Raw genomic sequence first — 55,773 nt, 5'->3', positions numbered from 1 at the left:
CGATGTCCAGCACGCTCATGGCCGGGTTCAGGCCCAGCGGCTTCACGATGGTCGGGATGAATTCGTCACCGCCGGGGGAGGAGAAGCCGGGTCCCCAGATTTTCTCCACCACCTCGATGCGGGTGGCCGTCCAGAGCGGCTTGCCCCGCCGGTTCATGTGCCGGCCGCCGGCCTGTCCGGCGCCAGCGCTGCCGGCCGGCCCGTCGCGACCGCTGCCCGCCGCGGCATCGTTTCCCGCTTCGCGCCGGGGCACGTCGATACCTTCCCACCACGCCAGGAATTGTTCCTTCAGCGTCGGGACGGGGGCGGTCATCTCATCGGTGCTGCGGCTGCCGGCCATGCGATTCGATCGGGCGCGTACCTGGATTGCGACAAGCTGTAGATTACCGTTTCCTCGTTTCGCGGGAAACAGTCTTTGCCCGCCATGCATGCCCAAGGGTTCATGCCGGGTCACAAGTCCCTAATAGCTGTTTTAGTGAAGACCGACCACCAATTATGGTATTTTACGACGGAAGTATGGAAAAAGAACCGTGTTCAGGGGTGGCGAATACCCCTTTTGGCCATGCGGTCCTTGCGTAGGTACGGCCTCAGCCCTGCTATCAATCGGTAACATTCCTCGGCTTTGATAGTGCATCCGGGCGATATCCGGTGTAGGGTCAAGTTGGGATGGCTGCTTGACCGGCTCCTCGCGGACATGCTTTCCGCGCGGCGCGGAACAGGGTACTGTCCTTGCAGCCGGTCCGCCGGTGAAGTTCCCTACACTATGACAGTCGAGTTCGAGACCACATGTACGAGCGCCGTTCTCCGCAGAGCCCGCAGATCACCCGCCGGAGCGTCACCGCCACGGTCAAATGGTACAACCCCACGAAGGGCTTCGGCTTCGTGACCCTTTCCGACGGGTCGCCCGATGCCTTCCTGCATGCCTCGGTCGTCCAGTCCGTCGGGCATGACGCGCTGGCCGATGGCACGACCATCGTCTGCGATCTGTCGCAGGGTCAGAAGGGGCCGCAGGTCGCCTCCATCCACAGCGTCGACACCTCGACCGCCCAGCCGGCGCGTCGTGCCGGTGGTGGTGACCGCTTTGGTGGTGGGGATCGCTTCGGCGGCGGCGACCGCTTTGGCGGTGGCGACCGTTATGGCGAGGCCCCGCGTCCGCGCGTGGCCCGCAATTTCGACACCGGCCCGACGGAGACGATCGAAGGCGTGGTGAAGTTCTTCAGCGCCGACAAGGGCTTCGGCTTTGTCACCCCCGATGGCGGTGGCAAGGACGTGTTCGTCCACATCACGGCGCTGGAACGTTCCGGCGTGCGCTCGCTGACCCCGGAACAGCGCGTGCGTCTGCACACCAGCATGGGCCAGAAGGGTCCGCAGGCCAACCGCGTCGAGATCCTATGATCTCGACCGCGATGGCCTGACGCTCTCGCGTCACGTGGTTGAAGGGATTTGGCAGCGCTGTCCGCAAGGACGGCGTTGCCAGCCCGTTTTTGCGTATTGTAAATCTTTGCGTTCCTTTCGGTCTCCACGCTCGAAATTCTCTGCGCTTTTTTGCGCCTGAAGCCTCCTTTGTCCGGGCGCCTTGTTGCCCGACACCTTGATGAATGCTCCGCGATGAGGGGCTTCCGCGGACCGGCCCCCTCATGGCGCCCCTTGCGCCAGCCTTGTGGGTGTCACTCCCGTATGGCCTGAGGGGCCTGGATGACGTGAAGCGGATTGAAGAAGCGGATTGAAGGGCGGGCCCATCGTGGCCCGCTTTTTGTTTTCCCGATTCGCGGCGGTTTCCCGATAGCAGGCATCACCAACGCATGATCCGGTCGGCCGGACCGGCTGGATGCGGAACGAACCAGCCCTTCCGCGGCCGCCGCCGGCCATTGCCGGAAGATGATGCCGCGGGTGTGGCCCCCGTGCCACCGGTCCGGCGGACGAGGCACCGGGTGGTGCGATGCTGCCGCCCTGCGGCTTGCATGCGGCTTTCCGCCGGGTAACCATGGGCAACTGGCCCCGCAAGCCCGGAAAGCGCATGCCCTTCCTTCCCCGTCCCGTTCTGCGTCGCCGCACTCTGTCGGGTGTATTCGCCCTTTTCCTGGCCGTGCCAGCCGCCTGGAGCCAGCCGGCGCCCGAACCGGCTTCAGCGGCCCGCACACGTGAACTGGTGACGGCCAGCCGGCACATGGTGGTGGCGGCCAACCCCCTGGCAGCGCAGGCGGGGCTGGACATGCTGCGCCGTGGCGGCAGCGCCGTCGACGCGGCCATCGCCACGCAACTGGTGCTGGGCCTGGTGGAACCGCAATCGTCGGGCCTGGGCGGCGGGGCTTTCATGCTGCTGGCCGAACCGGGCGGGCGGCTGACCACCTATGACGGGCGGGAGGTTGCGGGCAGTGCTGTGACGCCGGACCTGTTCCTGCGGCCCGATGGACAGCCCATGCCGTTTCTGGAAACCCTGCCACAGGGCCGTGCCGTCGGCGTGCCGGGCGTGGTGGCCATGATGGCCCGTGCGCACGCCGCCCATGGCAAGCTGCCCTGGGCGACCCTGTTCGGGCCGGCCATCGCGCTGGCCGATGAGGGCGTGCCGGTCTGGCCGCGCATGGTCGGGGTATTGACCGACTGGGAACGGATGCTGGGGCGTTCGCCCGACCTGCGGCGCGTCTATTACCGGGACGGGGCCGGCCCGCCAGCCCTGTGGGAACGGCTGTCCATGCCGGAACAGGCGCAAAGCCTGCGTTTGCTGGCGGTGGCCGGGCCGGATGCCTTCTATCGTGGCCCGATCGCGCGTGCCATCGTGCAGCGCGTGGCCGATGCGGCCGGCGACAGCGGCGCGCCCGTGCTGACGCTGGCGGACATGGCCGGTTACCGCTCGGTGGAACGCGAGGGTGTCTGCGCACCCTATCGTACCTGGAAGGTTTGCGGCATGGGGCCGCCATCGGCGGGCGGCGTGGCCGTGCTGCAGATCCTGGGCATGCTGTCCGGTCATGACCTGAAGGCAATGGGCAAGGACAGCCCGCAGGCCTGGCACCTGCTGCTGGAAGCCAGCCGCCGGGCCCATGCCGACCGCGAAAGCTTCATCGCCGATCCCGACCATGTACCGGTGCCGACGCGGGGCCTGCTGGATGCCGGCTATCTGGCGGACCGGGCGGCGGGGATCGATCCGGCGCGCGCCGCGGCGGGCAAGGTGGCGCCGGGCGACCCGCCCTTCCGGACGGGCGCCCGCTTTGCCCCGGCCGACGGGCCGGACATCCCCTCCACGACGCATTTCTCCATCGTCGATAATGCCGGGATGGTCGTCTCCATGACCAGTTCGGTGGAATTCGCTTTTGGTTCCGGTCTGCTGGCCGGCGGGTTCGTGCTGAACAACCAGTTGACGGACTTCACCTTCGTGCCGACGCAGGATGGACGACCCGTCGCCAACGCCCCGGCGGCGGGCAAGCGGCCCCGCTCCTCCATGGCGCCGATGATTGTCTTCGATGCGGGGGGGCGGCCTGTCCTGGCCGTCGGGTCCCCCGGCGGCACGGCCATCATCGGCTATGTCGTTCAGGCGCTGGTGGCCATGCTGGACTGGGACATGGACCCGCAGGCCGCCATCAACCTGCCGATCCTGTTGAACCGCAACGGCCCCACCCTGGTGGAAAGCACGCCCGCCGCCGACGCGCTGGCTGCCGCCCTGACTGAACGTGGTCATGCCGTGAAGCGGGAAGCCATCAATAGCGGTCTGCACGCCCTGCGCCTGACCCCCACGACCATCCAGGCCGGTGCCGACCCCCGCCGCGATGGCCAGGCGATGGGCGACTGACCGGCCGGATGCCCTGCCGGTCAGTGACGGAAGTGGCGCATGCCCGTGAAGACCATGGCCAGGCCGCGTTCGTCGGCCGCGGCGATAACCTCTGCATCGCGCATGGAGCCGCCGGGCTGGATCACGGCGGTCACCCCCGCATCGGCGGCGGCCAGCAGGCCGTCGGCAAACGGGAAGAAGGCATCGGACGCCACGACGGAGCCCTTCGTGCCCGCCTCTTCCAGGCCGGCGGCCTTGGCGGCGTCGGCCGATTTCCAGGCGGCGATGCGGCTGCTGTCCACCCGGCTCATCTGCCCGGCGCCGATGCCCACCGTGGCCCCGCCCTTGGCATAGACGATGGCGTTTGATTTCACATGCTTGCCCACGCGGAAGGCGAACAGCAGGTCGGCCAGCTCCGCGTCGGTGGGCGCGCGCCGGGTGACCACCTTCAGGTCGGCCTGTGCGATGCGGCCATTGTCACGGGTCTGGACCAGATAGCCGCCGGACACCGACTTCACGAACAGGCCCGCCTCTGCCGGGTTCGGCATGGAACCGGTCAGCAGCACGCGCAGGTTCTTCTTGGTGGCCAGAAAGGCCTTGGCCGCGTCATCCGCGTCGGGCGCGATCACCACTTCGGCGAACAGCTTGGCGATTTGTTCCGCCGTGGCGGCGTCCAGCGTCCGGTTCATGGCGATGATGCCGCCGAAGGCCGACACGGGGTCACAGGCCAGCGCGCGGGTATAGGCATCCAGCAGGTTGTCACCCTCGGCCACGCCGCAGGGGTTGGCATGCTTGATGATGGCGATGGCCGGGCGGTCGAATTCCGACACCAGCTCGAACGCCGCATCCGTGTCGTTCAGGTTGTTGTAGGACAGTTCCTTGCCCTGGAGCTGGGTCGCCGTGGCGATGCCGGGGCGCTGGTCGCCGGTCGTATAGAAGGCGGCCGTCTGGTGCGGGTTCTCACCATAGCGCAGCGTCTGGCGCAGCTCCCCGCCAAAGGTCAGGCGCTGGGGATATTCCTGGCCCAACTGGCCCGCGAACCAGCGGGAAATGGCGGCGTCATAGGCGCCCGTCCGGGCATAGGCCTTGGCGGCCAGCCGCCGGCGGAAGGACAGGTCGGTCTGCCCGTCATGGGTGGCCAGCTGGGCCGTCAGTTCGGCATAGTCGGCGGGGTCGGTGATGACGGCCACGAAATCATGGTTCTTGGCCGCACCCCGGATCAGCGACGGGCCGCCGATATCGATGTTCTCGATGCAGGTCTCGAAATCCGCACCCTTGGCCACCGTCGCCTCGAACGGATACAGGTTCACCACGACAAGGTCGATGCCGGGAATATCGTGGGCGTCCATGGCACCGGTATGGGTGGGATAGTCGCGGCGGGCCAGGATACCGCCATGGATCTTCGGGTGCAGCGTCTTGACCCGGCCATCCATCATCTCCGGAAAGCCGGTATGGTCCGACACTTCCGTCACGTCGATGCCGGCATCGGCAATGGCCTTGGCCGACCCGCCGGTGGACAGGATATGGACCCCGCGCGCGGCCAAGGCCTGCGCAAGGTCGATCAGGCCCGTCTTGTCGGAAACGGAGATGATGGCGCGGCGGATGGGGACGAGATCGATGCTCATGTCTTTGGTGTCCAGGTGGCAAGTAAAAGAACCGGGCCGGTCCATATGAACCGGCCCGGCGGTGGGGAAGACAGTCCGGTTCCTAACTGTCGATATCGCTGCCTTCGCGGCGGAAACCCCATTTTACCGGGGTTTCGCCCAGTTGCGTGATGCCGCGCAGCACGATCTGGACGGTCGGCCGCGGTTCGGCGCCCTGTCCCAGATAGATGCTGTCGGCGGTCTCGATGCCGGCCCCGCCGGCCCGGAACTTCCACAAGGCGCCGGACGGCAGGCGCAGCAGCAGGGCCGCCTCATCCTCCAGCGTTGCCACGCGCACACCGGGGTGCAGGTGGAAGCGCACGGCGAATTTATGCCCGGCCGCACCGGTCAGCGTGTCCTGCCCCCGCAGATCTTCCCCGCTTTCGGCCAGGAACAGGCGGCGATGATGGGTGAAGCCGCCGCGGATCTGGTAGCCGTCATGGTGGGCCTCCACCAGCGTGCCTTCCTCCGCATCCTGGCGCAGCGACCGCACGCGGGACGGGCGGCGCGTCAGGCCACCTTCGTCGTTCACGGCGCTGGAATTGGTATCGTCGATCGTGACGGTGGAATGGGCGGCCGTGGCGGCCAGGGCGGCCCGCCAGGGCCCCTGGTCGCCGGGATGGGCGCCGCAATTCACGATCAGCCGTTCCCGCCCGATGCTCATCTCGAACGACAGGGTGCCGGCATGGGCATGTTCGTCCAGGCCCGGGGCCGGTGGCACGCCCGTGTCCATCAGGATGCAGGTGCGGCCCGCCGTGATGCGCTCGAACCCGATATGGGGTGTTGATTTCAGGGGGCGGCCGCGGGCATCCGCCTGACCCAGCACGGTGTCGATCAGCACCGCTTCCCCCTCCTGGGCCCCGTTGAACAGGGCAAGGCCGCCATCGCCATGGCGGAAGAAGCGCAAGGTGGGGGTCATGCGGTCGATGGCGTGCTGCAACGCCTCCGGCACGTCGGCCCGCCCGGCGCGGTAACAGCCGCGCATGTCGATCAGGTGGCGCAGCGCCAGCAACTGGCTGGCCGGCGAATGTTCGACATGGCCGCCATCGGGCAGCACCTGGCGCGGTAACTCGCGGGCCAGCAGGCTGCCGGCGCGTTCCGCCACGCGCGACAGGCCGGAAAGGCACAGGCCGCCATAGACCATGCCCTTCACCGCGGTCAGCAGCGGCCCGCCCTTCAGCCGGCCGGGCACCGCATGGTCCAGAAAGCGCACCTGGCGGGCCAGACTGTCGAAGACACGGGCCCGCAACTGATCGTCGGCGCTGGCCAGGAAGAAATCATGCTGGCCGATCCAGGCGGTGACGCGCGTGGCCAGCACGTCGGGCGCCCAGGCCACGGGGTCCCATTTGCGCCCGAACAGGTCCAGCCAGTGGCTGACCAGCACACGGGCCTGCCGGCGGGCGGCATCGCCCCCCGTGGCGCGCAGATGGCGCAGCCAGTCGAACCCGTGCATCTCCGCCAGCCAGGGGGCGGAAGCCCCCGGCTCCAGCCAGGGCGGCAACTCGCCGCTGAAACTTTGTCCGGTGAAGCGGAAGCGGTTGTTCAGCAGTTCCTGCCCATGCTGGGCATCGCCCGGCCAGGGGTCGGGTGGCACGAAGGAAAGGCCGGCGGGGACAGGTCCCGACAGGGCCGTCATCTGATAAAGCGCGGTGCCGCGATACCAGGCCCCCGAACCGGGCTTGAACCGCTTATGCGCCACGCCAGCGGTCATGATGGATCAACCGTTTCCGCCGCGCAGGGCGCGAATATTGTCGGCATAGGCCGCCGGCCCGCCCAAGAAGGTGGCCGTACCGGCCACCAGCACGTCGGCACCGGCCGCGATGCATTGCCGGGCCGTCTCCACATTCACGCCGCCATCGACCTCCAGGTCGATAGGGCGGCCGCCCTGGGCTTCCGACACGGCATTGATGCGCCGCCGCAGCTCGGTGATCTTGTCAAGCTGAGAGGCGATGAAGCTCTGCCCGCCGAAGCCGGGATTGACCGACATGACCAGGACCAGATCCAGATCCGCCAGCAGATAGTCGATCATCGACAGGGGCGTGTGCGGGTTCAGCACGATGCCCGGCTTCTTGCCCAGCGAGCGGATGAGTTGCACGGTACGGTGCGGATGGGCACCGGCCTCGGGATGGAAGCTGATGATGTCGGCACCGGCATCGGCGAAGCCCTGGATGAAGGGGTCGACCGGCGCGATCATCAGATGCACGTCGAAGACCTTCTTCGTGTGCGGGCGCAGCGCCTTGACCACGCCGGGACCGATGGTGATGTTGGGCACGAAATGCCCGTCCATCACATCGATATGGATGTAATCCGCCCCGGCCGCGTCGATGGCGCGAACCTCCTCGCCCAGGCGGGCGAAATCGGCGGACAGGATGCTGGGGGCGATCTTGGCGGGCTGCGTAGTCATGGCGGGGTAGGTAGCAACAACAAGGCGTCCCGACAAGCCGGGTTCAGCGCATGAATGGCCGGTTCCGGGCACATGGCGACCCTTGTCACGCTGCCGGACACAGCCATTGCGGCGTGCGGATCAGCCTGCTTCAGATCAGCGCCTTTCCGTCGGCTGGAAAATCGCACCGGTGGCAGTTGCCGCCGCACGGCCCCTGCCGTGAGCAGCGGCGCCGGCTCCGCCCGGAATCCTCCTGGTCAAGCGTCCAGGGCGTGGTTGACGGGGGAGGGTACCACCCCCCACTCTGATCCCGTAGCAACCCATCCGGCAAGGTCGGCCATGGACAGGAAGGACCTTGCCGTCGCAATAACGGCCCGTTCGGTCCCGCATGTTGATCACGCAGGCCAGGATGGAGGCTTTGCTGCTGGTGACGGCGGATGGGATGATCCCAACCTGATGACGTGAAAACCCTGCCGGTACAGGCATTGAGAAAGGGGCGGTCCGATGGTCGAGGTGCATGTCGTTCCGGCATTGACCGACAATTACATCCACATCATCCATGATGCGGAACATGGACTGACCACAGTGGTCGATCCCGGAGAGGCGGCACCCGTTCGCGCGTTCCTGGCCGAGCGGGGCTGGCGCCTGACCCATATCCTGGCCACCCATCATCATGGTGACCATATTGGCGGCATTCCGGACCTGCGCGCCGGCAGTCATGCCACGCTGATCGGCCCCCGGGCGGAAATCGACCGCATCGCGGAGATGGATGCCGTCTATGGCGACGGCGACAGCTTCGCGCTGGGCGGGCAGACCGTACATGTGTTCGATACGCCCGGCCACACACGCGGCCATTGCGCTTTCTATTTCGAGCAGGCGCGCCTGCTGTTCAGCGGGGACACGCTGTTCTCGCTGGGCTGTGGGCGGCTTTTCGAAGGCACGCCGGAACAGATGTGGGACAGCCTGGGCAAGCTGCGCGCCCTGCCTGGGGACACGCGCATCCATTGCGGCCATGAATATACCGCCGGCAATGTCCGCTTCGCCCTGTCCATCGATCCCGACAATATCGCCCTGAAGGCCAGGGGGGAGGAGGTGGCGGCGCTGCGGGCCAGGGGCTTGCCGACCATTCCGTCCCGCCTGTCGGACGAATTGGCCGCCAACCCGTTCCTGCGGGCCGATGATCCTGGCCTTGCCGCCCATTTCGGTCTGTCCGGCGCCCCGGCGGCCACGGTCTTCGCCGCCATTCGCACGGCGAAGGACGAGTTCCGGGGCTGATCCCCTCCCTTTATCCCTGCCATGACGGAATGCTCCCATGAAGCTGCGTTACAGCCAGTCGTCCCCCTTCGTGCGCAAGGTGCTGATGGTGGCGCACGAGGTCGGGCTGGCCGACCGGATCGAACTGTCGCCGATCGATGTCTGGTCGCCCGACAGTGCCATCGTGCGTGAAAACCCGTTGTCGAAAATACCGACGCTGCTGACCGATGATGGCATGGTGCTGTTCGACAGTCCGGTGATCGCGGAATATCTGGACAGCCTTCATGCCGGCCGCAAGCTGATCCCCGCCACCGGCCCGGTCCGCTGGATGGTGCTGCGCCAGCAGGCGCTGGGCGATGGCATCTGCGACGCGGCCGTGCTGCGGCGGCTGGAAGGGCTCCGCCCCGCCGCCCTGCGCTCCGCGGAATGGGACAGCCGCCAGCGCGCGGCCATCTTCCGCGCCTTTGACCGGCTGGAGGTGGAGGCCGGCGACCTGCCCGAACCGGACAGTCCCACGGTGGGGGGCCTCGCCATCCTGTCGGCCATGGGGTACATGGATTTCCGCTTTGCCCATGAACCCTGGCGCACCGGCCGGCCGGGGTTGGCCCACTGGTTTGAATCGGCATCGAAACGACAAAGCTTCCTGGCTACGCTTCCGCCAACGGAATGAACATGCTCTATTCGATGAAGCCAAAGCAGATTATCGATCTGCTGGGCATGAAGCCCCATCCGGAAGGCGGCCATTATGTGGAAACCTTCCGTGCAGATGCCCCGGCGGGTGGACGGTCGGCACATACGGCGATCTACTTCCTGTTGCAGGCGGGCGAATATTCGCACTGGCACCGCGTGCTGGACGCCGACGAGATATGGCATTTCCATGCCGGTGCGCCCCTGGTCCTGACCATGTCCCCCAACGGCCATGACGCCGCCGCCCACCATCTGGGCAGCGACCTTGCGGCGGGACAGCGACCGCAGATCATTGTTCCGGCAGGGCACTGGCAGACGGCGGTCAGCCTGGGTGCCTGGACATTGGTCGGCTGCACCGTGGTGCCGGGGTTTGAGTTCGCATCGTTCGAGCTGGCGCCGCCCGACTGGCGGCCGACCCCACGCCCGCCGTCGGGGCGATAGGGCCGGCTGGGCCGCCGCGGGACGGGGGCCGTCGAAGGTGCAATAAGGTAAGATGTCGAAGACCGCCGGGATCAGACCGTTTCCGCCTTGAACGGCCGGGTCATCAATGCATCGATGATATCGTCCAGGTCGGCCCCATGGTTCAGCACGGCATCCACGGCCTGGCACAGCGGCATGTCCACCCCCTTGTCGGCGGCCAGCCGTGTCACGGCACGGGCCGTGAACACGCCCTCGGCCACAGACCGGCGTTCGCCCAGCACGTCGTCCAGGCTGCGGCCCTGGCCCAGGGCCGCACCCAGCGACATATTGCGCGATTGCAGGGAGGAACAGGTTAGCGTCAGGTCGCCCAGCCCCGACAGGCCCATCAGGGTTTCCGCCCGCGCGCCCAGCCGGGCGCCCAGCCGGGCGATCTCGGCCAGGCCCCGCGTGATCAGCGCGGCGCGGGCATTATCGCCCAGATTGCGGCCATGCACGATGCCGCAGGCGATGGCCAGGACATTCTTGACCGCACCCCCCACCTGCGCGCCGACCAGATCGTCGGACAGATAGGGGCGGAAGGTGCGCCCGCCCAAGGCCGTCAGCAACGCCTGGCCCTGTTCGCTGTCCGCGATGGCCAGCGTCACGGCCGTGGGCAGGCCCCTTGCCACCTCCGCCGCGAAGGTGGGGCCCGACAGCACGGCCAGCGGCTGGTCGCCCAGCTCGGCGCCTGCCGCCTCGCTCATCAGGCTGCCGGTTTCGATCTCGATGCCCTTGGCACAGATGATGACCGGCACGCCCGGCTTCAAATCGGACCGCAGCGCCCGGCAAGCCGCGCGCAGGTGCTGGGCCGGGGTGACCAGAAGCAAGGCGTCGGCATCCGCGGCCTCCGACAGGCTGCCGGTGGCGCGGATGGCAGGGTCCAGCGGGATACCGGGCAGGAACAGGCTGTTCTCATGCCGGTTGTTGACGGCCTCCACCACCTCTGTCTCGCGTGCCTGGAGAACGACGTCCCGGCCCGCCCGGGCCGCCGCCATGGCCAATGCCGTGCCCCAGGCTCCCGCCCCGATCACACCGATGCGCTGCATGGTCCTGTCTCCCCTGGGTCCATGACATCCGGGACATCACCCGGTTCAGGAAACAGGCTTAGCGCGCGGACGGATAAAAATAAACAGGGCCGGGCGGGAACTTCCCGCCCGGCCCCGCTGGAACGGGCCTTTGGCCTTAGTTGACGGCCGTGCCGGCCGGGGCGGAGGCCTGGAGGGTACAGCCGCTACCCTGCAGCTCGCACTGCTGCAACGCGGCGGCGCGGGCCTCTTCCTCGGTTTCACGGACCACCCAGCCGAAGGCGCCGTCCTCGGACATGGCCAGGGCCTTGGCGCCCGCGGCCTTCTCATAGTCGGCGACCACTTCGCCGCGCAGGTCGGCCGCATCGGCATGGCTGCGGGCTACCTCGCCCAGCGTCGTGCCGGCGGTAACGGCCTGGCCATCGACCGACACGACGCGGCAGGTGTCGCGCGTCACCTCGGCGCAGCGAGCCAGGGCGGCGATACGGGCCTCGCCCACATCCACGCCCGAGCTGTAGCCGACGGCCCCGTCATCGGCCATCGCCATGGCCTTGTGACCTTCCAGCTTGTCATACATGGCCACGGCCTCGCGGCCGACATCGCTCATGTTGTTGACGGCCTTTTCCTTGGCGGCATGGGCCATGGCCGGGATGGCGAGGATGGCGACGGTGGCGACCAGCGCAGACTTGATCTTCGACATGTGTCCCTCCTTGGAATTTGAGCGCCAGCCCGTTCAGGCCGGCTTCAGGGGTAAAACAAAGGGTCGGGGATCAAGTTCCAGGGCCGGTGACGATGTCACGAAATCACCTTCCTTCCGCCAGATTCCAGCAGGGGCGCCATATTTCGGCCATTGGCGGATTGCGAGGGCATCGGCATGATGCGGCACAGGGATTTTCCGGGAGAAAAGCGCCATGCGCCTGTTCGACGATGCCATCGCCCCAACGCCGCGCCGTGTGCGGATGTTCCTGGCCGAAAAGGGGGTAGAGGTTGAACGTGTGCCGGTAACGCTGGGCAGGGGTGAACATCTGGCCCCCGACTATCGCAGGCGCGTGCCCAGTGCGCGTGTGCCGGCCCTGGAACTGGATGATGGCACGGTCATCAGCGAAAGCGTGGCCATCTGCGGCTATTTAGAGGAACTGTATCCTGATCCCAACCTGATGGGGCGCGATGCGAAGGAGCGGGCGGTTATCGCCATGTGGCAGCGGCGGATGGAATTCGAACTGCTGCTGCCGTTTGCCGCCACCTTCCGCCACACCCATCCGAAGATGGCGGCCCTGGAACAGCAGGTCCCCGCCTATGCCGAGGTGCAAAGACCGCAGGCACAGGCGCGTCTGGCGACCCTTGACGCCGACCTGTCGCGAACGGCCTTCGTGGCGGGCGACCGATTCACGATCGCGGACATCACGGCCTTCACCACACTGTCCTTCTTTCCCCGCTTGTGCGGCCTGTCGCTGGATGACGGGCTGCCCCATGTGAAACGCTGGATGGCCGAAATCGCCACCCGGCCCAGCGCCGCCGCATAAAGCCAATCCTATCCGGGTATGTCGATGGTACAGGTCGTTGAAATGGGGCGATAATTGGCCACTGGTAAAGGCATTTTCTTAACGACTTCCCGCTAGACATTGATAATCATCGCCTTTAGCTTGACTGCCAAGCGAGACGATGGGCCGGGCGGCAACGCCTTTTTGATGGGGAGTGGGGCATGGCATTGACGACGATCTGGCGGCGTTCGGTGACCTCTCCGAAGCGGATGGCGACAGCCCTGGTCATGGCGGCCCTTCTGGCCGTCGCCGCCCCTGTCGCCGCCCTGGCGAAATACGCCTCCATCATCATCGACGCCAAGACGGGGGAGGTGCTGCACGAAGCCAGTGCCGACACTCGCAACTTCCCGGCCAGCATGACGAAGATGATGACCCTGCACATGGTCTTCGACGCGCTGGACAGCGGCAAGCTGCGCCTGAACCAGCAACTCCCTGTCTCCCGTCATGCGTCCAGCATGGAACCCAGCAAGCTGGGCCTGGTGCCGGGGGACAGGATCACGACGGAACAGTGCATCCGTGCGCTGGTCACCAAATCGGCCAATGATTGTGCCGTCGTCCTGGCCGAGGCCGTCGGCGGCACCGAGACGGAATTCGCCCGGCTGATGACCGAGCGGGCGCGCAAGCTCGGCATGTCGCGGACCACTTTCCGCAATGCCTCCGGCCTGCCCAATGCCGGTCAGCTCTCCACGGCACGCGACTTCGCCCGTCTGGCGCAGAGCCTGATCTATGATCATGCCAAATATTACCATTATTTCTCGACCCGCAGCTTCACCTACAAGGGTGTGGTCCATACCAGCCATAACCGGCTGATGGCGCGGTATGACGGGATGGACGGCCTGAAGACGGGCTATATCCGCGCCTCCGGCTTCAATCTGGCGTCGTCGGCCGTGCGGGACGGGCGCCGCCTGATCGGCATCGTGTTCGGCGGGCAGACCGGCGCCTGGCGCGACAACCACATGGCCCGCCTGCTCGACGATGCGTTCGAGGGCAAGCGCGAGGCGCCGATGCTGGTCGCCAGCACCCAGTCGCCCAAGCCCAAGCAGCGCAAGACCGCGCCGGAGGGTGTCGTCGCGGCGGTGTCCGACAGCATCATCGGCACGGCCAATGCCGCGACCGTTGCGGCCCCGCCGTCGCGCAAGGCGGCCCTGGGCGGCTGGTCCATCCAGGTTGGCGCCTTCAACGACAAGGCCGCCAGCCAGCGCGCCGTCAATCAGGCCACCCAGCGCACCGGCACCCTGCTCGACAGCGCCACCCCGCAATTGATGGAAGTCTCCACGGCCAAGGGCAAGCTGTACCGTGCCCGCCTGACCGGGCTGGACGAGACGACGGCGCGCCGCGCCTGCGCCCAACTGTCCAAGTCCGGGCAGGGCTGCCTGACATTGCCGCCGTCCGCCTGACGGGCCATCCCGGCGCAGCATGAAAACATTCCCGGTCTACAGGCCCGCCCACCCGGCGGGCCTGTTGCTTTTCCGGGTTGTTTGGACAGCATACGATTGACGCCCTGGGCGGATGCCCCCTAAATGCGCCGGAATTAACCATGCCCGCCGCTGCCAGGGGTTACCGATATGGATGGGATTCGGACGATCGCGGTCGTGGAGGATGAAACCGATCTGCGGGCGCTTCTGGCCGAATTCCTGAGTGGACAGGGGTTTCTGGTCCAATCCGCCGGCACCTGGGGGGAGTTCCGGCGGCACCTGGAGGCGGGCACGGAACCCGATCTCGTCATCCTGGATATCGGGCTGCCTGATGCCAGTGGCTACGAGGTGATGCAGCATCTGCGCGACCGGCCGCAGGGGGCGCCCCCCATCATCATCGTGACGGGCGCCACCAGCCCGCGTGACCGTTCCATGGGGCTGGACCTGGGGGCGGACGATTATGTCTGCAAGCCGTTCGACCTGGGGGAGCTTCTGTCACGGGTCCGGGCCGTGCTGCGGCGGGCGCGGACGACCGTCACCATGGCACCGGCCGGCGACCTGCATATCCGTTTCGGCTCCTGGCTGCTGAAACGGGACGAACGGGTGCTGGTCCACCTGCCCGAACAGCGGGTGGTGGAACTGACCGCCATGGAGTTTGACCTTCTGCTGGCCATGGCCCAGCGTCCGCACCGTATCCTGACGCGGGAGCAGTTGCTGCACCTGTCCCATATCCGCAAGGGTGACCCGTTCGACCGGGCCATCGATGTCCGTATCGCCCGGCTGCGGCGCAAGCTTGAAGTCAACCCGTCGCATCCCGGCCATATCCGGACCGTGCGCGGGGCCGGTTATGTCTTCCATCCCGACGGCACGGTCTGACCCGGCATCCGTCTGCCGGGTCAGACCGGCCGGTCAGGCGTCCTGGTCCTTCATCCACCAATAGCGCTTGCCGGGTTCCGGCGTGAAATCCACTTCCCGCAGGCCATCGTCGCGCAGCGGGCAGGCGGCGCTGGGCCGTTGCGCGAACATGGCCGCCCAGCGCTTCAGCTTGGGATGTGCGTCGGTCAGGAAATGGTCGCCGTAATTCTCGGCATTGTGATGGACCATCGGGTAAAGCGCGCAATCGGCGGTGGAGATTTCGGCCCCCATCAGGAACGGCCCCGTATCATCGGCCAGCATTTCCATGCTGGCGATGGACCGGTCCAGGAACGGCTTGATGAAGGCTGCCGTCTCCGCACTCTGGGTCAGCAGCCGGGCGAATTGCGGCAGGGTGTTGGCATAATAGGGCATGCAGCGATGGAAGAACTCGTTGCACAGATGCATGAAGGCCCGCATCCGCTGCCGGTCTATGGCCGTCTTCCCGATGAAATTCGGGCTGGGGAAGCGTTCTTCCAGATATTCGATGATGGCCAGACTGTCGAACAGGCAGGTGCCGTCATCCAGTTCCAGCACGGGGATATAGCTGAGCGGGTTCTTGGCCAGCATCGCGGGGTCGCGCTGATCGCCATAGCTCATGGGCACGATGTCGATGCCCCCGATCCCCTTTTCCTTGATGTAGATGGTCACGCGCCGGGGCCAGGGGCCCCACGCCAGATCGTAAAGCTTCATCGGAAATCCTCCTGCGCCGGCCGCGTCATCGCCGGACCGTTTGACACGGCGCCAAGAGTATCGGCCCACCCGGCTTCCGGCCAGCAGGCCTACCCGGATTGCGGTCTCACCACCCGCCGCCGGCCCCGTCAGTCGGTGGCGATGGTGACGCGCATGCCGTCCAGCGGGGCGATGACCGGGATCTGGCAGGACAGGCGGGACGTGGCCCGGCGTCCACTGCAACTGTCCAGCAGGTCGTTCTCGTCGGCGCTCATCGGCGGCATGTGGCCGGCATAGGCCGGATCGACATGGACATGGCAGGTGGCGCAGGAACAGCAGCCGCCGCACAGGGCATCCAGCCCATCGACCCCCTGGGCGCGCAGCCCTTCCATCAGGGTTGCTCCCTCTTCGATATCGATGGACAGGTCCTTGCCGTCCAGTGTGGTGACGATCAGACGGGGCATGGCCGCACGACCTCCTGCATTGCCGGGGGGACCGGTGGCGGGGCTGTTTTCCGGCCCCGCCGCACCGGCCCGCCCCTGTTGCCACAACCCCGCCCCGGGCCGCACCTAGCCGTTCGGACGGGCAGGACGGGGCGGGACAGTTCCGCCGTAAAGATAGGGTGAGTCGGCCGGCATCCCCGCGCTACCTTCGGCATCGCAACAATTTGGCCGGTACCCGATAAGGGCGGAAGCCGGCGATATCCGAACAGGTTACAGGGCGCTTCAACTGGGAATGAAGAGGACACGCATGTCTGCCTTGGCAAAGGGCCAGAGCCAATCACGCCATCATCATCGCCGGATCATCCTGGCCGCTCTGCTGGCGGGGTCACCGCTGGCACTGACCGCCGCCATGCCGGCCGTCGCACAGGAGGAACCGGGCGCATCGGGGCTGATGCTGGAGGAGGTGATCGTCACAGCCCGCAAGCGCATGGAGCGCCTGCAGGACATCCCCGACAGCATCACCTCCTTCTCTGCCGCGAGCATCGAAAGCGCCAATATCCAGAACGTGAAGGATATGGCCGTCCTGGTGCCCAACGTTTCCATCGTCGAGGCCCAGCAGCCCGGCGTGGCCATGATCAATATCCGCGGTGTGGGCCAGGCCCGCAACGGCGAGAGCCCCGTTGCCGTGGTGATCGACGGGGTACAGGCCAGCAATGCCAGCCAGATCACGCAGGACCTGTTCGATATCGAAAGGATCGAAGTGTTGAAGGGGCCGCAAGGGGCGGTCTATGGCCGCAACGCCATTGGCGGCGCCATCAACATCGTCACCCGCCAGCCCACCGACACGTTCGAGGGCTTCGTGCAGGCCGGCTACGGCACGGCCAACGACAAGCGGGTCAGCGCCAGCCTGAGCGGCCCCATCATCCCGGAACGGCTGCTGTTCCGTATCGCCGGGTCGGCCCGCGATTTCGACGGCCAGGTCGACAGCCTGATGACACCGGGTCACGACAAGGCCGATTGGCAGGAGGACCGGAACGTCCGGGCCGGTCTTCTGGCCCGCCCGTTGGAGGATGTGACGCTGGATCTGCGCTATGCCCGGCTGGATACCAGGGCCGGTGCCGCCTATTACGGCCTGATCACACCCGGTGACGATATCGACCGGCCGCTGCCCTATGCCGGCGATCGCGCCAGTTGGGCCGACCGGGTCCTGAACGACGCCTCGGCCAAGCTGGACATCGAGCTTCCCGGCGTCACCCTGACATCCGTTACGGCGCTGTCCAAGGTCAGTTCCTTCATTGATGAGGATCTGGATTTCACACCCCTGTCCCTGACCATTGCCGAACAGTCGCTGAAGACCAGAAATTTCAGCCAGGAACTGCGCCTCACTTCCAATGACGGCGGCCCGTTCAAATGGCTGGGCGGGGTCTATTATCTGCGCAGCCGCCAGACCCTGGACACGAAGATCAGCGGCGGGGCGGACCTGTTGCCCGCCCTGGGACTGCCGTCATCGATGGCCCCCCTGCTGCTGGCGCGCACGGCGGCGCGCGACCGCAACAAGGCCTATGCCGGGTTCGGGCAGCTTTCCTATCGGTTCGACAGCGGACTGGAGGTGACGGGTGCCCTGCGCTATGACGTCGACGACCGGCACCAGACCGATCTGGTCGCCGCGGGCAACCCGGAATATGATCAGACCTTCCGGTCCTGGCAGCCCAAATTGTCGCTGTCCTATTTCTTCGAAGCCGACCAGATGGTCTATGCGACCGTCGGCAAGGGGTTCCGCAGCGGCGGGTTCAACCCCCAGGAGCGTATCACCCGCGTCTATGACAAGGAAGAGAACTGGAACTACGAGGCGGGTTTCAAGACCAGCCTGATGGACCGGCGCATGGTCTTGAACGGTGCAGCCTTCTATACGCGGATCACTGACCGGCAGGTCTATATCCTGGACCTGATCAATTCCGCCCAGACACTGGCCAATCCCATTCCCAAGGCAGAGGTCTATGGCGCCGAGCTGGAGATGACGGCACGGCCCCTGCGCGGGCTGGACCTGTCCGCCTCCATCGGGCTGACCGACAGCAAGATCGTCAGCTATCGCACCGATGTGTTCGCCGGCCTGCCCGTGGCGGGCGATTTCACCGGCAACAAGCTGCCGCAGGTGGCGGGCCTGTCCTATGCGCTGTCGGCGCAGTACGCCTTCGACCTGACGGACGAGGCGACGCTGACCCCGCGGCTGGAATGGAACGGGTCCGGTGGGCGTTATTACTGGGAGATCGACAATCAGGCCCGGCGTTCCGCGATCAGCCTGGTCAATGCCCGATTGACCCTGGATTACGATGCGCTGTCGGTCACGGCTTATGCGGAGAACCTGTTCAAGGAGGATTACATCCTTGAATATGTGGCCATGGAGTGGAGCGGGGCCGCCGGCAATTTCTCCGCCGCTGCCCCGGGCCGCCGCATCGGCATCAAGGCGCGGTTCGACTTCTGATGTCCCGGCCCGCGGCGGGTGCCGCCTGCCGCGGGCCGGTCCGGACATGAAAGCCAAAACCAACAGGGAGAGCGACCATGGGCCAGGCCCGCGTGGTGCGCCGTTTCGATGCCCCGGCATCGGCGGTCTGGGATCTTGTGTCATGGCGGGGCATGGCCCGCCTGGCCGGGGGCAGCCTGTTCGAGACTGTCAGCTTCGAGCAGGCGGACATGGCGGTGGGCGCCACCAAGCGGCTGCATCTGGCCACCGGCGACACGATCCGCGAAAGGCTGGAATGGCTGGACGAGCCGGGCATGGGCTATGGCTACCGCATCATCGATGGCGGCGGCCTGCCTGTGACCGACTATACCGGCCATGTGCGGGTCACGGCGGCCGGTCCGGATGCCTGCACCGTGATCATCCGCTGCGAATTTGCGGGTGTGACCGTGGAGGATGAGGATTTCCGGCGGCAATGGCAGGAAATGGAGAGTGGTGTGCTGGATGCCGTTGCCACCCGGCTGGCCTGCGCGTCTGTGACGCCATCGGACATCGCCGCCATCATCCGCGCCCGCAGCGACCTGTTCGAGGCGGATTTCGCCAGCGGCGATGCCGCCCGGCTGGTGGCGAACTATTATACCGACACCCCGCGCGTCATCATGCCCGACAGCCCCATGCTGTCGGGGCGGGCGGCGATCACCGCCATGTTTGCGGAACTGATGAAGGTCAACGCTGCCTGCCGGTTGCATCAGGTGGATGTCTACGCGGCCGGTGACCTTGCCTATGAACTGAGCGAGGCGACGGTCACCCCGCGCGACCCGGCGGCCCCGGTGCTGGCCGTGCGCTATATCATCATCTGGCGGCGCGTTGCGGGGGAATGGCGCGTGTCCATCGACTTTTTCGGCTGGGGTGATCTGGCGGTTGCGGCCGTGCCGGGATCGTGACAGCCTGGAATACGGATGGAGCTGCTGACGGACGGGAGAGCGTCGTTTGGCGGAACAGGTCGCGGTTGGGGAAGATGAATTGTCCGCCGACGGGGCGGATATCGGTCTGCCTTACCGGTATGCGCCGCGCCACGCCGCGGGCCACCGTGTCCTGCGCAAGGACCTGCTGCGGCACCTGACCGAAGCCAGCCTGCTGAAGCAACTTTGCATCGTCCGCGGTCCCGCGGGGTCGGGCAAGACCACCCTTCTGACCCAATGGTTCGAGGTGGCGCAGCAGATGGACCGGCCCGTCGCCTGGCTGACGGTGGATGCGGCCGACCGCGACCTGGCGCATCTGCTGCGGGGGCTGGCGCTGGCGCTTCAGCGTGCGGGTTGTGTCCGCATTGCGGAGGGGGTGAGGGCGCTGGCCGGTCAGGCCGATTCCGCGGGCACAGCACAACTGGCCCAGCGGCTGGCCACCATCTGCAACCGGTCGGGCGAACGGCCGCTGATCGTCATCGATCAGTATGAATGCATGGATGGAGAGGCGATCGGCCAGATCGTCGCGGGCTTCCTGCAGCACGCGGCCAGCACGCGGCTGGTGATCGCCAGCCGCGTGCGCCCGGTCATCCAACTGGGCAGCCTGCGGGCCCGCGACCAGTTGTTCGAGATCGGGCCGTCCGATCTCAACCTGACGCCCCTGGAAACCCGGGCGGCCTTCGACGAGGATGTGCCCGAGCTTTACACCCGCCGCCTGCATCTGGAGACCAGCGGCGAGGCCGTGGCCGTCGGCTTTGCCCGGCGGGTCATGGATGAATTGCCCCGTGACATGGTGGGGGCGGAGAACTGGCAGGAGCAACTGCACGAATATTATCGGGCCGAGGTGCTGGACAACCTGCCCGAACAATTGCGTGACGCGATGAGCCGGCTGGTCGTCGTGGAGCGGTTCGACCTGTCGCTGGCCACCGCGCTGCTGGGCCGCCACGCGACGGCGGTGATCGAGCGGCTGCATCATGTGGAAGGGCTGCTGCTGCGGCATCGCGGCACGCAGGAATTCTATTTCCCGGAGATGCTGCGCCGGTTCCTGGAACGCCGGCTGGCCTGGATGGAGGATGCCGACCATGCCGGGCTGCACCGCCGCGCCGCGCTCTGGTTCGCCCAGCGGGGACGGCACATGGAGGCGCTGCGCCACGCTGTCGCGGCCGGTGACCGTGAACAGGCGTCGGTCCTGCTGGAACGGGTGGGCCAGACCAGCCTGGTGACGCAACAGGGCGTGTCGGAAGTCCATCGCATGCTGGCATCCATCGGGCTGGCCCGTGATGCCGACAGCCCGGCGACGCTATTGTCGCTGGCCGTGATCCATGCGCATGAGGGCGACGCAGAGGCGGCCGGCGCCTGCCTGGACAAGGCCAAGCGCATGCTGGCTGGGGACGGCGCGGATGACCCGGCCGTGGGCGGGCCGCTGATCCTGGCGGAGGCGTTCGTCGCCGGCTTCCGGGAAAGGACGTCCAGCGCCGCCACGGCGCCCGCCCTGCGCCGCCACCTGGATGACACACCGGAAAGCGACCATGACATGCGCGCGCAGGTGCATGTGCTGCTGTCCTGGGACCGGTTCTGCCACGGCGATATGGGCGAGGCGCAGCGTCTGATCGATGCGGCGGGTGCCGATTATGCCGAGACGGAAGGCGTCTATGGCTGCGTCTTCATGCATGTGCATCAGGCGCTGACCCGGTTCTGGCGCAACGACCTGGACCAGGCGCTGGCCGAGATCAGCCTGGGCGAGCGCATGACGCGCATCTTCTTCCCCGATGACCAGCGGCTGCGGGCCATGACGGGGATGCTGCGGGCCGGACTGCTGTTCGAACTGGGCCGGCCGGACACGCTGACCGACTTCACGGCACTGGTCGGCACCGTCGGTGCCGTGGAAAGCTGGAGCGAGATCCAGATATGGAGCCATCTCCAGGCGGCGCGCGCCGCATTGGCCCAGGGACGCGGACAGGAGGCGCGGGGTATCGCCTCCTACGGGCTGGAGGTGGCGAAAAGGCTGGAATCCCGGCGTATGGATTGGCACATGCGGCTGATGGGCCTGGAGATCGCCATCCGTGCCGGCGAGATTGGGCGTGCCCGGGCGATGGGCACGGCCATGGGGCTGCCCGATGCCGCTTTCCTGGATGGTGCCGATGGCACCTTCACCTGGCAGGAACAGGGGAGCGGGCTGCTGGCGGGCCTGCGGCTGGCCGATGCGCTGGATGATGATGCGCAGTTCACCCGGCTTGCCGCCATCGCCCGCGCCCGGATCGATGCGCTGGATGTCGACCGCTGCCGCGCGCAGCTTGAAATCCTGCTGGCCCGGCGGGCCCAGCGCCAGGGGGATGTGGCGGGTGCGGCCGACCATGTCGCGGCGGCCCGGGCCGCCTGCCCGCATGGCCTGCCCGCGGCCCTGTTCCTGGAGGCGGCGGACGGGCTGGGCAGCCTTCTGCCCGACCTGTCGGCCTGGGTCGTGCCGGCCAAGCTGTCGGCCAGCCGGGGCCCCGTCCCGCTGCCTGCCGCCGACGAGCGCGACCCGCTGACCGAACGGGAACGCCAGATCATGCTATTCATGGGCGAGGGCCATCCCAACAAGGTGACGGCCTACAGGCTGGGCCTCAGCGAGGCGACGGTGAAATTCCACCTGCGCAACATCTATCGCAAGCTGCATGCCCAGAACCGTACCCAGGCGCTGGCCCGCTACCGGAACCTTGCCGACGAGCGCTGATACCGTCCGGGCACAACCAGCTTCCGCCACGCAAAGACCCTGCTGCAACGCGAACACCCCTCCCCGCGGGCGGCGGGGAAGGGTGCGGAGCAGGGCGTCTGCACAGAGGCGTCAGGCCGCCGGTGCCTTGCGGCGCAGATGGTCCAGGATGGCCACGGCGAGCGGATCGGCGGAGGCCGGGTTCTGGCCCGTGAAGAAGGGCGGGTCGCAGACGACATGGGGGGCCAGCGGTGCGGCGGCGGTATAGATCCCGCGCAGCTTGCGCAGCATCTCTTCCGGCAGGACGGGGACGATCTTGTCCAGGCCCATCATCACATCTTCCGCATTGCTGATGGCCGTCACCTGCCGGTTCTTCACCAGGGGTTCCCCGTGAGGGTCCGTTGCCTGGATCAGGCCGATCACGCCATGGCAGACGCCGGCGATGACCTTGGATTGCGGGAAATAATCCTCCACCAGCTTCTTCAGCGCGGCATTGTGCGGGAAGTCCCAGGTGGTGGCGGCCCCGCCCACCATGAACAGCCCGTCGAAGGCGGCGGGATCGATCTGGTCCAGCGGCACGGTGCCGGTGATGGCCGCCTGGGCCTCGGGATCATCGCGGAAACGCCGGCCGGCCTCGCTGATCCAGGCATCTTCCACGCTCATCGGGTCGATCGGGGCGGCACCGCCCTTGGGCGAGGCGATGGTGACGCGATAGCCGGCATCGATGAACCGCCAGTAGGGGGCGGCCAGTTCCTCCATCCAACTGCCGGTCTTGTTGCCGCTGCTGCCCAGCACGCCGTGCGACGACACGATGAAGAGAAACGACTTGTGCATTCCTTGGGGCTCCTGTTCGGGGTGCGGATGTCGTTCGCCACTGTCGTCGACAGGGCCCCGTGCCGCCCATCCGTCCGAACGGCGAAAGCACCTATCCTTTCGAACGGGGCCCTTCCGGCGCCCCGGTGCCGCATGACCCCGGGGTGCGGCAGCCGGGACGCTGCGGGACCTGTTCCATCGGGCGGCTATGCAGCGCGGCCGGTCGCGGCGATCGTTTCCCTCAACGATACCCCCTTGCACATCATTCTTGGAGGCTGCCCCATGTCCCCCGACCAGCGCTTCACCCCCGACGCCGGCCAGGCCCGCGAGACCTTCCGCCGCCCCCTGGGCAAGGCTGTGCCGTTCGAGGGAGAGGGCGGGACCTTCACCCAGAGCTGGTACCCGATCTGCATGTCCAGCGCCGCGACGGCCGATTTCGTCCGCGGCTTCGATTTCCTGGACGGCCGGGTCATCGTGTTCCGCGACAAGCAGGGCCAGGCGCATGTCATGAGCGCCTATTGCCCGCATCTGGGCGCCGATCTGTCCATCGGTGACATGGTGGATGGCAGTGTGCGCTGCGTGTTCCATCACTGGAAATACGGCGCCGACGGACGTTGCAACGGCATGCCCAGCAAGGACCCGATCCCCGGTGCCGCCCGGCTTTTCAAGTTTCCGGTCTGCGAGAAATACGGGATCGTCTGGGCGTTCAACGGGCTGGAGCCGCATTACCAGCTTCCCGATTTCGATTATCCGGAGGAAGATCTGGTGTTCAAGACCAAGATCTTCGGCGAAGTGGTGCCCGTGGACCCCTGGGTCCTCTGCGCCAACACCCCGGACATGCAGCATATCCGCTATCTGCACGGGATCGAGATCAATGGCGACAACCCGCATGAGGCCGTGGAATGGACCGATCATTCCATGTTCTACAATTTCGAGGGAACGCACATAACGGGGGAGCCGGTCAGCCATCGCATCGGGATCGTCGGCACCAGCATGTATTTCCAGAGCACGGTGTTCGCCGGCCGCTGGTTCGGCTTCGTGTCGCCCTTCGCCCTGGTGCGGCCGGGACGGTCCACCGTGTTCATCACCGTCTGCGCCCGCAAGGACATGGGCACGCCGGAGGAGGTGGACGCCTTTCTGGAGCAGATTGCAGAACTGGAGCAGCGCGTCGTGCTGGATGATCTGATGAACATGCAGACCATCCACCTGCAGCCGGGCACCCTGACCCGCAGCGACCTGACCCTGTCGCGCTTCTTCGATTATATGCGCGCCTACCCGCGTGCTCACCCGTCGGCGGAGTTCATCCGTTGATGGCGGCGCAGGGCTACCGTGCGCCGCAAACGATGGCGGCGTTGACCGCCATCCTGGCCGCGGAGCCCGGCGCCATGATCCTGGCCGGCGGTCACAGCTTGCTGCCGGCCCTTTCCCTGCGTGGCGACCGCCAGGGGCTGCTGGTGGATATCGGCCGCATCGCGTGCCTGAAAGAGGTGGTGCTGACGGCTGCGGGTGCCATGCTGGGGGCGGGGGTCAGCCTGTCGGCGGTACTGGCCTCCCCCGTGGCGGAGCGCTATCCGGCGCTGGCTGCGGCGCTGGGGCATGTCGGCAACCATGTGGTGCGCAACCGGTCGACCATCGGCGGCAACCTGGCCTGGGCCGATCCGCGCGGGGAGGTGCTGCTGGCCATGATCGCCCATGATGCGGTGATCACCACCAGCCGGCGGGAAATCCCCGCCGCGGATTTCGTCACGGGACCGTTCCGGACCCTGCTGGCGACGGGGGAGGTGATTCTGTCGGCCTGGCTGCCGCCACCCCGCCCCATGGGATTTGCGGAAATGATGGCCCGTGATTCCACGGGCCGGGCCGTCCTGTCGGCCCTTTGCGCGCTGGGGGGTGACGGGACGGTGCGGCTGTCGGTCGGCGGGCTGGCCGACCGGCCGGTGCGTAGCGCGCCGCTGGCCTGCCCGGACCCGGCTGCTCTCGCTGCATCGGCCGCATCGTTCCTGGACGGGGTTATGGCCCGCCATCCCGTTCTGCCCGATGCGCTGTCGCCTGCCTATCGGCGCCGTATCGCGCCCACTCTGCTGCTGCGCTGTTACCAGCAAGCGAGGACCGGATGAGCATTGAACTGCCCCTGTCGCTCAAGGTGAATGGTGAGGACCGGAACCTGACCGTTCCCCCCTGGATGAGCCTGGCCGACATGCTGCGCGAGCGGCTGCACCTTGCCGGTACGCGCATCGGCTGCAACGAAGGGGTCTGCGGCACCTGTACGGTCCTGCTGGACAGCGTGCCCGTGCGGGCATGCCTGACGCTGGCCGCGCAGGCGGACGGGGCGGTCGTTGAAACCGTCGAAGCCTATGCCGATGACCCTGGTCTGCGGGCCATCCAGCAGGCCTTTGTCGATCACCATGCCGCGCAGTGCGGCTTCTGCACGTCGGGCATGCTGGCCATTGTCCGCGCGTTCCTGGACGACCGCACCATCGCGGACCATGGAGAGGAAGCGGTGATCCGCCGCACCCTGGATGCCGTCCTCTGCCGCTGCACGGGCTATCAACCGATCGTCGCTGCCGTGAAGGCGCTGGCGGCGCGCCGGGAGGGACGGGCCGATGGCTGACACACCCATGCCCGTCAGCCTGCCATCGGGCATGCCCGCGGGAAGTGCCGTCGGCAGTTCCGCGCCCCGCCGCACGCTGGACCGGTTCGTGACGGGCAAGGGACGCTATGTGGCCGACATCCCCTTGCCCGGTGCGCTGACGGTGCTGCTTCTGCGATCCACCCTGCCGCATGCCGCCATCCTGTCGGTCGATGCGACGGCGGCCCGGCGTGTGCCCGGGGTGGTGGCCGTGCTGACGGGGGCCGACCTGACAGGGGTCGGCCCGCAGCCCTCCCTATGGGACCTGCCGGGGCAAAACTACTCCAATCTGAAGGCGCTGGCCACCGACCGGCTGCTCTATGTCGGCCATCCTTATGCCGTGGTCGCGGCGCGCGATGCAGATGCGGCGGCGGCGGCGGCGGCCCTGGTCGTGCTGGAAACCGATGGGCTGCCGGTCCATGTCACGATTGACCAGGCGATGGCGCCGGGTGCCGCCCGGCTTTACGACCATTGGCCCGACAATGTCGTCGGCCGGCAACATTGGACGGCAGGGGATGCCGGGGCAGGCTTCGCGGCGGCGACGCACCGTCTGAGCGGGCGGTTCACGACCCAGCGGGTGCATGCACTGTCGCTGGAGCCGCGCGGGGTGGCGGCCATGCCCGACGGGGATGGCGTGACGGTCTGGACCTCCACCCAGTCCATCCACCAGGTGCGCGCCGGCATTGCCGAATGTCTGGACCTGCCGGAACACCGGGTGCGTGTCATCGCCCCCGACGTTGGCGGTGCCTTCGGCATGAAGGGCTGCATCCATGGCGAAGAGACGCTGCTGGCCCTGCTGGCTCTTCGGCTGCAACGGCCCGTGCGCTGGCTGGAAACGAGGCGGGAGGCCTTCATCGCCTCTCCCCATGGCCGGGATATGCGTGTCGATCTGGATGTCGCCTTCGATGCCGACGGCCGTTTCCTGGCCCTGAAGGCCGATATCGTGCTGGACAAGGGGGCCGACCCCTATGCCACCTCCATCGGCACGGCCTGGGTGACAGGGGCGGTGCTGACAGGCCCCTATCATGTCCCCGCCGTCGATATCCATAGCTGCGGCGTGGTCACCAACAAGACGCCGACGGGCGCCTATCGCGGCTATGGCCAGCCAGAGGCGAATTTCCCTCTGGAAAGGCTGCTGGACATGGCCGCCCGGCGGCTGGGTCTGGACCCGGCGGAAATCCGCCGGCGCAACATGGTGGCGCCCGACCGGATGCCCTTTGCGCTGCATAGCGGGGTATTGCTGGACAGCGGCTGTTATGCCGGCCTGCTGGAGGCCACCCTGGAGCGGTTCGGCTACGTCGCGGCGCTGGAAAGGGCTGCCGCCGGCCCCCGTCCTGACGGCCGGGTGGTGGGCATCGGCATCGCCAGCTATATCGAGATGACCAATTTCGGTCCCTCGCCGGTCTGCAAGCTGATCGGCGTCAACAATGGCGGGTTCGACACCTCCGTCGTGCGGATGGAGCCCAGCGGCCATGTCCGGCTGTTGATCGGGCAGACACCCATGGGGCAGGGGGTGGAGACCAGTCTGGCCCAGATTTGTGCCGACCGTCTGCATCTGCCCGTGGAGGATGTGTCCGTCGTCCATGGCGACACACTCTCCGCCCCCTATACCGCCTATGCCAGCGGCGGCAGCCGGGGGGCGGGTGTGGCGGGCATGTCGGTGCGCCTCGCCGCCGATCGTCTGGCCGAGCGGGTGCGCCGCTGGGGCGCGCATCTGCTGCGGGTGGAAGCCGACCGGGTTGTGCTGACACAGGCCGGGGTGCAGGTGGAGGGGGAACCCACGCGCCGCCTGTCCATGGCCGCCATCGCCCGCGCGGCCTATTACGGCGCCGACGTGCCGCCCGGCCTGGAACCGGGGCTGGAGGATCGCGCGGCTTATGACCCGCCGGCCCTTGCCATCTCCTACGGTTCCGTCGCGGTTGAGGTCTCTGTCGATCCCGACCTGGGCAAGGTGCGGGTGGAGCGCATCACCTTTGGTCATGATTGCGGTGTGCAGATCAACCCGGCCATCGTCGATGGACAGGTGCGCGGCGGCGTCGCCCAGGCCGTGGGCGCGACGTTGTTCGAGGAAATCCGTTATGACGGCGCAGGCCAGCCCCTGACCCTGTCCCTGCATGATTACCTGCCGCCCCTGGCCAGCGACCTGCCCGCCATCGACCTGCTGCATTTCGAAACGCCTACCCCCTTTTCCCCGCTGGGCGCCAAAGGTGTGGGGGAGACGGGCATCATCGCCGTGCCCGCCGCCATTGCCAATGCGGTGCAGCACGCACTGGGCCCACGGGGCGGGGCGATGAACAGCCTGCCGCTTACCCCGGAACGGGTGCTGGATGCGATGCCGCCGGTGGACATTTGATGCCGGCGGGGAAAAATCGGCGGCCCGCATGGAAATGGCGGGCCCCCGGCCCCAGATGCTGTGTGTCACCTTCCACGGCTATGGGATGCCCGCCTTGGCGCGATTGCGATTGGTAAAGGAGCCTGTCGGCGACTATTCGGCCGCACCGCGTTCCAGCGATGGCCGTTTCCGCAATATCACTCCCCGCCCACCGGACATGCCGGCGCCGAATGCCAGGGTGGTATGGGATATCATCTTCAACAAGCAGCCGGAAACGGTGCCGCCGGCACCCGTGCCCATCCGCCCCCTGACACCGGCGGAACTGGCGGGGGCGCCGGACCGCAGCCTTTACCGCCTGGGCCATTCCACGGTGCTGATGAAACTGCGCGGCGGCTGGTGGCTGACCGACCCCGTCTTCTGCGAAAGGGCGTCCCCCATCCCGTTCATGGGGCCCAAGCGTTTCCACGCACCGCCCATCGGGCTGGGCGACCTGCCGCCCATCCGGGGCGTCATCCTGTCCCATGACCATTACGACCATCTGGACCGGTCGGCCGTCCGGGCTCTGGCGGACCGGGCGGAACTGTTCCTGGCCCCGCTGGGCGTGGGTGATCTTCTGGTGAAGTGGGGCGTGCCGCGGGACAAGGTGCGGCAGTTCGACTGGTGGCAGGATATTGAGGCCGGCGGGCTGCGTCTGACGGCGACACCGGCCCAGCATTTTTCCGGCCGCTCGCTGACGGGGGGCAACTGCACGCTCTGGTCTTCCTGGGTCATCGAGGATGGGCCGTTGCGGCTGTTCTTCAGCGGCGACAGCGGCTATTTCGACGGCTTTGCGGAGATCGGCCGCCGGTTTGGCCCCTTCGACCTGACGTTGATGGAGACGGGGGCCTTCTGCGAGCACTGGCCCTATGTCCACATGCATCCGCAGGAGACGGTACAGGCCCACCGCGATCTGGGCGGGCGCTGGCTGCTGCCCATCCATAACGGCACCTTCGACCTGGCAATGCATAAATGGGACGATCCGTTCGAACAGGTGCTGGATGTCGCGGGCCGGCATGACATTCCCGTCGCCACGCCCATGATGGGCGAACGGCTGGCCATCGACGCGCCCCATATGGGGGAGCGCTGGTGGCGGTCTGTGGGTGTCTGATACCGGATCCCGGTGAGAGCAACTCACCGGGATCCGGTACGGCGGCGACTGCCGCCGCGTTGCACATGCGGCGTGCCCACGCCCACAGATGTGGGCGCCGACGATTGAGGCAGGTGATCGGTTGCGATCACCGGGACTGGTATAAGCGTATGTCCGGGCCCCGCCCGACTTAAAACCGGACTTAAACAGCGGCGCGTAAGCTGGTGGCCGATACCGTTCTCGGGGTGCCACCCATGCAGCTTCCTTCCCTTCTTTCCACCCCACCCATGGCGGAGGGTGCTGCCGGCCCGGCCCGGCCGGGTGCTGGTCCCACGGGCGATCCGTCTGCGGCAGACCGTGGTTTCGGGCTGCTGCTGGAAGGGCTGGTGCTTGCCGCTGCCTCCGGCGCATCCGGCGGGGAGAAGGCCGGCAGACCGGCAGACGGGCACCCCCCGGAAGCGGGCGCCGATGCGGCCACCCTGGCCGCAGCACAGCAGATGGCGGCGGGCATGGCGCAGGCACCTGCCGCCATGCCGCTGCCGCCGTCCATCCCCGCCGTCGTGCCCGGTCTGCCATCTGCGGCGGTCGGGGCCATGGCTGGTTCGCCGGGCGATGCCGATGGGGATGGGTCTTCCGCCCCGTCCATCCCGCCCGCCGGTGCCCCATCGCCGGCTGCCATGGATATGGCTGCCGCCGTTCCCGGTGCGGCGTCGCCGGCCGGGCAGGGGCAGGCACCTTTCCAGGCGCCGGCGCCGGCAATCACACCGGCGGCACCGGTAGCACCGGCACAGGGGGAAGCGGCCATGGGGCCCGCGGGCCCGGGTTCCGTCCCGCCCGTTCAGGGGACTTCCCCTCCTTCCCCCTCACAACCCGTGCCCGCCGTGGCGCCGGGCCGTGCCACGACGCCGGGCCGGGCCGGCGCCCGCGCAGGTGTGGACGGGGCGGGCGGGGGCGCCATGCAAGCCGCCGCACCGGCGCCCGGCCCTGTGGCCCCCGCCGCTCCGCCCGCCATGGGGGGGCCGGGCACGGCCTTCGCGGCGACGGAAGGCGGGTTGCTGCCCGCCGGGCCTTTGTCAACCGCCCCGACGCCCGCCGACGGTCCCGCTCCGCCGGCCGTGGCGGGTGCCGTTCTTGTGCCGGCAGGGATGCGGGACCTGGCGGGCGGCATGACCATGGCCGGCCCCCGCCCGGCCGGGAACCCCGCCATGCCGGGCCCGCAACTGGTGGGCCGGATCGAACAGGCCGTGGCCGATGGGCAGCGGACCCTGACGGTTCAACTCGATCCCGACCATCTGGGGCGGGTGGAGGTCAGGCTTGAAATACAAGATGGCCGCGTCAGCGCCATGATCGCCGCGGAAAAGCCGGCCACGCTGGATCTTCTGCTGCGCGACGCGCGGCTGATCGAGCGGGCTCTGCAGCAAGGCGGCATGCAGGTGCAGCCGGACGGGCTGCATTTCTCCTTGCGCGAGGGGGGTGGGCAATGGGCCGCGGCCGAACAGGGCTGGCATGGTGCCCGGTCCTATGGCCGCGACCGTCAGGGGGAGCCGGCAGCCAATCCGCTGATGCCGCAACCGGTCATCCGTTCCGACAGCATCGTCGATATCCAGATATAGGAGTGATCCCCATGACCAGTGTTTCCGGCGTCGACGGCACCGGCAACGTCGCCAACCAGGCGGCCCAGGCGCGCCTGACCACCGACACCCAATCCTTCCTGCGGCTGCTCACCGCGCAATTGACGAACCAGGACCCGCTCCAGCCCGTCGATCCGACGCAGTGGGTGACGCAACTGGCGCAGTTCTCCTCGGTGGAACAGCAGGTATCCTCCAACACCATGCTGGCCCAGGTGCTGGGGGAACTGCGTATCGGCAGCGACCGCGCCGACATGAGCTATATCGGCCGCTCGGTCGAAATCGTCAGCAGCCAGGTCGGGGTGAAGGGGGGGCAGTTGGATGCCCGCTACATCCTGCCTGCCGGCACCGTCAGCGCGGATGTGAGGCTGCTGGACCGCGATGGCAATCTGGTCCACACATTCGCCGCCCAGACGACACCGGGCGCGCATGAACTGTCATGGGACGGGGTCAAGGCCGATGGCACGATGGTGGCCGACGGCACCTATACCCTGGCCGTCGATGCGCGCGATGAGAAGGGGGCCGCACTGAAAAGCGAGGTGACCTACAATTCCAAGGTCGCCCGCGTGCGGCGGGAGGAACTGGACACCCTGTTCGAACTGGAAAACGGCGCCACGGTTGGCCGTTACGACATCGTATCCGCCTCCTGAGGCCGGGGGGGCGGCCGATGCCGCCCCCGACGCCCCGCTGGTCGTGCGGCGGGCCGGGGCATCACGTGCCCTGGCGGCGGTTCTCCTGAAGAATCAGCTTGTTCACGGTGATGCCGCGCGCCTGTCCGCCAGAGGCGGCTGCGATGGCGTGCAGCAGCAGGGCCTGCAGGTGTGCGGGATCGACCCTGCCCGGCTGCATGCCACCCTGTGCCCCGATTTCATAGAGATCGCCCAGCAACCGGTCGCGGATCGCCGGCAGCAGCAGGCCCGGATCGCTGCCAGGCTCCAGATCCACTGCCAGTTCCATGGCAACGAAGCCGGTGATGCGCCCCTGCTGCCAGATGGGAACGATCAGTGGGGCCACGGCGGCCTTCACAGGCCCGGCTGCTGTCGCCGTGTCCGGGGAAGGCGGCAGCAGGGTGCCGGCGACATAGCCGCCGCCGGCCCCCAGGATGCCGGCCAGAACGGCCAGGGTTGCCAGTTTCGCACCATTCATCGCGGGTTCCGTATGGAGAGGGGCGGTGACCGCCGCCGCGCCGCACGTGCGGCGTAGCCAAGCAACTGTTTTCATGCGGCGTAAGTTCTCTGATCGCGGATGATGGCATTGGCGAGGACGACGATCTTTCGCATGATGGCAACGAGGGCAACCTTTGGCTTCTTTCCAGCGGCGATGAGTTTTTTATAGAAGGCGGCCAAGGGTGGATTTCGCCGACTGGCGACGACGGCAGCCATGTAAAGGACGGTTCGGACAACGGGCCTTCCACCGTAGATGCTGCGCGGGCCATCGCGTTTGCCGCTCTGGTTATCCATCGGGGCAACGCCGGCCAGGGCGGCGACCTGATGTCGTGTCAGTGTGCCCAACTCCGGCATATGGGCCAGCAGGGTGGCCGCCAGCACCGGCCCGACAGCAGGAATGGACTGGAGCAGGTTGTCGTTGACCTTCAAGGTTTTGGATGCCGCGATCTGCTCGGCAATGCGCTTGTCGAGGCGCAGGATCAGCAGGGCGATGGCATCCAGGCGCCGCTTGGCCAAGCGGCGCAGTTCCGGATCCGCCAGGGTCTGGGCCTGGTTCCTGACCATGGTCTGCTCGTCGAGCAACTGGCGCCGGTAGGTGGCCAGTTCCGCCAGGACCTCCCGTTCCGGATCGGGTTGGTAGGCGGCTCCGGGGATCGCCTGGGCATAGGCGGCGATCATCCGGGCATCCAGCCGGTCATTCTTGGCCCAGCGTCCATGCGCCCTGGCAAAATGCCGGACCTTGCGAGGATCGACGAGGCGGACGGGAATGCCGGCTTTCGATAAAGCCTCCATGACCGGCCGCTCATAGCCACCACTGGCTTCCAGGACGACCTGCACGGCGCGCTTGCCACACCGTCGCCGAAGGAGACTGTAACCAGCCTCGGCATTCTCGACTTGGAAAGCCTCTCCTGTCTCGGCATCCAACCCGTCCAGACGGGCCTTGCTGACGTCCAGGGCGATGATAGAGTCCTGTTGTGCCATCTTCATACTCCCTGCCTTGCACGTACGGGGCTGCAACCCCAAGCAACTGTTCGGGTCAATGAAGGGGCCGACCGGAGAACCATGCTTGGCTACGGTGTATGATCTACCTTTCCACGGAGCGGTCTTCCGGACGGATCGCCGGCCGGGGCATGCCCCGGCCGGCGATCACACATCTTACTGACATTTCGAAAACACAAGCCAACGGATGTGGGCGCCGGCGATTGAGGCCCGTGATCGGTTGCGATCACCGGGACATGGCATGACAGCTTTATAGGTAGTTCACCAGCGACAGGCGGCCCAGGTTGCTGGTCACGGCGAAGGTCGCCTCCAACTGGTTGCGCAGCACGTCCAGACGCAGGGTGGCCTCGTAGGGGTCGGCCTCTTCCAGCCTGACGATCTGGGTGGATACCAGGGTCTGTTCCACGGCCAGCCTGTCCTGCGTGCGCGTGATGGTCTGTTCCTCAAGCCCCAGGATGCTCTGCGTCTCGGTCAATTGCTGGGTGGCGCTGTTGATCAGGCCCCAGGCGCGCTCAGCCACCCGCTGATAGGCCGCGTCCGGCACGCTGCCGGCCGGGATGGCGTTCAGCAGGTGCAGGCCTTTCAGCATGTCGCGCACGGCCGGATCGCCGGCCGTGGCACCGTATGTGACGGTGACGGACCCTTCGGCCCGCGCCACCACGGGGTCGGTGGAGCCATGGAAGAAGGTGTTGGAGAAATTGCCCGCCGCCGGGACCCGCGTGTCATCGAACAGGGCGGTCAGCCCGTTCGGTCCGTCGATCAGCGCATCGACATCGGCGGCGCTGGTGATGGGACCGAAGCCGGCCAGGACCTGCTGCACGGCCCCGTCGGGTGACAGGCCCGACGGGGCCGGCTGGTCCGCGGCCTGGATGGGTGTCTGGTCGAAGCGCGTGCCGCCGAACAGGAACCGGCCGCTCATAGAGCTGTTCAGCATGTTGGTGACGGTGCGCAGCGCATCCCGCGCCGCCTCGTCGATCACCGACATGGTCGTTTCCGATCCGCCGCCCGATGCCGCCAGCGCCAGGTCGCGCACCTTGGTCGTCGCCTCGCGCATGGCTGAAAGGGCGTCCTGCATGGTGGCCATGCGGGACGCCTGGGCGGCCATGGCGGTCTGGAACTGGCCGATCTCGTTGCGCACGTTGCGCAGGTCCAGCAGGGCTGCGGCCCGGCTGCCCAGGCTGCCGGCCACGTCGATCCGGCGGCCGGTGGACAGTTCCTGCTGAAGGGTCTGCATCTCGGTCTGGGTCTGCCGCACATTGTTGCGGATCTGGCGGGCCAGGGACAGGGTGGAAACGGTGCTCAGCGTCATGGATCAAATCTCCAACAGCTTGTCGAGCATGCGGGCGGCGGCCTGCATGATCTGGGCGTTCGCGGCATAGCTGCGTTCCAGGACGATCAGTTCCTGCAGCTCTTCATCGATGTTCACACCCTCCCGCCCTTCGCGTGTGGCCCGCACGGTTTCCAGCTGGATGTCCAGCGACCGTGTGCTGTTTTCCGCGGCGGCCCTTACCGTGTGCTGCTGCCCGATGGCGGCATTGGCGAAATCCTTGATCGTGCCGCTGGTCATCAGCCCCGCCTGCGGGTCGAAGGAGACGTTGGCGGAAAATACCTCCAGGAAGCGGCGGACCTGCGTGGTGTCGCCCACATTGCCGGCGGGGGCATGCAGGCCGGTGCGGACCAGGGACGGATCGCCGCCCATGTCCAGCCGGACAAGGCTGTTCACCCCGATCAGCCCGGCCATGCCGGTGACGCTTCCTGTGCCGCCGCCCAGCGTGAACAGGCCGGTATGGGTCGGCGGCGTGCCCGGCGTGACGGAAGGGTCGGCATTCTGGAAGCCGGTGACCAGCTTGTGTGCCAGTTCATCGACCTGGCGCTGCATTTCCGGCATGATCTGGTCGCGCACAGCAAACAGGCCTTCCAGCCGGCCGCCGCGGACGGGGTTGGGATAGCCGCCGCCCGGTGCGATATCCACCCCGTCCACCCGCAGCCCGGACAGGCCGCCGGGATAGGTCGCAGCGGCGGCGATGACCGGCGTGCGGGTGAATTCGATCTGCCGCGCCGTGTCGTCCAGCAGCGTCACCCCGCCGGTCGTCATGACGATGATGGCGTTGGCATCGCGCGTGAAATACTGGATGTCGATCTGCTCGGACAGGCTATCCAGCAGGCGGTCACGCTCATCCTCCAGCTCGGAGGTGTCCTGGCCGCTGCCCGTTCGCACCGCCACCTGGCGGTTCAGTTCCTCCAGCCGCTTCAGGGCGCCGTTGATGCCGGCCACCGCGTCGCCGATGCCCGCATCGGCCTGCTGGCGCGCCTGGGCCACCGCCGCATCGGTGGCGACCAGCCGGTCGGCCAGGGTGACCGCCGCATCGACGACGGCCCGCTGCTGGGTGGTGCTCTCGGGCAGGTCCTCCAGCCCTTGGAAGGCCCGCTCCAAGGCAGCCAGGGCGGCGCTGAAGCTGCGTTCCTCCTGCGGCTGGCCGATGGTCTGGGTATAGACGGACAGAATCTTGGCCCGGGCCGACTGTGCGGCCATGGCCGAGGCCTGAACCCTGACCTCCCGTGCCAGCGAGGCATCGACATTGCGCCGGATGTCGCTGATCTGGACACCGCGCCCCTCGCCGCCGATGGACACGGAGGTCAGCACCGCCTCCTTGCGGGTATAGCCCGGCGTGGTGGCGTTGGCGATGTTGCGCGACAGGATCGCCGACTTGGTCTGGTTGGCCTGCAGGCCGCTCAGAGCCGTCTGGAGAGCAAGACCGATGCTCATGCTGGCTGCCTTTCTGGCGAGGGGCCTGGGATCAGCGCATCAGGCGCGTGATCTCGTCCATCATCTCATCCGCGGTCTGGATGATCTTGGCGTTGGAGGAATAGGCGCGCTGCGTCTCGATGATGCTGGTCAGTTCCTCCGCGATGTCGACATTGGACGCCTCCAGCGCCCCGCCATCGATGGTCCCGGCCGAACCGGCACCGGCATCCCAGAGATAGAAGTCGCCCGACGCCCGGCTGACCTGGAAGGCGTTGCCGTCGGCGCGGATCAGCCCGTCGGGATTGGTCACGTTGGCGACGGGCAGCTTGTAGGCCGCCTGGCGCAGGCCATTGCGGTAGATGGCCGTCAGCACACCGTCGGAACCGATCTCTACCCTGTCCAGCGGGGCATAGCCGGCGCCGTCCTTGTTGATGGTGCCGGGCGCGTACTGGTCGCCCCACTGGGTCAGGCCGGCGCCGTTCTCCCCCAGGTTCAACTGGATTTCCTGACCGGAATTCAAGGTGAGGGGGATCACGCCGTTGGTGCCGGTATCCATGGATTTGATGCGGCCGGCCGGCACATTGGCGCCGATCCCGTCATTGAATTCGATCTGCACGGTCTGGATCGTGGTGTTGCCGTCCTTGACGTTCAGCGTCCACATGTTGCTGGGCGTGGCGACGGCCGGGGGCGGGGGGGCCGGATTGGGATTGGGCACCCATTCCAGCTCCAGCTTGCTGGTGAAGCCCAGCGGCGAATAATAATCGATGGAGGTGGAGAAGGGCTGGCCGGGCGCCTCCACCGTCTTGGAGGCCGGCAGGTTGGCAGCGAAGGTGATTTCCGTGGTCGCCTGCGCCGTGCCGGTCAGGCTGCCCAGGCTGACGGTCTGCAGACCCTCGAAGCTGGTGCGCGACGGATCGCCGCCCCCGATCACCTGGCCCGTATTGTCCAGCGGCCAGCCCTGCAGGTAATAGCCGCCGGTATTCATCAGGTTGCCGTTCGCATCGGGCCGGAAGGAACCGCCGCGGGTCAGCAGATGGGTGGTGCCCTGGATGTTGTTGCTGTCGATGTTGGTGCCCACGACGAAGAAGCCGTTGCCGGAAATGGCAAGGTCGGTCGCCACGGTGGACCGCGTGACGATGCCCCCGCGCGATACCTCGGTGCGCAGCGACGCCTCCACCCCGCCGGCCGAATAGGTGCCGGCACTGGAATTGTTGGTGACCAGCGTGGCGAACTGGACGTTCGTGCGCTTGTACCCGACCGTGCCGGAGTTCGCGATATTGTCGGAGATGGCGCTGAACTTGGCGCTTTGCGCTGCCAAGCCACTGACGCCCGAGTTCATTGCGCTGTAGATGCTCATGGGAACGAACTCCGTTTTCGGGATCGGTTGGAAAACCCTTGTCCGGGGGATGGTTCTCGTGCGGCGGCCGGGACCGGTTCGGGGGCCTTGGGCAACAAGCCGGGGGTGGCGCCCCGTCTGGCGCCTGGACCTACCCGATGGGTTCTCCCACCGTCCGCCATCATAGGGCGGCCTGCTTAAAGCCGGATAAAACCGGCGCCTATTGTGGGGCCGCGCCGGTGGGCAGCGGTACCTGCCGTAGCAGGATGATGGAGATCCGGCGGTTGCGCGGGTCCTGCGGTGCGGCCGGGAACAGGTGCAGCGTGTCGGCCAGTCCCTCCACGCGGGCCAGGCGGGATGGCGCGATGCCGTGGGCAGCCAGCAGGCGCCGGGCCGCGTTGGCGCGGTCGGATGACAATTCCCAATTGCCGTAGCGCGCGGTGGCGGCGAAGGCGCGGCCGTCCGTATGGCCGGCAACGGCAACCGGATTGGGTACCGGGGCCAGCGCCTGGGCCACCACCCGCAACAGGGCGGCCGCCCGGCCGTTGAGGTCGATCGATCCGACATCGAACATGGAAAAATGCGGCCGGTCGGTGATCTGGATGCGCAGACCTTCGGGCGTGATGTCGAACAGCAGGCTTTCCGACAGGCCGGACAGCTCCCCCCCGTCGGCCAGGATCGCGCGCAGTTCGGCCTCGATCCGCTCGAACGCGGCCTGTTCCATGGCGACGCGGGCCATCTGCTCGGCCAGGCCGGGATCGATGGTGGGGCCGGCGGGGATGTCGCCGCCCGCCACCTCGCCCAGCGCCAGATCACCCTGGGCGCCATCCTGTCCTGCCGGCTGGCCCCGCTCCTGTCCGGGTTCTCCCTCCCGCATCTGCGGATCGGGGCCGGGGGGCGACAGGGCCGGCACCCGCGCGGCCGGGATCGTCTCCCACGCGCTGCTGGCGCTGCTGGTCAGGCTGCCGCTCTCCGCCACGCTCTGGCCGGACAATTGCCCGTCGGCGCCGGAATTGCTGCTGGACACGCTGATCGGGTTGAAATAGTCGGCGATCCCCTCCTTCTGCTCCGGCGAGGTGATGTTGACCAGCCAGAGCAGCATGAAGAAGGCCATCATCATGGTCGTGAAGTCGGCATAGGCGATCTTCCACGACCCGTTGCCATGCTCCTCCTCCTCCTCGGCGTGGCGGCGGCGGATGATGATGCTGGTCCGGGTGAGACGGCCGCTGATCGCCATGGGTCAGGCCGCCTTCTGCCGTTCGCCCATGCGCTGGGCGGCGTTGGTGGTCACGTTTTCCACTTCATGGAAGCTCGGCTGCACCTCGGCATAAAGCACCTTGCGCGCATGCTCCACAGCCACGGCCGGGGCGGAGCCGTGCAGATGCGCGACCAGCGCCGCCTTGATGCAATGGAAGAATTTCATCTCCTCGTCGCGCATGCGGTTCATGGCGCCGGCCAGTGGCCCGACCACGCCATAGGACAGCAGCACGCCCAGGAAGGTGCCGACCATGGCGCCGGCGATCAACTGGCCCAACACATCGGGCGATTCGGAGATGGCGCCCATGGCCTTGATCATGCCCAGCACGGCGGCCACGATGCCCAGCGCCGGCAGCCCCTCGGCCACCGTGTGCAGGCTGCGCGGTGCCCGGTGCAGCTCCTTCTTCAAGGTCAGCAGCTCTTCGTCCATCAGCGCTTCCATCTCCGCCACGCGGTCGGCGCCCAGCGACATCAGCCGCAGATAGTCGGTCAGGAAGGAAACGGCCCGCTCCTGTTCCAGCGTGCGGGGGAATTGCTGGAAAAGCGTGCTGTCGGCCGGCTTCTCGATATCCTTTTCCAGCCCCATCAGCCCCTTGGTGCGCACGGTGCGCAACACGGTATAGAGCAGGGCCAGCAGTTCCAGGTAATCGGCCCGGCGATGGGCCGTGCCACGGAACAGGGCGCGCAGGCCGCCGCCCGTGTCCTTGATGATCTGCCAGGGATTGGCGATCACGAAGGCGCCCAGCGCCGCGCCGCAGACGATCAGCACCTCGAAGGGCTGCAGCAGCACCGATATGTGGCCACCCAGGGCCAGGAACCCCCCCAGGACGGAGGCGAAGACGATGGTCGCGCCGATGAGAAGGTTCATCGCGATATCTCCGAAGAAGGCGACGGCAGAAGGCCTCATCCTGACAAGGCGCGGTTAAACCTGCTTTTCAGTTGGCCCCGGACGGTCCGACCAGGCGCCCCAGGGCGGCGGCATCGTCCAGCAGGCCGCGCAGGGCCGCCTCGCCGGCATCGGCGGCCGGCACGGGCCGCGCCAGCAACCGCAGCCCGTCCGCCCAGCCCTGCCCGTCCAGGGCCGCGTCCTGTCCGGCCAGGATGTGGTGTGCGGCGGGATCGCCGGCCAGCATGGCGGCCAGGGCCAGCCGTGCCGCGTCACGCGGCGGCAGGGGGCCTTCGGCCGCCAGCGCCTTGTACGCCGTCGCCGCAGCACCCCATTCGCCCCGCTGCCACAGGCCCGCCGCCCGGATCGCCAGCCTGTCCGTGCCGGCCGCGTCGCCCATGGCCGCCAGCGCGCCGTCGGGGTCACCGGCCAGCAGCAGGGCGCGGGCCCGCAATCCACGCCCGCGCCGTATCTCCTCCTGTGCCGCGTCCTCGCCGGCGCCGTCAAGGGCGGCCAGGGCGGCCGCGGCGTGGCCCGCCGCCAGTTCCATGATGGCAAGATCGTGGGCGATGGCCGCCCGTTCCGCCGCCGGGACCTGTTCGGTCAGCCGCGCCAGTTCCTCCCTGGCGGCGCGCTGCACGCCGGCCGCCGACAGCATGGCGGCGAAGCGCCGCCGCACGGCCCAGCCGGCGGGCTCGGCGGGCAACAGGTCGCGATGACGCTGGAAGGCGGTGATCCGCTCGCTCAACGGAACCTGTGCGGCCGCGTCGCCGGCCAGCCCGTCGAACAGGTCGACGGCCAGATCGGCCTGTGCGGCCATGGCGGCCGGGGGGCGGTCGGGAAAGCGCAGGGCCAGCAGGCGCAGCTTCTCCAGCGCCCCGATAGTGTCGCCCTGCTGCTGTTCCAGCAGGGTCAGTTGCCAGAGGCTGTCGGCTTCCAGCGGGCTGCCAGGCCAGTCACGGATGGCCGTTATCAGCCCGGTCCGGCGGTCGGCCTTGGTCTGCTCCCCGCGTTCAACCCGCAGGGCCAGGGCCGCCAGTTCTGCCTGCGCGCCGGCCGGCCCGCCCAATGCCGCCGCCTGATCCCATTGCGCCAGCGCCAGGGCCGGGCGCGCGGCTGCGGCATGCAGGCGGCCCACCTCCGCATGCAGCCGTGCCTGCGCAACCGGGTCGGTGGCGTCCGGGTCCAGGGTGCGTGCGATGGCCCGCGCCATGCCGTCCAGCCCCGCTTCGGCCGCGATCGACAACAGGTCAAGGCCCAGGGTCCGGCGCAGGTCCGGCGGCAGGGAGGGCAGGGCGCGGGCCGCCGCCGGCAGATACCGCACAGCGTCGCGACCCTGGCCGCGGCGTTCCAGAAGGATGGCGGCCCAGAACGGGCCGTCGCCGGCCCGCAGTGACGGGGGCGTCAGCACCCGGTCGGCCAGCGGGTCGCGCGGGTCGGCCAGGATTGCGGCGATGGCGGTCAGCGGCTGGCCGGTATCGCCGGGCAACCGCTCCCGCACAAGGGCCAATGCCTCCACACCCCGGTTCCAGGCCAGATGAAACCGGACCAGATCGCGCAGCGGTCCCTCATCGCCGGGGGCGGCCTGGGCCAGCGCCAGGCGCAGCCGGTCGCGTGTGGCCAGGAACGGCCCCTGTCGCCATGCCGCCAGATCGACCAGCGTGGCTTCCCGGCCCCAGGCGGGGTCAGGCAGGCGCGGGTCATGGGGTGTCGCCGACAGTGCTGCGGGTTCCCGCACGGGTGGGGTCATGGCCTCGCGCGCGCCATCGGCAACGGCCTTGCGGGCGAATTCCGCCTCCGCCGGCGTCAGTTCCGGTGGGATGGGCTGGCCGGCGCCGGGTGGTGGTGTCGATGCGGTCCGGTCGGCGGGGTCGGGCGGGGCTGGCTTGCGCCCCGGTGTCACGGGTGCTGCCACCGTCATCACCATCTTCCGGTCCCGCCGCCAGATCGTGATGACGGCACTGCATTGGGTGGCGACGTTCAGCGTCCGCCGGTCGATCAGTTCGACATGCCGGATGCGCCCGCCGCCATGCGCGGCCGGGGTGATGTCCAGCGCGTCGCCTTCCGCCAGCGGCAGCGACAGTAAAGCCCCGCACTGGTCGCGGCGGAACCGGCGTGGTGTCAGGTCGCCGCTGTCGATCAGCAGTTCCGTCACCGCCCCCGTCACGCGGATATCGACGGGGATCGGCCCGGCCCAGGTCGGTCCCGCCAGGCACAGGCCGGCGGGAAGCGAGGTCATCAGGATGCGCAGAAACTGTCTCATTGCCCGTCCGCAGCCGATCTTGAACGCGGATTTAACCTAGCCGCTGCACATTAAAGCCGGGTCAAAGCAGCGGCCATGCGATCCGGGACACCGGTTCGGCCGCCGGATGAAGCTGGAGGCCGGAACCTTGGAAAACGCGCTTTACGTCGCGCTGTCACAACAGATGGCGCTGCGCCGCATGCTGGACGTCACCGCCAACAATGTGGCGAACATGAATACGGCGGCCTTCCGTGCCGAACGGCCGGTCTTTGACGATTTCGTCAGCCGGACCGGCCGCGGGGCCGATCCCACCGCCTTCGTCATCGACCGGGCCACCTATACCGACACGCGCGAGGGGGCGCTGTCCACCACCGGCAATCCGCTGGACATCGCCATCCGCGGCGACGGCTGGCTGCAGATCGAAACGCCGGACGGCCCGCGCTACAGCCGAGACGGCCGCCTGGGGCGGTCGCTGGAAGGCGACCTGATCACCGTGGACGGGCGGCCCGTGCTGGATGCCGACGGCAACCGCATCACCGTGCCGGAGGATGTCGGGCCGCTGACCATCGCCGCCGACGGCACCCTCTCCTACACCGTCGAAGGCGGGGGGCAGGAGATACAGAGCGTCGAACTGGGCCGCCTCGGCCTATACACGCTGCCGGGCGCCCAGGGACTGGCCCGTGGCGGCGACGGGCTGGTCACCGCCACGGGCACGCCTGAACCCGCCACCAATGTCACGATCGTCCAGGGCGCCCTGGAAGGATCCAACGTCCAGCCCATCGTGGAAATGGTGCGGCTGATCGACCTGACGCGCGCCTACGGCCAGGCCAACAAGCTGACCGAGGCGGAGAATGACCGCCAGCGCAACGCCATCAACAAGATCGGCGGCCCGGCGACCTGATCGCCGACGCCCGCCGGCCCTGCCAGAAGGAACAGACCCATGCGCACGCTCGACATCGCCGCCAGCGGCATGATGGCCCAGCAGATGAACGTGGAGGTCATCTCCAACAACATCGCCAACATCAACACCGTCGGCTTCAAGCGGTCCCGCGCCGAATTCCAGGACCTGATGTACCAGTCGCAGTTGCGGCCCGGCGCCACCGCGTCCGACCAGGGCGACATCGTGCCGGCGGGCATCCAGCTTGGCCTCGGCGTCAAGCCGGGGGCCGTGGCGCGCCAGCATGTGCAGGGCACGCTGACCCGGACGGAGGGGGATTACGACGTGGCGCTGGACGGCCGCGGCTATTTCCTGGTCACCCTGCCCACGGGGGAGACGGCCTATAGCCGGGCCGGCAATTTCAAGCTGTCGCCGGAAGGCACCATCGTCAACAGCGACGGGTACGAGATCAGCCCCGGCATCACCGTGCCGGAGAATACCCGCGACGTCATGATCAACAGCAATGGTGAGGTCCTGGCCTATGTCGACGGCCAGATCGAGCCGGACAATGTCGGACAGTTCGATATTGCCATGTTCGTGAACGAGGCGGGGCTGGAGGCCGTGGGGGGCAACCTCTACCTGGAGACCCCGGCTTCCGGCGTGCCCATTCTGGGTATCCCGGGGCAATTGGGATTCGGCACGGTGCGCCAGGGTTATGTCGAGGCGTCCAACGTCAACATCGTGCAGGAGATCACCAACCTGATTTCCGCCCAGCGCGCCTATGAGATGAACAGCCGCACCGTCGAAGCCGGCGACCAGATGCTGAACACCCTGGTCCAGATGCGGTGAGGCGGAGGATGCGGCACCTGCTTTCCCCCCTGGCGCTGGCCCTGCTGCTGGCGGTCGGCCCTGCCGTCCCGGCCCGGGCCGACGCGGACGCCGATGCGCTTTTGCGCGCGGCCATCCACAACCGCTATGGCAGTGCCCTGGGACAGGGCGAGCTGCGGCTGCGCATCGTCACCGCCATTGCCGGGGGGATGGAAAAGGTGGAGGCACTGAATGTCGACCCCGGCAGCCGGCGTTTCGCCGCCATCCTGTCCGGCCCACACCAGCGCCAGCGCGTGGAGGGCGAGATATGGACGGAGATCGAGATACCGGTTCCCAACCGGCGGATGGCGCCCGGTGAGATCATCACCGACGGGGACCTGACATTGATACCGGTCCGTACCGACCAGGTGGGGCAACGCACCATCACCGACCGGGCCGGCCTGATCGGTATGGAGGCGCGGCGGGTGCTGTCCCCTGGCCGGCCCGTGCCCGCCAGTTCCATTGCGGCCCAGCCCGTCGTGCAGCGTAACCGGCCGGTTACGCTGGAATACCGCCAGGGCGCCCTGCTGATCACGGCGCGCGGCCGGGCGCTGGCCGATGGTGCCCTGGGCGAGATGATCAGGGTCCAGAACCTTGACAGCAACCGGACCCTGGCCGCGACGGTCACCGGTCCGGACACGGTTTCCGCGGCCGAATGACCGGCCGCCCTATCGCCAGACAGCCAATCGCCTGACAGAAGGAACGGCCCGCCCATGTCCATTCTCCGACCCACGGCCCTGATGCTGGCGGCCCCGTTCTTGTTGGCGGTGCCATTGCTGGGGGGGTGTGCCGATCGGTTCGACCATATCGGCCGCGCCCCCGACATGACGCCGATCGATGATCCGCGCCGCCAGACGGAGGCGACGGGCGTCACCATGCCCATGCCGGAACGGTCCACCACCATGCGTCAGGCCGCTTCGCTGTGGGAGGCCGATGTGCGCGGCTTTCTGCGCGACATGCGGGCCAGCAAGATCGGCGATATCGTGACCGTGGAAGTCGACATGGCCGAACAGGCCCGGATCAGCAACCAGACCTCCCGTTCCCGTGGGGCGGGTGAAAAGATGGGCGTCCCCAACCTGTTCGGGCTGGAAACGGCGCTGCCGAACAGCATCGACCCCGACAATCTGGTCAATCTGAATGCCACCGGCAGCAGCAATGGCGCGGGGGCGGTGAACCGGCAGGAGAATATCCGCCTGAAGGTGGCCGCCGTGGTGACCGACATCCTGCCCAATGGCAATCTGGTGATTGCCGGCCGGCAGGAGATGCGCGTGAATTATGAATTGCGCGAACTGCGTATCGCCGGGGTCATCCGCCCCCAGGACATCACGACGCGCAACACCGTTTCCTATGAGAAGATCGCGGAGGCGCGCATCGCCTATGGCGGCCGGGGCCAGATCATGGACATGCAGCAGCCCCGGCTGGGCCAGCAGGTCCTGGATGTGATTTTGCCCTTCTGACCGCCGGGCCGGGGGGCGACCTAATTGCGCTGATTAGACCTTTTACCCATCCGCCAAAGGTCAAACCTTCGGCGGATGGGTACGGCGGCGACTGCCGCCGTGCCGCTCGTGCGGCGCGCCCAAGCCCTTGGCATGTTGGCGCCGGCGATTGCGGGCGGTGATCAGAACCAACAGGGTCTGATCACCGCATGGTATAAGCTGATAAAGACGGCAGGCATCACGCGCGGGCGCAGATGGTCGATGGCGTCTTGATCAGTGCGGGGATGGGTGGGCGGCCGGCCCTCATCGGGGCCGGGTCGCCGGGGTCGCGGTCCTCGTCGGGCGGGGCCTCGAACTTGTAGCCACGGCCATAGACCGTCTCGATATATTTGTCGCCACCCGTCGCCTCGGCGATCTTCTTGCGCAGCTTGCAGATATAGACGTCGATCACCTTGTCGAGCGGGTCCGACCCGGACAGGGTATAGACCGTTTCGTAGATTTTCTCCTTGGAGACGACGCGGCCCACATTCAGCGCCAGCACGCTGAAGATCGCATGTTCACGGTGCGACAGGCGCAGGCGCTGCCCGTCCACCGCCGGGTCCCGGCCATCCAGGAACACGGTCAGCCGCCCGACGGTCAGTTCCGGAGAGGAATGGCCATGCGTCCGGCGCCGGACCGCGTGCAGGCGCGCCTCGATCTCCTGCGGGTTGATCGGCTTGACCAGCACGTCATCGGCACCGGCGCGCAGATGCTGGATGGTGGAGTTGACGCAGCGGTGATCCAGCAGGCTGACGATGATCGCCGCGCCCACCTTGGCCCGCAGACTGGCGATGAACGTATCGCCGCTGCTGGCATTGCCCACCAGGATCGCGTCGTAGTTCTCCAATGACCCATCGCGTTCGGCAATCAATGTTTCCACATTTTCCTGCGACTGCTGCTCGCAACGAACGCCGATGCGGCCAATGGCGCGGGAGATTGCCCCAGCGATGGTCTGATCGTTCTCGATCAACAAGACTCGCATTGCCCCAACTCCTGATTTAAGTAAAATTCTACAGGAATTTTACAGGACCGATTTCGGTCGAAGAAAAAACTTCTAATTTGGTTGTATTTCTGTCATTCTTCCGTCCGATGTCCTGATACAGACGAGCAATGGCTACCTATGATGTCGTAGTCAAGTCGGGATCGACTCCGAAAATTAAACCAGTATTAACGCGAACGGATGATCTGTCTTGGAAAAGCCGTTTTAACCCCATCGCGCTATGATGTGGCCATCAACTACATCTTGTGGGGTCGGAAATGGCTCAACCTCGCCATGTCGGTGGCTTTCTCGCCTTGATCACCGCCGGCCTGCTGGCCTTTCCCCTGGCCGCGACAGCGCAGATGCGCATCAAGGATCTGGTGGAGGTGGAGGGCGTCCGCGGCAACCAGTTGCTGGGCTACGGCCTTGTTGTCGGATTGAACGGCACGGGGGACCGGTTGCAGAACTCTCCCTTCACGCAGCAGAGCCTGGAAGGCATGCTGGAACGCCTGGGCGTGAATATTACCGGCCTGAACGTGAAGACTCGCAATGTCGCGGCCGTGATGGTCATGGCGGAGCTGCCGCCGTTCCCGCGTCAGGGCACGCGGGTCGATGTCTCGATCTCCACCATGGGGGATGCCAAGAGCCTGGCGGGCGGCAATCTGATCGCCACGCCCCTGATGGGGGCGGATGGAAAGATCTATGCCGTGGCGCAGGGCCCGGTGGCCACGGCCGGCTATGCCGTCGAGGGGGCGGCAGCCAGCGTGACGAAGGGTGTTCCCACTTCCGGCCGGGTGGCCAACGGCGCCATCGTGGAACGTGAGGTCGATTTCGACCTGGATTCGCTGTCGCGGGTGCGGCTTGCCTTGCGCAATCCCGATTTCTCCACGGCCAACCGCATCGCCACGGCCGTCAATCAGACGCTGGGCGCGGGCACGGCGCGGGCCACCGACCCCACGACGGTCGATCTGATCGTGCCTGCCACCTATCAGGGTGACGTCGCCGCCTTGCTGACGCGGATCGAGACGATCCAGGTCAGGCCCGACCAGGTCGCCCGCGTCGTCATCGACGAGCAGTCCGGCACCATCGTCATGGGCGAGAATGTGCGGATCAGCACGGTGGCCATCGCCCAGGGCAACCTGACGGTCCGGGTGGAGGAGACTCCCCAGGTCTCCCAGCCCGGACCCTTCGCACAGCAGGGCCAGACCACAATCGTTCCCCGCACCCAGATCACCGTGGACGAGGGGGAGGGCCAGCGCATCAATGTGCTGGAGGGCGGGGTTTCGCTCAACGACCTTGTCAATGGGCTGAACCGGCTGGGCGCCACGCCGCGCGATGTGATCGTCATCCTGCAGGCCATCAAGGCAGCAGGGGCCCTTCATGCCGAACTGGAGGTGATGTGATGGAGATCGCCGATATCCCCGGCATCCGACAGCCGCCGCTGCCCCAGGCGGGGCCGGCCGGGGCGGCCGAGGCGGCCCGCAAGTTCGAGGCGTTGCTGCTGTCCCAGGCGCTGAACTCCATGTTCGAAGGTGTATCGACGGAGGGGCTGTTCGGGGGCGGCTATGCGGAGGAGGTGTTCCGGTCGATGATGCTGGAAGCTGTGGCCGACGGCATGGCGTCCAGCGGCGGCGGATTGGGCATTGCCGGCCATGTCCGCGCCCAGATCGCCCAGTATGGCCAGGCGCAGGAAGGGTGAACCGATGAATGCCGAGAACCTGTCCCCCGACATGCGGCTGCGCCTGGCGCAGGCATTCGAGATGCTGGCCGCCCTGCTGGACGAGGAAACCGACCTTGTGTCGACGGCCCGTACCGACGGGCTGGAGCTTTATTTCAACACCAAGCGCCGTCTGTTCGAACAGCTGGGCATCCTGCTGCGGGAAGCCAGCCGCGCACCGCCGCTGCCGGTCTTTGCGCCCGATCCGGCGGCCCCTGTCCTGGCCCCCGCCGGCGATGCCCGGGAGGAAGCCGCCGACACCGACCCGGCGCCGCCGGAACGGGTACGCCTTGCCGCGGCCCGCCTGTGTGCCGCCACGCGGGCCAATACCATCGCCCTGCAGGCAGCGCAGGAGGCCGTGACGGCCGTGGCCCGCCGGCTGGGCCGCGTGGCGGAACGCCAGCGCGCCGATGGGGTCTATGGCCGAACCGGCACCGCCGGTCCCCGCGCCATCCCCGGTTATGGCCGCATCGACCATAATCTCTAAATCCCAAGGGTCTGTCCGGGAATTTTTTTCACTTCAATGTTTTACACCATTCTGCTTTCGGCACCGCCATCACCCGTGCTGTGGCCGGGATCCAGAATGCCCAAGCGCCTTGCTTTCCAAACCGGGCCCGGCCACAGCACGGGTGATGGCGGTGCGAAGGAAAGGGGATGCAAAACGTCGGGAGCATGGAAGATTTTCCGGACGGACACTAAAGGCGTATGTCTCCGGAAGGATACCGCTTTTTAAGCGGATTTAATCCGGGCCTGCCAAAGTCGAAACAGCTCCCGGGCCTGTCGGAAACCCCATGAGGTCCCGGGGGTGGCTGCGTCAGAAGGCGCTTGATCCATCATCCATCCACGAAGGAAACGATCATGGCCGCTTCTATTCTGACCAATGTCGGCGCGATGGTTGCGCTGCAGACCCTGAACAAGACCAGCAAGGATTTGCAGACGGTTCAGGACCGTATCTCCACCGGCATGAAGGTGGCGACGGCCAAGGACAATTCGTCCTACTGGGCCATCTCCACCGTGATGAAGTCCGACGTGTCGGCGCTGAAGGCGCTGAACGAGAACATCGCCATCAACGCCGCCACGGTGCAGACCGCCCGCGTGGGTGCCGAGAACATCCAGAAGCTGCTGAGCGAGGTGAAGAACCAGCTTTCGCTGGCAACCTCCGCCTCGGTTGATCACGCCAAGATCGGCGACGAACTGGACAGCCTGGCCGCCAACATCCAGAACACCATCGACAGCGCCAGCTACAATGGTGAAAACCTGCTGGACAATGCCGACACCCGGACCCTGACCGTGTCGATCAACCGCAGCGGTGCCGCCATCACGGCGGTGACCGACACGATCGATGGCCAGGACATGTCAGCCGTCCAGACCTTCGTGGCCGGTCTGGCCGCCGCCATCAGCGGCGGTGCCGACGGTTCCGCCAACGCGGCCGCCGCCCAGACCCAGCTTCTGGCGCTGGAAACCCACATGGACACCGTGATCAGCGCTGCGGCCGAGTTCGGCAATGTCGGCAAGCGGCTGGACCTGCAGGCCGATTTCACCAGCAAGCTGGTGGACAGCCTGAACGAGGGTATCGGCACGCTGGTCGACGCCAACCTGAATGAAGAGTCCGCCCGCCTGCAGGCCCTGCAGGTTCAGCAGCAGCTCGGCATCCAGGCGTTGTCGATCGCCAACCAGGCACCGCAGAACATCCTGTCGCTGTTCCGTTGAGCCCACGGAACCGTTCATGGGAAGGGAGGCCGGCCGAAAGGCCGGCCTTCTTTATTTGAATATTTGCTTTTATTTTGCATTTCACCGCCTTTTAATAGGCGGGTGTTATTATCCCTTCATCTCTTCTTGATAAGGGAATAAGGAATAATGAGCGTCGCAGCCTATAGACAGTCCATCATGGACACGGCCACGCCCCGACAACTGGAGCGCAAGGTCTTTCAGCAGGTCACCATGGATCTGGAGACGGCCACCCGCAGCAACGACGCCATGGCCCGGATCCGCGCCATCGATCGCAACCGCCGGCTCTGGATCACCTTGATCGCCGATGTGTCCGATACGGGCAACCTGCTGCCGGATGCGCTGAAGGCGGGCCTGATCTCGCTGGGCCTCTGGGTCGACCGGTATAGCGGCCAGGCCCTGTCCACCGACCATCCGCTTTCGCCGCTTGTCGATGTCAACCGGGCCGTCATGCAGGGGCTGGGACCGGCGCCCGCGCGCTGATCCGGTCCGCATGCCGGTCCGAGGCCGGGCTGGCCCGCATGTCGATCTGGGCCCGCGTGTTGATCTGGGCCCGCGTGTTGATCTGGGCCCGCGTGTTGATCTGGCCCCGCGTGTTGATCTGGCCCCGCGTGTTGATCTGGAAGGTGTTCCATGGGACTAAAGCTGAAGCTGAAGCCCTTCGAGAAATTCATCGTGAACGGTGTGGTGATCGAAAATGGCCGCCATCGCAATACCGTCACCGTTGCCAACCATGCCCAGGTAATGACCGGCCGTTCGATCCTCCAGCCGGAGGAGGCGACGACACCGGTCAAACGCACCTATTACGCGGTACAGGCCATGCTGCTGGACCCGCCCAACGCGGAGCAGCAAAGGCCGCTGTACAATGCGCTGATCGCCCAGTTGCATGCCGCAATCCGTGACCCGGACATGACCTATCACCTGGCCGACGCGGACCGTTACGTACGCGACGGTGATTTCTACAAGGCGCTGGCGGCCCTGCGGCCCGTCATCGCCTATGAGGCGATCCTGCTGCCGCCCATGCCGGCAGCCCCGGTCGAACCGCTGCCAGAACGGGCGGCTGGTATGTAGGCGTCCCCGTGACGGGGGTGCGCAAGACCGGTCTTGACGCGGCGTGCCTGGCCGCGGGTGGAGGGACCATGAGTGACCCGAAAGCGATTGAACCGGTTTCCGGACCGGACGCGGCACGGCGAAGGCCGGCCGAACCCATGGTGCCGATCGTTCGGTCGTCTGAAAAGCGGGAGCGGGAGGCACCGGAGCCGCCGCCGGCACCGGTATCAGTGCCGGAGCCATCGCCCGCCTTCCGTCCCTATCGCGTGATGCTGGACCCCGAGACGCGGCGGCTGTTCACCGAGGTGATCGATACCCGCACGGGTAATGTGCTGCTGCGCATCCCGCCGGGCTATGTCCCGTCGGAGGAGGGGGCCGGCGATGCCGGCACCAGCGGCCGGCGGGAGGTGGAGCTATGAGCATCACGGGCTTCGGCGCCAATCTGGTCACCGGCGGTTCCGGTTCCTCCCTGCTGCAATGGCGGCTGCTGACGCGCACGCAGGACCGGCAGAAGGCCATGATGATGGCCGACCCCGTCAACAGCGCTGACACGGCCTATGCCCGTGCCCGCCTGCCGCATGTGGGCACGGTGGACGACCTGATGTCCGACCGCCGGCTTTACACCTATGTGATGCGTGCCTTCGGGCTGGAGGATCAGGTCAATTCCCAGGCCCTGGTCCGCAAGGTGCTCGAAAGCGACCTGTCGGACAATGGCTCCGTTGCCAACCGCATGGGCGATCCACGGTTCCGTGAACTGGCGGGTGCCTTCAATTTCGGCCCCGCTGCGGGCAATGGCACATCCGGGCCGTCCTTTGTGGGTCAGATATCCGACCGCTATGTCACCGCCCTTTTCGAGCGCGAGATCGGTCAGCGCAACAAGGCGCTGGAAATCATGCTGGATTTCAGCCGCAAGCTGCCGGACAAGGCAAGCTGGGCTGACCTGATGGACGATCCGGACATGGCGTCCGTCGTGCGCACCGTCTATGGCCTGCCGCCGCCGATCGGCCCGGCCGATGCCGCCTCGCAGGCCCGCGACCTGGAAAACACCATCCCCTTCGCCGAGATGCGGTTGCCCCCCACGCAGGCCCAGTTCCGCCGCGACTTTTTCGATGTCTGGGATTATGAGGGCAATCCGCGCGGCGGCCCGGTCGCCAGCCGGGTGCAGTGGGACATGATGACCAGCACCTATGACCGCGACAGGGCGGCCTTCGCCGCGCGGCCGGATGTCCGGCGCGGGCTGGCCGAACTGGCCGCGAAGCTGCCGGCGGTGACAACGGCCGGCGACCTGCTGGCGGACCGACGGCTGCTGGTGCCCGTGCTGACGGCCTTCGGTCTGGAGGATATGGCGGCCGACACCAACCGGCTGCGTCTGGTGCTGGCCAGCGACCCGGCCGATCCCGGCAGTTTCGCGGCCAAGGCGGGGGACCGGGAGAAAGCGCTGGCGCTGGCCTTCGGCACGGCCAACAGCGGCGCCAGGCGGCGCGGCAGCCCCGCCTTCGTCACCGACATCGTGAAACGATACGAGACGCAGAGCTTCGAGGTTTCAGCTGGCAATGCCAACGAGGCCCTGCGCCTGGGCCTCTATTTCCAGCGCAAGGCCGGCGGCATCACAAGCTGGTATCAGGTGCTGGCCGACAAAGCGCTGGCCGAGTTCGCCCGCACCGCACTGGGCCTGCCCGACCAGGCCGCCCAGATCGACCTGGACCGGCAGGTGACGATCCTGCAGGGCCGGCTCGACATCAAGAAGCTGGCGGACCCGGCAGAGGTCGCCAAGCTCGTCGAGCGGTTCATGATGATGTACGACATCAATGGCGACGGCGCGGCGGCGGTGGCCTCCAGCCCCGCCATCCAGTTGCTGTCCGGCAGCGGACGCACCACCATCGATCCATCCACCCTGATGGCGCTGGCCACGACAAGGCGGTGGTGAGGGGCGGACAACGCCTTCCTTAGCGCTACCCCCGCCGCCGGGCCGGAACGCCTGGCTTGCCGGCCGGTTCGGGCGGCGGCGGGGCCGGTGCGGAAAGGTCGGCCTGGATGGCATCCAGCACGGCGAAGGACCGGGTGGCGGCGGTGGTTTCCGCCTTGCCCTGCTTCAGGAATGCCTGAAGCGCCGGATTGGCCTTGATGGCGCGGTCCACCTCTTCGTCGCTGCCGGCGCGATAGGCACCCAGGCGGATCATCTCCTCCATCGCCTCGTACCGGGAAAGAAGCGCGCGGGCGCCGGCCACGGTCTCGTTCTCCTGTGGTGAATGGCAGCCGGGCAGGGCGCGCGACACGCTTTTCAGCACATCGATGGCGGGATAGCGGCCGCGCTCCGCGATCTTGCGATCCATGACGATATGGCCGTCCAGGATGCCGCGCACGGCGTCGGCCACCGGCTCGTCATGGTCGCCGCCATCGACCAGCACCGTGAAGATACCCGTGATGTCCCCGGTCCCTTCCCGGCCGGGACCTGCGCGTTCCAGAAGACGCGGCAGTTCGGCGAAGGTGCTGGGCGGATAGCCCTTGGTGGTGGGCGGCTCGCCGGCCGACAGCCCGATTTCCCGCTGGGCCATGGCGAAGCGGGTGATGCTGTCCATCATGCACAGCACATCGCGCCCGCCATCACGGAAATGTTCCGCTACGGCCATGGTCAGATAGGCGGCCTGCCGCCGCGCCAGGGCCGGCTGGTCGCCCGTCGCCACGATCACGACGCTGCGGGCCAGTCCCTCCGGCCCCAGATCGTCCTGGATGAATTCCTGCACCTCGCGCCCGCGTTCCCCGATCAGGCCGATGACGTTGACATCGGCGGCACTGGACCGGGCCAGCATGGCCAGCAGGGTCGACTTGCCCACCCCCGATCCGGCGAAGATGCCCAGGCGCTGGCCCCGGCACAGCGGGGTGAAGGCATCGACGACGCGGATGCCGGTTTCCAGTCGCGCGCCCATGCGCCGCCGGTCGAAGGCCGGTGGCGGCATGGCGCGCAGGGGCCGGTTGGCATCACCCTGGTTCAGATGGCCCTTGCCGTCGATGGGGCGCCCGAAGGCATCCACCACCCGGCCCAGCCAGCCGTCACCGGGCCGGACCAGTCCCGAGGCGCGCCCCGCTTCCACCCTGGACCCCAGGCCGATCCCGTCCAGCGAGGAGAAGGGCAGCAGCACCGCCCGACCCTGGCGGAAACCGACGACCTCGCACGGGACGGTGCGGCCGTCGCGGGTGATGGCCATGCAGCCATCGCCCACCGACAGGCGGCGTTCCACGCCCGTCACCTCCATCGACAGGCCGGAACAGGCGACGACCTGGCCATGGAAACGCGGGCCGGGCAATTGTTGGATATCGGCCAGAAGGCCGGCCAGGATGGTCATGCGGGCTGTTTCCCGGTGGTGGGTCTGCTGTGCCCCCATCCTTGGCCGGCGCGGTTAAAGCCGGTTAAAAGCCCCCATCGCCGTCCCTTCCGCTTAAACGCGGCTTTAAGCCCCGCATGGAACCATCCCGGCTGCATCCCGCCTGTGAAGGGGAGTTTTGCCGAGATGGATCTGTCAACCATCGGCCTGTTCAACCTGGCAAGCCGCCGCATGGATTACCTGTCGGCCCGGCACAAGGTGCTGGCAGAGAATATTGCCAATGCCGACACGCCGGGCGCCAGGGCGCGCGACCTGAAGCCGTTCACCTTTGCCGAGGCGCTGAAAGGTGCGGGGGCCGGTCCGGTGCGCACCGATGCGGCGCATCTGGAACCCCTGCGCCCCGCCGCCGCCTTCCGCGATGACCGTCGCGCCGCCGTCTACGAGACGGCACCCGACGGGAACAGCGTGATCCTGGAAGAGCAGATGACCAAAACCGCCGAGGTCCGCCAGCAGTATGATCTGGCGGCCAACCTGTTCCAGAAAGGTGTGGGCATGATGCGCTTCGCCTACACCGGCCGTTGAGGGGGAGGCCCGCGTCATGAGCATCGATAATCTCGCCGCTTCCTTCGGTATTGCCGCGTCCGGCATGAAGGCCCAGACGACACGGCTGCGCGTGGTGGCGGAAAACATGGCCAATGCCAATTCCACATCCGAGGTGGCCGGCGGCGACCCCTACCGGCGCAAGACGGTGGTCTTTTCCAGCGCGCTGGACCGGGCGCTGAAGGCCGATCTGGTGGCGGTGAAGCGCGTGGGGCGCGACATGGGCGATTTCACCCTGGAATATAATCCCGGTCACCCTGCGGCCGACGGCAACGGCTATGTCAAGATGCCCAACGTCAACAGCCTGGTCGAAGCCATGGACATGCGGGAGGCCGGCCGTTCCTATGACGCCAACCTGAACGTGATGCAGCAGGCCCGCTCCATGCTGGGCCGCACCATCGACATGCTGCGCGGCTGAACCGCGGCCAAGCGACAGGAGATCCGATCATGGTCGTCGTCCCCCTTTCCGGCGTTGCCAACGCCTATGCCGCCGGCAAGATGCCCGGCATTGCCGGGGCCGGCGATGTCGCCGCCCCGGCGCAAGGGTCCTTTCCGGAAATCATCGGCAAGGCCGTCAAGGACGCCATCGCCACCATGCGCAACGGCGAGCAGGTGGCCGCCGCCGGCCTGCAGGGCAAGGCCAGTGCCCAGGATGTCGTACAGGCCACCCTGTCGGCCGAACTGACGGTGCAGGCCGTCACCACCGTGCGCGACAAGCTGGTGAACGCCTATCTCGACATCATGCGCATGCCGATATGACGGGGGCGGGCCGATGAACCAGGCGGACGTGCTGGACCTGCTGCGCAGCGGCATCTGGGCCGTGATCTGGGCAGCCACGCCGCCGCTGGTCGTGGCCCTGGTGGTCGGCTTCGGCATCTCCCTGATGCAGGCACTGACCCAGGTGCAGGAAGCGACCCTGTCCTTCGTGCCCAAGATCGTGGCCATCATGGTCACCGTGGTTCTGGCGCTGCCCTTCATGTTCCATGTGCTGTCAGGCTTCTGGGAGGAGATCATCACCCGCATCGGCGGCGTGCCGCCATGAGGGGGCGGGCGGCCCTGTTGATGCTGGCCCTGCTGTCGGGGGTTTCCGCCGCCGGGGCCGGCGATGCCGTGGCCTGCCTGTCCGCCATCCGCGACGCGGAACGCCAGATGCGCATGCCGGGCCGGTTGCTGATCGCCATCGGCGTCACGGAATCCGGACGGGAGGTGGATGGCCGCTTGACAGTCTGGCCCTGGACCGTCAACGCGGAGGGCAGGGGCCGCTATTTCGACAGCAAGGAGGCGGCGCTGGCCCATGTCCGGGCGCTGCGCCGGCGCGGCGTGCGGTCCATCGATGTCGGCTGCATGCAGGTCAATCTCCATTGGCATCCCGCGGCCTTCCCCGACCTGGAAACGGCCTTCGACCCGCAGGCGAACGTGGCCTATGCGGCGGGGATGCTGAAGGCCTTCCATGGCGACCTGCGCAACTGGACGCGGTCGGTCAAGCACTACCATTCGCGCACACCCGACAGGGGCAGCGCCTATTTCGACCGGGTGGCCGCGAACCTGCGGCTGGTGCTGCTGCGCCGCAATGACCTGGCCGACATGCCGCCGCCCCGCAGCCGCAAGCCGGAACCGGCCGGCGAACCCTGGGCCCTGCCGGCCCGGACGCGGTGACTTGAACCCCAGTTTTACCGCGCGCCGGT

The 55,773-nt window shown here is 67.3% G+C and carries 54 protein-coding genes (1 of these 54 only partly in view); 35 read left to right on the top strand and 19 right to left on the bottom strand.

Translation table 11 applies throughout. The annotated features are described in order from the left end of the window. Positions 1-313, bottom strand: the 5' end (the start) of a protein-coding gene (locus ABC728_RS11685) for an SAM-dependent methyltransferase (protein WP_445376547.1). Its footprint begins 632 nt before the window's first position; 313 of the gene's 945 nt are visible here — the first part of the coding sequence; its start codon is at positions 311-313; its stop codon lies off the left edge, out of view. A gap of 473 nt (positions 314-786) precedes the next feature. Between ABC728_RS11685 and ABC728_RS11680 the strand changes: the two genes are divergently transcribed. Beyond that, on the top strand, positions 787-1,395 hold the full coding sequence (locus tag ABC728_RS11680) for a cold-shock protein (protein WP_416618242.1): 609 nt from the start codon (positions 787-789) through the stop codon (positions 1,393-1,395). 622 nt (positions 1,396-2,017) lie between these two features. Beyond that, entirely contained in the window at positions 2,018-3,784 is a 1,767-nt protein-coding gene (ggt, locus tag ABC728_RS11675) for a gamma-glutamyltransferase (RefSeq protein WP_416618243.1), read from the top strand. Positions 3,785-3,804: 20 nt separating this feature from the next. Here the strand turns inward: ggt and purH are convergent, their stop codons facing one another. From purH to rpe, 3 genes are all read right to left on the bottom strand, one after another. Next, positions 3,805-5,388 (bottom strand): bifunctional phosphoribosylaminoimidazolecarboxamide formyltransferase/IMP cyclohydrolase, encoded by a 1,584-nt coding sequence (gene purH / locus ABC728_RS11670; protein WP_416618244.1) that lies wholly within the window; start codon positions 5,386-5,388, stop codon positions 3,805-3,807. A gap of 82 nt (positions 5,389-5,470) precedes the next feature. Further along, positions 5,471-7,117 carry a heparinase II/III family protein gene (locus ABC728_RS11665; protein ID WP_416618245.1) on the bottom strand — a complete coding sequence of 549 codons (1,647 nt, stop codon included), beginning with the start codon at positions 7,115-7,117 and terminating at the stop codon, positions 5,471-5,473. A 6-nt stretch (positions 7,118-7,123) separates the two neighbouring features. Next, positions 7,124-7,810: a ribulose-phosphate 3-epimerase gene (rpe, locus tag ABC728_RS11660; protein ID WP_416618246.1), complete on the bottom strand. Its 687-nt coding sequence runs from the start codon at positions 7,808-7,810 to the stop codon at positions 7,124-7,126. A gap of 483 nt (positions 7,811-8,293) precedes the next feature. Between rpe and gloB the strand changes: the two genes are divergently transcribed. The 3 genes from gloB to ABC728_RS11645 are packed head-to-tail and all read left to right on the top strand — an operon-like array spanning position 8,294 to position 10,171. Beyond that, positions 8,294-9,064, top strand: a complete 771-nt coding sequence (gloB, locus tag ABC728_RS11655; protein ID WP_416618247.1) for a hydroxyacylglutathione hydrolase — start codon at positions 8,294-8,296, stop codon at positions 9,062-9,064. A 37-nt stretch (positions 9,065-9,101) separates the two neighbouring features. Further along, a complete protein-coding gene (locus ABC728_RS11650; RefSeq protein ID WP_416618248.1) occupies positions 9,102-9,713 on the top strand; it encodes a glutathione S-transferase N-terminal domain-containing protein in 612 nt (203 codons plus the stop codon). A 2-nt stretch (positions 9,714-9,715) separates the two neighbouring features. Next, positions 9,716-10,171, top strand: coding sequence for a cupin domain-containing protein (locus tag ABC728_RS11645; protein ID WP_416618249.1), 456 nt, complete (start codon positions 9,716-9,718; stop codon positions 10,169-10,171). A 71-nt stretch (positions 10,172-10,242) separates the two neighbouring features. Here the strand turns inward: ABC728_RS11645 and ABC728_RS11640 are convergent, their stop codons facing one another. Beyond that, positions 10,243-11,235, bottom strand: a complete 993-nt coding sequence (locus ABC728_RS11640) for an NAD(P)H-dependent glycerol-3-phosphate dehydrogenase (RefSeq protein ID WP_416618250.1) — start codon at positions 11,233-11,235, stop codon at positions 10,243-10,245. Between the two features lie 136 nt (positions 11,236-11,371). Beyond that, positions 11,372-11,914 (bottom strand): hypothetical protein, encoded by a 543-nt coding sequence (locus ABC728_RS11635; RefSeq protein ID WP_416618251.1) that lies wholly within the window; start codon positions 11,912-11,914, stop codon positions 11,372-11,374. Between the two features lie 211 nt (positions 11,915-12,125). Between ABC728_RS11635 and ABC728_RS11630 the strand changes: the two genes are divergently transcribed. The 3 genes from ABC728_RS11630 to ABC728_RS11620 all read left to right on the top strand — a co-directional run bounded on the left by ABC728_RS11630 (position 12,126) and on the right by ABC728_RS11620 (position 15,046). Continuing rightward, entirely contained in the window at positions 12,126-12,737 is a 612-nt protein-coding gene (locus ABC728_RS11630; RefSeq protein WP_416618252.1) for a glutathione S-transferase family protein, read from the top strand. Positions 12,738-12,916: 179 nt separating this feature from the next. Then, complete coding sequence (locus ABC728_RS11625) at positions 12,917-14,152, top strand: serine hydrolase (RefSeq protein WP_416618253.1); 1,236 nt, start codon at positions 12,917-12,919, stop codon at positions 14,150-14,152. Between the two features lie 168 nt (positions 14,153-14,320). Next, entirely contained in the window at positions 14,321-15,046 is a 726-nt protein-coding gene (locus tag ABC728_RS11620) for a response regulator transcription factor (RefSeq protein ID WP_416618254.1), read from the top strand. 33 nt (positions 15,047-15,079) lie between these two features. On the opposite strand, the gene ABC728_RS11615 is transcribed toward ABC728_RS11620, so the two are convergent. Then, on the bottom strand, positions 15,080-15,775 hold the full coding sequence (locus tag ABC728_RS11615; RefSeq protein WP_416618255.1) for a glutathione S-transferase family protein: 696 nt from the start codon (positions 15,773-15,775) through the stop codon (positions 15,080-15,082). Between the two features lie 128 nt (positions 15,776-15,903). Next, positions 15,904-16,218, bottom strand: a complete 315-nt coding sequence (locus ABC728_RS11610) for a 2Fe-2S iron-sulfur cluster-binding protein (RefSeq protein ID WP_416618256.1) — start codon at positions 16,216-16,218, stop codon at positions 15,904-15,906. Positions 16,219-16,504: 286 nt separating this feature from the next. Here ABC728_RS11610 and ABC728_RS11605 point away from each other — a divergent pair, with 286 nt between their 5' ends. The 3 genes from ABC728_RS11605 to ABC728_RS11595 all read left to right on the top strand — a co-directional run bounded on the left by ABC728_RS11605 (position 16,505) and on the right by ABC728_RS11595 (position 22,333). Beyond that, a complete protein-coding gene (locus ABC728_RS11605; protein ID WP_416618257.1) occupies positions 16,505-18,679 on the top strand; it encodes a TonB-dependent receptor in 2,175 nt (724 codons plus the stop codon). A gap of 77 nt (positions 18,680-18,756) precedes the next feature. Continuing rightward, the gene (locus tag ABC728_RS11600) at positions 18,757-19,599 is read left to right on the top strand and encodes an SRPBCC family protein (protein ID WP_416618258.1); all 843 of its coding nucleotides are present in this window, start codon (positions 18,757-18,759) and stop codon (positions 19,597-19,599) included. A 46-nt stretch (positions 19,600-19,645) separates the two neighbouring features. After that, on the top strand, positions 19,646-22,333 hold the full coding sequence (locus tag ABC728_RS11595; RefSeq protein ID WP_416618259.1) for a LuxR C-terminal-related transcriptional regulator: 2,688 nt from the start codon (positions 19,646-19,648) through the stop codon (positions 22,331-22,333). Between the two features lie 111 nt (positions 22,334-22,444). Here the strand turns inward: ABC728_RS11595 and ABC728_RS11590 are convergent, their stop codons facing one another. Further along, positions 22,445-23,146 carry a type 1 glutamine amidotransferase domain-containing protein gene (locus tag ABC728_RS11590; protein ID WP_416618260.1) on the bottom strand — a complete coding sequence of 234 codons (702 nt, stop codon included), beginning with the start codon at positions 23,144-23,146 and terminating at the stop codon, positions 22,445-22,447. A 261-nt stretch (positions 23,147-23,407) separates the two neighbouring features. On the opposite strand from ABC728_RS11590, the gene ABC728_RS11585 reads away from it, so the two are divergent. The 7 genes from ABC728_RS11585 to ABC728_RS11555 all read left to right on the top strand — a co-directional run bounded on the left by ABC728_RS11585 (position 23,408) and on the right by ABC728_RS11555 (position 31,490). Continuing rightward, entirely contained in the window at positions 23,408-24,436 is a 1,029-nt protein-coding gene (locus tag ABC728_RS11585; protein WP_416618261.1) for an aromatic ring-hydroxylating oxygenase subunit alpha, read from the top strand. After that, entirely contained in the window at positions 24,436-25,242 is an 807-nt protein-coding gene (locus ABC728_RS11580; protein WP_416618262.1) for an FAD binding domain-containing protein, read from the top strand. Before ABC728_RS11585 ends, ABC728_RS11580 begins: the two co-directional genes overlap by 1 nt. Next, on the top strand, positions 25,239-25,736 hold the full coding sequence (locus ABC728_RS11575; RefSeq protein ID WP_416618263.1) for a (2Fe-2S)-binding protein: 498 nt from the start codon (positions 25,239-25,241) through the stop codon (positions 25,734-25,736). Before ABC728_RS11580 ends, ABC728_RS11575 begins: the two co-directional genes overlap by 4 nt. Then, entirely contained in the window at positions 25,729-28,107 is a 2,379-nt protein-coding gene (locus ABC728_RS11570; RefSeq protein ID WP_416618264.1) for a xanthine dehydrogenase family protein molybdopterin-binding subunit, read from the top strand. Before ABC728_RS11575 ends, ABC728_RS11570 begins: the two co-directional genes overlap by 8 nt. A 94-nt stretch (positions 28,108-28,201) precedes the next feature. Then, positions 28,202-29,233, top strand: a complete 1,032-nt coding sequence (locus ABC728_RS11565; RefSeq protein WP_416618265.1) for an MBL fold metallo-hydrolase — start codon at positions 28,202-28,204, stop codon at positions 29,231-29,233. Positions 29,234-29,466: 233 nt separating this feature from the next. Next, positions 29,467-30,825, top strand: coding sequence for a flagellar hook-length control protein FliK (locus tag ABC728_RS11560; protein WP_416618266.1), 1,359 nt, complete (start codon positions 29,467-29,469; stop codon positions 30,823-30,825). Positions 30,826-30,836: 11 nt separating this feature from the next. Then, the gene (locus ABC728_RS11555; RefSeq protein ID WP_416618267.1) at positions 30,837-31,490 is read left to right on the top strand and encodes a flagellar hook assembly protein FlgD; all 654 of its coding nucleotides are present in this window, start codon (positions 30,837-30,839) and stop codon (positions 31,488-31,490) included. Positions 31,491-31,551: 61 nt separating this feature from the next. On the opposite strand, the gene ABC728_RS11550 is transcribed toward ABC728_RS11555, so the two are convergent. The 8 genes from ABC728_RS11550 to ABC728_RS11515 all read right to left on the bottom strand — a co-directional run bounded on the left by ABC728_RS11550 (position 31,552) and on the right by ABC728_RS11515 (position 41,493). Then, positions 31,552-31,986, bottom strand: a complete 435-nt coding sequence (locus tag ABC728_RS11550) for a hypothetical protein (protein WP_445376546.1) — start codon at positions 31,984-31,986, stop codon at positions 31,552-31,554. 71 nt (positions 31,987-32,057) lie between these two features. Next, positions 32,058-32,993, bottom strand: coding sequence for an IS110 family transposase (locus ABC728_RS11545; protein ID WP_445376291.1), 936 nt, complete (start codon positions 32,991-32,993; stop codon positions 32,058-32,060). A 262-nt stretch (positions 32,994-33,255) separates the two neighbouring features. Then, positions 33,256-34,314, bottom strand: a complete 1,059-nt coding sequence (locus tag ABC728_RS11540; protein ID WP_416621126.1) for a flagellin N-terminal helical domain-containing protein — start codon at positions 34,312-34,314, stop codon at positions 33,256-33,258. A gap of 3 nt (positions 34,315-34,317) precedes the next feature. Continuing rightward, positions 34,318-35,772: a flagellar hook-associated protein FlgK gene (gene flgK / locus ABC728_RS11535; protein ID WP_416621125.1), complete on the bottom strand. Its 1,455-nt coding sequence runs from the start codon at positions 35,770-35,772 to the stop codon at positions 34,318-34,320. Between the two features lie 31 nt (positions 35,773-35,803). Beyond that, positions 35,804-37,108, bottom strand: coding sequence for a flagellar hook protein FlgE (locus ABC728_RS11530; protein WP_416621124.1), 1,305 nt, complete (start codon positions 37,106-37,108; stop codon positions 35,804-35,806). 199 nt (positions 37,109-37,307) lie between these two features. Beyond that, the gene (locus ABC728_RS11525; RefSeq protein ID WP_416621123.1) at positions 37,308-38,324 is read right to left on the bottom strand and encodes a flagellar motor protein MotB; all 1,017 of its coding nucleotides are present in this window, start codon (positions 38,322-38,324) and stop codon (positions 37,308-37,310) included. Between the two features lie 3 nt (positions 38,325-38,327). Further along, positions 38,328-39,212, bottom strand: coding sequence for a flagellar motor stator protein MotA (motA, locus tag ABC728_RS11520; RefSeq protein ID WP_416621122.1), 885 nt, complete (start codon positions 39,210-39,212; stop codon positions 38,328-38,330). Positions 39,213-39,279: 67 nt separating this feature from the next. Next, positions 39,280-41,493, bottom strand: a complete 2,214-nt coding sequence (locus tag ABC728_RS11515) for a hypothetical protein (RefSeq protein ID WP_416621121.1) — start codon at positions 41,491-41,493, stop codon at positions 39,280-39,282. Between the two features lie 127 nt (positions 41,494-41,620). Between ABC728_RS11515 and flgF the strand changes: the two genes are divergently transcribed. The 4 genes from flgF to flgH are packed head-to-tail and all read left to right on the top strand — an operon-like array spanning position 41,621 to position 44,673. Continuing rightward, entirely contained in the window at positions 41,621-42,373 is a 753-nt protein-coding gene (gene flgF, locus ABC728_RS11510; RefSeq protein ID WP_416621120.1) for a flagellar basal-body rod protein FlgF, read from the top strand. A gap of 39 nt (positions 42,374-42,412) precedes the next feature. Continuing rightward, the gene (gene flgG, locus ABC728_RS11505) at positions 42,413-43,198 is read left to right on the top strand and encodes a flagellar basal-body rod protein FlgG (protein ID WP_416621119.1); all 786 of its coding nucleotides are present in this window, start codon (positions 42,413-42,415) and stop codon (positions 43,196-43,198) included. A gap of 8 nt (positions 43,199-43,206) precedes the next feature. Then, positions 43,207-43,875 (top strand): flagellar basal body P-ring formation chaperone FlgA, encoded by a 669-nt coding sequence (flgA, locus tag ABC728_RS11500; RefSeq protein WP_416621118.1) that lies wholly within the window; start codon positions 43,207-43,209, stop codon positions 43,873-43,875. A gap of 54 nt (positions 43,876-43,929) precedes the next feature. Next, the gene (flgH, locus tag ABC728_RS11495) at positions 43,930-44,673 is read left to right on the top strand and encodes a flagellar basal body L-ring protein FlgH (protein ID WP_416621117.1); all 744 of its coding nucleotides are present in this window, start codon (positions 43,930-43,932) and stop codon (positions 44,671-44,673) included. 217 nt (positions 44,674-44,890) lie between these two features. Here the strand turns inward: flgH and ABC728_RS11490 are convergent, their stop codons facing one another. Next, complete coding sequence (locus tag ABC728_RS11490; protein WP_416621116.1) at positions 44,891-45,673, bottom strand: response regulator transcription factor; 783 nt, start codon at positions 45,671-45,673, stop codon at positions 44,891-44,893. Between the two features lie 275 nt (positions 45,674-45,948). Here ABC728_RS11490 and ABC728_RS11485 point away from each other — a divergent pair, with 275 nt between their 5' ends. From ABC728_RS11485 to ABC728_RS11450, 8 genes are all read left to right on the top strand, one after another. After that, complete coding sequence (locus ABC728_RS11485) at positions 45,949-47,073, top strand: flagellar basal body P-ring protein FlgI (RefSeq protein WP_416621115.1); 1,125 nt, start codon at positions 45,949-45,951, stop codon at positions 47,071-47,073. Then, positions 47,073-47,369 carry a rod-binding protein gene (locus ABC728_RS11480; protein ID WP_416621114.1) on the top strand — a complete coding sequence of 99 codons (297 nt, stop codon included), beginning with the start codon at positions 47,073-47,075 and terminating at the stop codon, positions 47,367-47,369. Before ABC728_RS11485 ends, ABC728_RS11480 begins: the two co-directional genes overlap by 1 nt. A 4-nt stretch (positions 47,370-47,373) precedes the next feature. After that, positions 47,374-47,874, top strand: a complete 501-nt coding sequence (locus tag ABC728_RS11475; RefSeq protein WP_416621113.1) for a hypothetical protein — start codon at positions 47,374-47,376, stop codon at positions 47,872-47,874. Between the two features lie 371 nt (positions 47,875-48,245). Continuing rightward, positions 48,246-49,097 (top strand): flagellin N-terminal helical domain-containing protein, encoded by an 852-nt coding sequence (locus ABC728_RS11470; RefSeq protein ID WP_416621112.1) that lies wholly within the window; start codon positions 48,246-48,248, stop codon positions 49,095-49,097. 147 nt (positions 49,098-49,244) lie between these two features. After that, the gene (gene flaF / locus ABC728_RS11465) at positions 49,245-49,598 is read left to right on the top strand and encodes a flagellar biosynthesis regulator FlaF (protein ID WP_416621111.1); all 354 of its coding nucleotides are present in this window, start codon (positions 49,245-49,247) and stop codon (positions 49,596-49,598) included. 150 nt (positions 49,599-49,748) lie between these two features. Beyond that, the gene (locus tag ABC728_RS11460; protein ID WP_416621110.1) at positions 49,749-50,186 is read left to right on the top strand and encodes a flagellar biosynthesis repressor FlbT; all 438 of its coding nucleotides are present in this window, start codon (positions 49,749-49,751) and stop codon (positions 50,184-50,186) included. Between the two features lie 68 nt (positions 50,187-50,254). After that, positions 50,255-50,584, top strand: coding sequence for a hypothetical protein (locus tag ABC728_RS11455; RefSeq protein WP_416621109.1), 330 nt, complete (start codon positions 50,255-50,257; stop codon positions 50,582-50,584). Next, positions 50,581-52,092 carry a DUF1217 domain-containing protein gene (locus ABC728_RS11450; protein ID WP_416621108.1) on the top strand — a complete coding sequence of 504 codons (1,512 nt, stop codon included), beginning with the start codon at positions 50,581-50,583 and terminating at the stop codon, positions 52,090-52,092. Before ABC728_RS11455 ends, ABC728_RS11450 begins: the two co-directional genes overlap by 4 nt. 25 nt (positions 52,093-52,117) lie before the next feature. Here the strand turns inward: ABC728_RS11450 and fliI are convergent, their stop codons facing one another. Further along, positions 52,118-53,509, bottom strand: coding sequence for a flagellar protein export ATPase FliI (fliI, locus tag ABC728_RS11445; RefSeq protein WP_416621107.1), 1,392 nt, complete (start codon positions 53,507-53,509; stop codon positions 52,118-52,120). Between the two features lie 165 nt (positions 53,510-53,674). On the opposite strand from fliI, the gene ABC728_RS11440 reads away from it, so the two are divergent. From ABC728_RS11440 to ABC728_RS11420, 5 genes are read left to right on the top strand one after another with little or no spacing between them, the layout of a single operon-like run. Beyond that, on the top strand, positions 53,675-54,070 hold the full coding sequence (locus ABC728_RS11440) for a flagellar basal body protein (protein WP_416621106.1): 396 nt from the start codon (positions 53,675-53,677) through the stop codon (positions 54,068-54,070). A gap of 16 nt (positions 54,071-54,086) precedes the next feature. Continuing rightward, complete coding sequence (gene flgC, locus ABC728_RS11435) at positions 54,087-54,506, top strand: flagellar basal body rod protein FlgC (protein ID WP_416621105.1); 420 nt, start codon at positions 54,087-54,089, stop codon at positions 54,504-54,506. Between the two features lie 29 nt (positions 54,507-54,535). Further along, entirely contained in the window at positions 54,536-54,847 is a 312-nt protein-coding gene (locus ABC728_RS11430) for a flagellar hook-basal body complex protein FliE (protein WP_416621104.1), read from the top strand. 13 nt (positions 54,848-54,860) lie between these two features. Beyond that, the gene (gene fliQ, locus ABC728_RS11425) at positions 54,861-55,130 is read left to right on the top strand and encodes a flagellar biosynthesis protein FliQ (protein WP_416621103.1); all 270 of its coding nucleotides are present in this window, start codon (positions 54,861-54,863) and stop codon (positions 55,128-55,130) included. Next, positions 55,127-55,744 (top strand): murein transglycosylase, encoded by a 618-nt coding sequence (locus ABC728_RS11420; protein ID WP_416621102.1) that lies wholly within the window; start codon positions 55,127-55,129, stop codon positions 55,742-55,744. Before fliQ ends, ABC728_RS11420 begins: the two co-directional genes overlap by 4 nt. Positions 55,745-55,773 lie beyond the last annotated feature (29 nt).

The sequence above is a fragment of the Niveispirillum fermenti genome (assembly GCF_052474395.1).
This window is presented reverse-complemented; position numbering and strand designations above follow the sequence as displayed.

Excerpts from the sequence above, each read along its gene's own strand:
- ABC728_RS11475 (WP_416621113.1), top strand. The coding sequence starts at position 47,374 with ATGAATGCCGAGAACCTGTCCCCCGACATGCGGCTGCGCCTGGCGCAG.
- ABC728_RS11590 (WP_416618260.1), bottom strand. The coding sequence starts at position 23,146 with ATGCACAAGTCGTTTCTCTTCATCGTGTCGTCGCACGGCGTGCTGGGC.
- ABC728_RS11440 (WP_416621106.1), top strand. The coding sequence starts at position 53,675 with ATGGATCTGTCAACCATCGGCCTGTTCAACCTGGCAAGCCGCCGCATG.
- purH (WP_416618244.1), bottom strand. The coding sequence starts at position 5,388 with ATGAGCATCGATCTCGTCCCCATCCGCCGCGCCATCATCTCCGTTTCC.
- gloB (WP_416618247.1), top strand. The coding sequence starts at position 8,294 with ATGGTCGAGGTGCATGTCGTTCCGGCATTGACCGACAATTACATCCAC.
- ABC728_RS11530 (WP_416621124.1), bottom strand. The coding sequence starts at position 37,108 with ATGAGCATCTACAGCGCAATGAACTCGGGCGTCAGTGGCTTGGCAGCG.
- ABC728_RS11555 (WP_416618267.1), top strand. The coding sequence starts at position 30,837 with ATGACCAGTGTTTCCGGCGTCGACGGCACCGGCAACGTCGCCAACCAG.
- ABC728_RS11580 (WP_416618262.1), top strand. The coding sequence starts at position 24,436 with ATGGCGGCGCAGGGCTACCGTGCGCCGCAAACGATGGCGGCGTTGACC.
- motA (WP_416621122.1), bottom strand. The coding sequence starts at position 39,212 with ATGAACCTTCTCATCGGCGCGACCATCGTCTTCGCCTCCGTCCTGGGG.
- flgK (WP_416621125.1), bottom strand. The coding sequence starts at position 35,772 with ATGAGCATCGGTCTTGCTCTCCAGACGGCTCTGAGCGGCCTGCAGGCC.
- ABC728_RS11640 (WP_416618250.1), bottom strand. The coding sequence starts at position 11,235 with ATGCAGCGCATCGGTGTGATCGGGGCGGGAGCCTGGGGCACGGCATTG.
- ABC728_RS11550 (WP_445376546.1), bottom strand. The coding sequence starts at position 31,986 with ATGAATGGTGCGAAACTGGCAACCCTGGCCGTTCTGGCCGGCATCCTG.
- ABC728_RS11455 (WP_416621109.1), top strand. The coding sequence starts at position 50,255 with ATGAGTGACCCGAAAGCGATTGAACCGGTTTCCGGACCGGACGCGGCA.
- ABC728_RS11665 (WP_416618245.1), bottom strand. The coding sequence starts at position 7,117 with ATGACCGCTGGCGTGGCGCATAAGCGGTTCAAGCCCGGTTCGGGGGCC.
- ggt (WP_416618243.1), top strand. The coding sequence starts at position 2,018 with ATGCCCTTCCTTCCCCGTCCCGTTCTGCGTCGCCGCACTCTGTCGGGT.
- ABC728_RS11570 (WP_416618264.1), top strand. The coding sequence starts at position 25,729 with ATGGCTGACACACCCATGCCCGTCAGCCTGCCATCGGGCATGCCCGCG.
- ABC728_RS11460 (WP_416621110.1), top strand. The coding sequence starts at position 49,749 with ATGGGACTAAAGCTGAAGCTGAAGCCCTTCGAGAAATTCATCGTGAAC.
- ABC728_RS11485 (WP_416621115.1), top strand. The coding sequence starts at position 45,949 with ATGGCTCAACCTCGCCATGTCGGTGGCTTTCTCGCCTTGATCACCGCC.
- fliQ (WP_416621103.1), top strand. The coding sequence starts at position 54,861 with ATGAACCAGGCGGACGTGCTGGACCTGCTGCGCAGCGGCATCTGGGCC.
- ABC728_RS11610 (WP_416618256.1), bottom strand. The coding sequence starts at position 16,218 with ATGCCCCGTCTGATCGTCACCACACTGGACGGCAAGGACCTGTCCATC.
- ABC728_RS11420 (WP_416621102.1), top strand. The coding sequence starts at position 55,127 with ATGAGGGGGCGGGCGGCCCTGTTGATGCTGGCCCTGCTGTCGGGGGTT.
- ABC728_RS11525 (WP_416621123.1), bottom strand. The coding sequence starts at position 38,324 with ATGGCGATCAGCGGCCGTCTCACCCGGACCAGCATCATCATCCGCCGC.
- fliI (WP_416621107.1), bottom strand. The coding sequence starts at position 53,509 with ATGACCATCCTGGCCGGCCTTCTGGCCGATATCCAACAATTGCCCGGC.
- ABC728_RS11600 (WP_416618258.1), top strand. The coding sequence starts at position 18,757 with ATGGGCCAGGCCCGCGTGGTGCGCCGTTTCGATGCCCCGGCATCGGCG.
- ABC728_RS11585 (WP_416618261.1), top strand. The coding sequence starts at position 23,408 with ATGTCCCCCGACCAGCGCTTCACCCCCGACGCCGGCCAGGCCCGCGAG.
- ABC728_RS11430 (WP_416621104.1), top strand. The coding sequence starts at position 54,536 with ATGGTCGTCGTCCCCCTTTCCGGCGTTGCCAACGCCTATGCCGCCGGC.
- ABC728_RS11680 (WP_416618242.1), top strand. The coding sequence starts at position 787 with ATGTACGAGCGCCGTTCTCCGCAGAGCCCGCAGATCACCCGCCGGAGC.
- ABC728_RS11575 (WP_416618263.1), top strand. The coding sequence starts at position 25,239 with ATGAGCATTGAACTGCCCCTGTCGCTCAAGGTGAATGGTGAGGACCGG.
- ABC728_RS11515 (WP_416621121.1), bottom strand. The coding sequence starts at position 41,493 with ATGAGACAGTTTCTGCGCATCCTGATGACCTCGCTTCCCGCCGGCCTG.
- ABC728_RS11560 (WP_416618266.1), top strand. The coding sequence starts at position 29,467 with ATGCAGCTTCCTTCCCTTCTTTCCACCCCACCCATGGCGGAGGGTGCT.
- ABC728_RS11635 (WP_416618251.1), bottom strand. The coding sequence starts at position 11,914 with ATGTCGAAGATCAAGTCTGCGCTGGTCGCCACCGTCGCCATCCTCGCC.
- ABC728_RS11545 (WP_445376291.1), bottom strand. The coding sequence starts at position 32,993 with ATGAAGATGGCACAACAGGACTCTATCATCGCCCTGGACGTCAGCAAG.
- flgH (WP_416621117.1), top strand. The coding sequence starts at position 43,930 with ATGTCCATTCTCCGACCCACGGCCCTGATGCTGGCGGCCCCGTTCTTG.
- ABC728_RS11630 (WP_416618252.1), top strand. The coding sequence starts at position 12,126 with ATGCGCCTGTTCGACGATGCCATCGCCCCAACGCCGCGCCGTGTGCGG.
- rpe (WP_416618246.1), bottom strand. The coding sequence starts at position 7,810 with ATGACTACGCAGCCCGCCAAGATCGCCCCCAGCATCCTGTCCGCCGAT.
- flgA (WP_416621118.1), top strand. The coding sequence starts at position 43,207 with ATGCGGCACCTGCTTTCCCCCCTGGCGCTGGCCCTGCTGCTGGCGGTC.
- ABC728_RS11470 (WP_416621112.1), top strand. The coding sequence starts at position 48,246 with ATGGCCGCTTCTATTCTGACCAATGTCGGCGCGATGGTTGCGCTGCAG.
- ABC728_RS11605 (WP_416618257.1), top strand. The coding sequence starts at position 16,505 with ATGTCTGCCTTGGCAAAGGGCCAGAGCCAATCACGCCATCATCATCGC.
- flgG (WP_416621119.1), top strand. The coding sequence starts at position 42,413 with ATGCGCACGCTCGACATCGCCGCCAGCGGCATGATGGCCCAGCAGATG.
- ABC728_RS11620 (WP_416618254.1), top strand. The coding sequence starts at position 14,321 with ATGGATGGGATTCGGACGATCGCGGTCGTGGAGGATGAAACCGATCTG.
- ABC728_RS11490 (WP_416621116.1), bottom strand. The coding sequence starts at position 45,673 with ATGCGAGTCTTGTTGATCGAGAACGATCAGACCATCGCTGGGGCAATC.
- ABC728_RS11540 (WP_416621126.1), bottom strand. The coding sequence starts at position 34,314 with ATGACGCTGAGCACCGTTTCCACCCTGTCCCTGGCCCGCCAGATCCGC.
- ABC728_RS11480 (WP_416621114.1), top strand. The coding sequence starts at position 47,073 with ATGGAGATCGCCGATATCCCCGGCATCCGACAGCCGCCGCTGCCCCAG.
- ABC728_RS11625 (WP_416618253.1), top strand. The coding sequence starts at position 12,917 with ATGGCATTGACGACGATCTGGCGGCGTTCGGTGACCTCTCCGAAGCGG.
- ABC728_RS11615 (WP_416618255.1), bottom strand. The coding sequence starts at position 15,775 with ATGAAGCTTTACGATCTGGCGTGGGGCCCCTGGCCCCGGCGCGTGACC.
- ABC728_RS11450 (WP_416621108.1), top strand. The coding sequence starts at position 50,581 with ATGAGCATCACGGGCTTCGGCGCCAATCTGGTCACCGGCGGTTCCGGT.
- ABC728_RS11645 (WP_416618249.1), top strand. The coding sequence starts at position 9,716 with ATGCTCTATTCGATGAAGCCAAAGCAGATTATCGATCTGCTGGGCATG.
- flgC (WP_416621105.1), top strand. The coding sequence starts at position 54,087 with ATGAGCATCGATAATCTCGCCGCTTCCTTCGGTATTGCCGCGTCCGGC.
- ABC728_RS11650 (WP_416618248.1), top strand. The coding sequence starts at position 9,102 with ATGAAGCTGCGTTACAGCCAGTCGTCCCCCTTCGTGCGCAAGGTGCTG.
- flaF (WP_416621111.1), top strand. The coding sequence starts at position 49,245 with ATGAGCGTCGCAGCCTATAGACAGTCCATCATGGACACGGCCACGCCC.